The organism is Oscillospiraceae bacterium (assembly GCA_015067255.1).
Classification (GTDB): Bacteria; Bacillota; Clostridia; order Oscillospirales; family SIG519; genus SIG519.
On record SVMS01000008.1, the window covers coordinates 1 to 57,671 of the forward strand.

The 57,671-nt window shown below is 33.9% G+C and carries 56 protein-coding genes and 1 pseudogene (1 of these 57 running past the window's edge); 41 read left to right on the top strand and 16 right to left on the bottom strand.

The window, feature by feature from the left end:
- The first annotated feature begins 94 nt into the window (after positions 1-94).
- From E7480_03030 to E7480_03065, 8 genes are all read left to right on the top strand, one after another.
- A complete protein-coding gene (locus E7480_03030; protein MBE6903561.1) occupies positions 95-817 on the top strand; it encodes an rRNA pseudouridine synthase in 723 nt (240 codons plus the stop codon).
- 162 nt (positions 818-979) lie between these two features.
- Positions 980-2,260: an aminotransferase class I/II-fold pyridoxal phosphate-dependent enzyme gene (locus E7480_03035; GenBank protein ID MBE6903562.1), complete on the top strand. Its 1,281-nt coding sequence runs from the start codon at positions 980-982 to the stop codon at positions 2,258-2,260.
- 20 nt (positions 2,261-2,280) lie between these two features.
- On the top strand, positions 2,281-3,711 hold the full coding sequence (locus E7480_03040; GenBank protein ID MBE6903563.1) for an adenylosuccinate lyase: 1,431 nt from the start codon (positions 2,281-2,283) through the stop codon (positions 3,709-3,711).
- Between the two features lie 116 nt (positions 3,712-3,827).
- Positions 3,828-4,208: an Asp23/Gls24 family envelope stress response protein gene (locus E7480_03045; protein MBE6903564.1), complete on the top strand. Its 381-nt coding sequence runs from the start codon at positions 3,828-3,830 to the stop codon at positions 4,206-4,208.
- A gap of 11 nt (positions 4,209-4,219) precedes the next feature.
- The gene (locus E7480_03050) at positions 4,220-5,413 is read left to right on the top strand and encodes a DNA repair exonuclease (protein ID MBE6903565.1); all 1,194 of its coding nucleotides are present in this window, start codon (positions 4,220-4,222) and stop codon (positions 5,411-5,413) included.
- Positions 5,403-7,613 (top strand): hypothetical protein, encoded by a 2,211-nt coding sequence (locus E7480_03055; protein ID MBE6903566.1) that lies wholly within the window; start codon positions 5,403-5,405, stop codon positions 7,611-7,613. The genes E7480_03050 and E7480_03055 overlap by 11 nt, the downstream gene beginning before the upstream one ends.
- Before the next feature lie 23 nt (positions 7,614-7,636).
- Positions 7,637-8,686, top strand: coding sequence for an aminoacyltransferase (locus tag E7480_03060; GenBank protein MBE6903567.1), 1,050 nt, complete (start codon positions 7,637-7,639; stop codon positions 8,684-8,686).
- Entirely contained in the window at positions 8,683-9,726 is a 1,044-nt protein-coding gene (locus E7480_03065; protein MBE6903568.1) for a peptidoglycan bridge formation glycyltransferase FemA/FemB family protein, read from the top strand. The genes E7480_03060 and E7480_03065 overlap by 4 nt, the downstream gene beginning before the upstream one ends.
- 51 nt (positions 9,727-9,777) lie before the next feature.
- On the opposite strand, the gene E7480_03070 is transcribed toward E7480_03065, so the two are convergent.
- Positions 9,778-10,959: a methionine adenosyltransferase gene (locus E7480_03070; GenBank protein MBE6903569.1), complete on the bottom strand. Its 1,182-nt coding sequence runs from the start codon at positions 10,957-10,959 to the stop codon at positions 9,778-9,780.
- 66 nt (positions 10,960-11,025) lie between these two features.
- Entirely contained in the window at positions 11,026-11,892 is an 867-nt protein-coding gene (locus E7480_03075) for a polysaccharide deacetylase family protein (protein ID MBE6903570.1), read from the bottom strand.
- Positions 11,893-11,971: 79 nt separating this feature from the next.
- Here E7480_03075 and E7480_03080 point away from each other — a divergent pair, with 79 nt between their 5' ends.
- Complete coding sequence (locus E7480_03080; GenBank protein ID MBE6903571.1) at positions 11,972-12,409, top strand: hypothetical protein; 438 nt, start codon at positions 11,972-11,974, stop codon at positions 12,407-12,409.
- Here E7480_03080 and E7480_03085 read toward each other — a convergent pair.
- Together E7480_03085 and E7480_03090 are read right to left on the bottom strand one after the other, a co-directional pair.
- Positions 12,373-13,497, bottom strand: coding sequence for a D-alanyl-D-alanine carboxypeptidase (locus tag E7480_03085; protein ID MBE6903572.1), 1,125 nt, complete (start codon positions 13,495-13,497; stop codon positions 12,373-12,375). The genes E7480_03080 and E7480_03085 overlap by 37 nt on opposite strands.
- Positions 13,498-13,568: 71 nt before the next feature.
- Complete coding sequence (locus E7480_03090) at positions 13,569-14,255, bottom strand: GDSL family lipase (GenBank protein MBE6903573.1); 687 nt, start codon at positions 14,253-14,255, stop codon at positions 13,569-13,571.
- A gap of 122 nt (positions 14,256-14,377) precedes the next feature.
- Here E7480_03090 and E7480_03095 point away from each other — a divergent pair, with 122 nt between their 5' ends.
- Positions 14,378-15,628 carry an MFS transporter gene (locus tag E7480_03095; protein MBE6903574.1) on the top strand — a complete coding sequence of 417 codons (1,251 nt, stop codon included), beginning with the start codon at positions 14,378-14,380 and terminating at the stop codon, positions 15,626-15,628.
- Between the two features lie 109 nt (positions 15,629-15,737).
- Positions 15,738-16,025 carry a hypothetical protein gene (locus tag E7480_03100; GenBank protein MBE6903575.1) on the top strand — a complete coding sequence of 96 codons (288 nt, stop codon included), beginning with the start codon at positions 15,738-15,740 and terminating at the stop codon, positions 16,023-16,025.
- A 53-nt stretch (positions 16,026-16,078) separates the two neighbouring features.
- Here the strand turns inward: E7480_03100 and E7480_03105 are convergent.
- A pseudogene (locus E7480_03105) lies at positions 16,079-16,198 on the bottom strand (SpoVA/SpoVAEb family sporulation membrane protein).
- An 89-nt stretch (positions 16,199-16,287) separates the two neighbouring features.
- Here E7480_03105 and E7480_03110 point away from each other — a divergent pair.
- Positions 16,288-17,157, top strand: coding sequence for a hypothetical protein (locus E7480_03110; protein MBE6903576.1), 870 nt, complete (start codon positions 16,288-16,290; stop codon positions 17,155-17,157).
- A gap of 92 nt (positions 17,158-17,249) precedes the next feature.
- On the opposite strand, the gene spoVAC is transcribed toward E7480_03110, so the two are convergent.
- The gene (gene spoVAC, locus E7480_03115) at positions 17,250-17,693 is read right to left on the bottom strand and encodes a stage V sporulation protein AC (protein MBE6903577.1); all 444 of its coding nucleotides are present in this window, start codon (positions 17,691-17,693) and stop codon (positions 17,250-17,252) included.
- A 212-nt stretch (positions 17,694-17,905) separates the two neighbouring features.
- Between spoVAC and E7480_03120 the strand changes: the two genes are divergently transcribed.
- From E7480_03120 to E7480_03165, 10 genes are all read left to right on the top strand, one after another.
- Entirely contained in the window at positions 17,906-18,607 is a 702-nt protein-coding gene (locus tag E7480_03120) for a UMP kinase (protein MBE6903578.1), read from the top strand.
- A gap of 26 nt (positions 18,608-18,633) precedes the next feature.
- A complete protein-coding gene (locus E7480_03125; protein ID MBE6903579.1) occupies positions 18,634-19,188 on the top strand; it encodes a ribosome recycling factor in 555 nt (184 codons plus the stop codon).
- Between the two features lie 89 nt (positions 19,189-19,277).
- Complete coding sequence (locus E7480_03130; protein MBE6903580.1) at positions 19,278-20,006, top strand: isoprenyl transferase; 729 nt, start codon at positions 19,278-19,280, stop codon at positions 20,004-20,006.
- 35 nt (positions 20,007-20,041) lie between these two features.
- Entirely contained in the window at positions 20,042-20,860 is an 819-nt protein-coding gene (locus E7480_03135; GenBank protein MBE6903581.1) for a hypothetical protein, read from the top strand.
- An 87-nt stretch (positions 20,861-20,947) separates the two neighbouring features.
- The gene (locus E7480_03140; protein ID MBE6903582.1) at positions 20,948-22,093 is read left to right on the top strand and encodes a 1-deoxy-D-xylulose-5-phosphate reductoisomerase; all 1,146 of its coding nucleotides are present in this window, start codon (positions 20,948-20,950) and stop codon (positions 22,091-22,093) included.
- Positions 22,063-23,127, top strand: a complete 1,065-nt coding sequence (gene rseP, locus E7480_03145) for an RIP metalloprotease RseP (GenBank protein ID MBE6903583.1) — start codon at positions 22,063-22,065, stop codon at positions 23,125-23,127. The genes E7480_03140 and rseP overlap by 31 nt, the downstream gene beginning before the upstream one ends.
- On the top strand, positions 23,127-24,179 hold the full coding sequence (gene ispG, locus E7480_03150) for a flavodoxin-dependent (E)-4-hydroxy-3-methylbut-2-enyl-diphosphate synthase (protein MBE6903584.1): 1,053 nt from the start codon (positions 23,127-23,129) through the stop codon (positions 24,177-24,179). Before rseP ends, ispG begins: the two co-directional genes overlap by 1 nt.
- Positions 24,180-24,202: 23 nt before the next feature.
- Complete coding sequence (locus E7480_03155) at positions 24,203-28,495, top strand: PolC-type DNA polymerase III (protein MBE6903585.1); 4,293 nt, start codon at positions 24,203-24,205, stop codon at positions 28,493-28,495.
- A 12-nt stretch (positions 28,496-28,507) separates the two neighbouring features.
- Positions 28,508-29,137: a YigZ family protein gene (locus E7480_03160; protein ID MBE6903586.1), complete on the top strand. Its 630-nt coding sequence runs from the start codon at positions 28,508-28,510 to the stop codon at positions 29,135-29,137.
- 13 nt (positions 29,138-29,150) lie between these two features.
- On the top strand, positions 29,151-29,669 hold the full coding sequence (locus E7480_03165) for a folate family ECF transporter S component (GenBank protein ID MBE6903587.1): 519 nt from the start codon (positions 29,151-29,153) through the stop codon (positions 29,667-29,669).
- Positions 29,670-29,718: 49 nt separating this feature from the next.
- Here the strand turns inward: E7480_03165 and E7480_03170 are convergent, their stop codons facing one another.
- The 6 genes from E7480_03170 to E7480_03195 all read right to left on the bottom strand — a co-directional run bounded on the left by E7480_03170 (position 29,719) and on the right by E7480_03195 (position 34,860).
- On the bottom strand, positions 29,719-30,720 hold the full coding sequence (locus E7480_03170) for an NAD(P)H-dependent glycerol-3-phosphate dehydrogenase (GenBank protein ID MBE6903588.1): 1,002 nt from the start codon (positions 30,718-30,720) through the stop codon (positions 29,719-29,721).
- A 24-nt stretch (positions 30,721-30,744) separates the two neighbouring features.
- Complete coding sequence (gene plsY, locus E7480_03175; protein MBE6903589.1) at positions 30,745-31,380, bottom strand: glycerol-3-phosphate 1-O-acyltransferase PlsY; 636 nt, start codon at positions 31,378-31,380, stop codon at positions 30,745-30,747.
- Between the two features lie 44 nt (positions 31,381-31,424).
- Complete coding sequence (locus E7480_03180) at positions 31,425-32,756, bottom strand: ribosome biogenesis GTPase Der (GenBank protein MBE6903590.1); 1,332 nt, start codon at positions 32,754-32,756, stop codon at positions 31,425-31,427.
- On the bottom strand, positions 32,749-34,065 hold the full coding sequence (locus E7480_03185) for a DUF512 domain-containing protein (GenBank protein MBE6903591.1): 1,317 nt from the start codon (positions 34,063-34,065) through the stop codon (positions 32,749-32,751). Before E7480_03185 ends, E7480_03180 begins: the two co-directional genes overlap by 8 nt.
- Before the next feature lie 90 nt (positions 34,066-34,155).
- Positions 34,156-34,338, bottom strand: a complete 183-nt coding sequence (locus E7480_03190) for a 50S ribosomal protein L32 (GenBank protein ID MBE6903592.1) — start codon at positions 34,336-34,338, stop codon at positions 34,156-34,158.
- Between the two features lie 36 nt (positions 34,339-34,374).
- Positions 34,375-34,860: a DUF177 domain-containing protein gene (locus tag E7480_03195; GenBank protein ID MBE6903593.1), complete on the bottom strand. Its 486-nt coding sequence runs from the start codon at positions 34,858-34,860 to the stop codon at positions 34,375-34,377.
- Positions 34,861-35,169: 309 nt separating this feature from the next.
- On the opposite strand from E7480_03195, the gene E7480_03200 reads away from it, so the two are divergent.
- Entirely contained in the window at positions 35,170-35,631 is a 462-nt protein-coding gene (locus E7480_03200; GenBank protein ID MBE6903594.1) for a hypothetical protein, read from the top strand.
- Here E7480_03200 and spoIVB read toward each other — a convergent pair.
- Entirely contained in the window at positions 35,592-36,665 is a 1,074-nt protein-coding gene (gene spoIVB / locus E7480_03205) for a SpoIVB peptidase (GenBank protein MBE6903595.1), read from the bottom strand. The genes E7480_03200 and spoIVB overlap by 40 nt on opposite strands.
- Before the next feature lie 212 nt (positions 36,666-36,877).
- Here spoIVB and srtB point away from each other — a divergent pair, with 212 nt between their 5' ends.
- Genes srtB through E7480_03220 form a run of 3 tightly spaced genes read left to right on the top strand, consistent with a single transcriptional unit; the run spans position 36,878 to position 39,594 of the window.
- Complete coding sequence (srtB, locus tag E7480_03210; protein MBE6903596.1) at positions 36,878-38,059, top strand: class B sortase; 1,182 nt, start codon at positions 36,878-36,880, stop codon at positions 38,057-38,059.
- 18 nt (positions 38,060-38,077) lie between these two features.
- The gene (locus E7480_03215; protein ID MBE6903597.1) at positions 38,078-39,073 is read left to right on the top strand and encodes a CPBP family intramembrane metalloprotease; all 996 of its coding nucleotides are present in this window, start codon (positions 38,078-38,080) and stop codon (positions 39,071-39,073) included.
- Between the two features lie 38 nt (positions 39,074-39,111).
- Positions 39,112-39,594, top strand: coding sequence for a nucleoside deaminase (locus E7480_03220; GenBank protein ID MBE6903598.1), 483 nt, complete (start codon positions 39,112-39,114; stop codon positions 39,592-39,594).
- Here the strand turns inward: E7480_03220 and E7480_03225 are convergent.
- Positions 39,530-40,057, bottom strand: coding sequence for a QueT transporter family protein (locus E7480_03225; protein MBE6903599.1), 528 nt, complete (start codon positions 40,055-40,057; stop codon positions 39,530-39,532). The genes E7480_03220 and E7480_03225 overlap by 65 nt on opposite strands.
- A gap of 220 nt (positions 40,058-40,277) precedes the next feature.
- On the opposite strand from E7480_03225, the gene E7480_03230 reads away from it, so the two are divergent.
- The 15 genes from E7480_03230 to E7480_03300 all read left to right on the top strand — a co-directional run bounded on the left by E7480_03230 (position 40,278) and on the right by E7480_03300 (position 55,845).
- Positions 40,278-40,625: an Asp23/Gls24 family envelope stress response protein gene (locus E7480_03230; protein MBE6903600.1), complete on the top strand. Its 348-nt coding sequence runs from the start codon at positions 40,278-40,280 to the stop codon at positions 40,623-40,625.
- Positions 40,626-40,644: 19 nt separating this feature from the next.
- On the top strand, positions 40,645-42,276 hold the full coding sequence (locus tag E7480_03235; protein MBE6903601.1) for a DAK2 domain-containing protein: 1,632 nt from the start codon (positions 40,645-40,647) through the stop codon (positions 42,274-42,276).
- Between the two features lie 21 nt (positions 42,277-42,297).
- Positions 42,298-43,611: a hypothetical protein gene (locus tag E7480_03240; GenBank protein ID MBE6903602.1), complete on the top strand. Its 1,314-nt coding sequence runs from the start codon at positions 42,298-42,300 to the stop codon at positions 43,609-43,611.
- A gap of 42 nt (positions 43,612-43,653) precedes the next feature.
- On the top strand, positions 43,654-44,346 hold the full coding sequence (locus E7480_03245; protein ID MBE6903603.1) for a response regulator transcription factor: 693 nt from the start codon (positions 43,654-43,656) through the stop codon (positions 44,344-44,346).
- Positions 44,347-44,380: 34 nt separating this feature from the next.
- Complete coding sequence (locus E7480_03250; GenBank protein MBE6903604.1) at positions 44,381-45,799, top strand: HAMP domain-containing histidine kinase; 1,419 nt, start codon at positions 44,381-44,383, stop codon at positions 45,797-45,799.
- A gap of 16 nt (positions 45,800-45,815) precedes the next feature.
- Positions 45,816-46,691 (top strand): phosphatase PAP2 family protein, encoded by an 876-nt coding sequence (locus tag E7480_03255; GenBank protein ID MBE6903605.1) that lies wholly within the window; start codon positions 45,816-45,818, stop codon positions 46,689-46,691.
- Positions 46,692-46,712: 21 nt separating this feature from the next.
- Positions 46,713-47,678, top strand: coding sequence for a DUF1385 domain-containing protein (locus tag E7480_03260; GenBank protein ID MBE6903606.1), 966 nt, complete (start codon positions 46,713-46,715; stop codon positions 47,676-47,678).
- Positions 47,675-48,514: a peptide chain release factor N(5)-glutamine methyltransferase gene (prmC, locus tag E7480_03265; GenBank protein MBE6903607.1), complete on the top strand. Its 840-nt coding sequence runs from the start codon at positions 47,675-47,677 to the stop codon at positions 48,512-48,514. The genes E7480_03260 and prmC overlap by 4 nt, the downstream gene beginning before the upstream one ends.
- Positions 48,515-48,618: 104 nt before the next feature.
- Positions 48,619-49,710, top strand: a complete 1,092-nt coding sequence (gene recA / locus E7480_03270; GenBank protein MBE6903608.1) for a recombinase RecA — start codon at positions 48,619-48,621, stop codon at positions 49,708-49,710.
- Positions 49,710-50,177: a regulatory protein RecX gene (locus E7480_03275; protein ID MBE6903609.1), complete on the top strand. Its 468-nt coding sequence runs from the start codon at positions 49,710-49,712 to the stop codon at positions 50,175-50,177. The genes recA and E7480_03275 overlap by 1 nt, the downstream gene beginning before the upstream one ends.
- 47 nt (positions 50,178-50,224) lie before the next feature.
- A complete protein-coding gene (gene rimO / locus E7480_03280; GenBank protein ID MBE6903610.1) occupies positions 50,225-51,550 on the top strand; it encodes a 30S ribosomal protein S12 methylthiotransferase RimO in 1,326 nt (441 codons plus the stop codon).
- Positions 51,543-52,211: a CDP-diacylglycerol--glycerol-3-phosphate 3-phosphatidyltransferase gene (gene pgsA / locus E7480_03285; protein ID MBE6903611.1), complete on the top strand. Its 669-nt coding sequence runs from the start codon at positions 51,543-51,545 to the stop codon at positions 52,209-52,211. Before rimO ends, pgsA begins: the two co-directional genes overlap by 8 nt.
- Positions 52,212-52,220: 9 nt before the next feature.
- Positions 52,221-52,871: a serine O-acetyltransferase gene (cysE, locus tag E7480_03290; protein ID MBE6903612.1), complete on the top strand. Its 651-nt coding sequence runs from the start codon at positions 52,221-52,223 to the stop codon at positions 52,869-52,871.
- A 20-nt stretch (positions 52,872-52,891) separates the two neighbouring features.
- Positions 52,892-54,277 carry a cysteine--tRNA ligase gene (locus E7480_03295; GenBank protein ID MBE6903613.1) on the top strand — a complete coding sequence of 462 codons (1,386 nt, stop codon included), beginning with the start codon at positions 52,892-52,894 and terminating at the stop codon, positions 54,275-54,277.
- A gap of 62 nt (positions 54,278-54,339) precedes the next feature.
- Positions 54,340-55,845, top strand: a complete 1,506-nt coding sequence (locus E7480_03300) for a DUF3794 domain-containing protein (protein ID MBE6903614.1) — start codon at positions 54,340-54,342, stop codon at positions 55,843-55,845.
- A 48-nt stretch (positions 55,846-55,893) separates the two neighbouring features.
- Here the strand turns inward: E7480_03300 and E7480_03305 are convergent, their stop codons facing one another.
- A complete protein-coding gene (locus E7480_03305) occupies positions 55,894-57,207 on the bottom strand; it encodes an aspartate kinase (protein ID MBE6903615.1) in 1,314 nt (437 codons plus the stop codon).
- A 63-nt stretch (positions 57,208-57,270) separates the two neighbouring features.
- A protein-coding gene (locus E7480_03310; protein ID MBE6903616.1) for a tyrosine recombinase XerC crosses the window boundary here: on the bottom strand, positions 57,271-57,671 show its final stretch. The gene runs 559 nt beyond the window's last position; 401 of the gene's 960 nt are visible here — the last part of the coding sequence; the start codon falls outside the window, past its right edge; its stop codon occupies positions 57,271-57,273.

A 57,671-nucleotide genomic window follows, 5' to 3' on the forward strand; every position in this document is an offset into this window, starting at 1 on the left:
AAGATATCGGCATTAAAATATAATATATGAAAGGGAACAGACAACACAAGATAGGTAGCTCTATTTTGTGTTGGTTTCTGTTTTTGGGATAAATATGGAGCAAATGAGGCTTTCGAGATATCTGTCGCAAAACAGTGTGTGTTCACGTCGTGCGGCAGAGGAATTGATAAAACAGGGCAGACTTAAAATTAACGGCGTTACAGCACAGCTTGGCGATAAAGTTGACCCAGATAAAGATAAAATACTTTTAGATGGAAAAGCAGTACGTCAGGGACATAAAGCCCGTTCTTATTTTATGCTTAATAAGCCAAGAGGTTATGTAACAACCCTTAAAGACGAAAGCGGTAGGAAATGCGTTGCTGATTTGATAAGCGGAATAAATGCAAGAGTTTTTTATGCAGGAAGACTGGATAAGGACTCTGAAGGATTGCTTATTCTTACAGATGACGGAGAGCTTGCTAATAAATTAGTACATCCCTCAAAGCATATTTCAAAGGTTTACAGAGTAACCGTTAAAACTCCTCACGTTTCTTTAGATGTATTGAAACAGCTTCGTACAGGTGTTGTGCTTGATGACGGATATAAAACACTTCCTGCTGAGGTTAAGGTTTCTTTAGAGGACGAAAATAAAACAGTATTACTTATAACTATTTATGAGGGTAAAAATCGTCAGATTAGAAGGATGTGCGAGGCAGTTGGTCTTGAGGTTATGTTATTGAAAAGAATTGCATACGGTAAGCTGCGTTTAGGCGGATTGAGGACAGGACAGTACAGAATACTTACCGATGAAGAAATAGCATATCTTAAATCACTTTAATTTTGCACAAAAAAATATATAGAATTTCAGATTACTTTATCAAAGTCTAAGAAAAAATAATATTTAATATAAAAAATGAAATTTTGACTTGAAAAAATTTCAAATATATATTATTATATACACTGTTGGTTTATAATAATATATATTGGGGAGATAAAGATGATAAAATCCTATAAAGCTCTTTCAAAAGCAGAGCTTGAGCAAGAATTTGAAGCATTAAAAAAACAGTATGAAGAATACAAAGCTAAAGGTTTAAAGCTTGATATGTCCAGAGGAAAGCCTGCACCTGATCAGCTTGATCTTACGGAAGGTATGCTTTCTGTTATGGCAACCTCGAAAGATTGTTTTTGCGAAAATGGTGTGGATTGCAGAAATTACGGAGGTCTTGACGGAATTCCCGAGGCTAAGGCTATGTTTGCCGATATTTTAGGTGTTGAAGAGAAAAACGTTATTGTAGGTGGAAATTCTTCACTTAACATGATGTTTGATACTGTTTCAAGAGCTATGATAAGCGGTATTTTATACAGCGAAAAGCCTTGGTGTAAATATGACAAGGTTAAGTTTTTATGTCCTGTTCCCGGATATGACCGTCATTTTGCAATATGCGAGCATTTCGGTATTGAAATGATAAATATTCCTATGACTAAAACAGGTCCTGATATGGATTTAGTTGAAAAATATGTTTCTGAAGATGAAACTGTCAAGGGTATTTGGTGTGTTCCTATGTACAGCAATCCTCAGGGAATAACCTATTCAGACGAAACTGTTAAGCGTTTTGCTGCTTTAAAGCCCAAAGCTAAGGATTTCAGAATTTTCTGGGACAATGCTTATTGTATTCATCATCTTAACGATACTCCCGATACATTACTTAATATTTTTGAAGAATGTAAAAAATGCGGCAGCGAGGATATGGTATATGAATTTGCATCAACTTCAAAAATCAGCTTTCCCGGAAGCGGTGTTGCTGTTATTGCCGCAAGCGATAAGAATATTGAAAATATAAAGAAAACTCTTGCATTCCAAACAATAGGTCCCGATAAATTAAACCAACTCAGACATGTTAAATTCTTTAAAAATGCAGATGGCTTAAGAAATCAAGCGTTGCGTCATAAGGAAATAATAGCACCTAAGTTTGATATTGTGCTTAAAATTCTTGATAAAGAGCTTACAGGACTTGATATTGCAAGCTGGAATTCTGCAAACGGCGGATATTTCCTTGCTTTAGATACATTAAACGGATGTGCAAAGAGAACCTTACAGCTTCTTAGTGAAGCAGGTGTTGTTATGACTCCTGCAGGCTCTACTTATCCTTATAAAAACGACCCCAATGATACAAATATCAGAATAGCTCCTACTTATCCTTCGGTTTCCGAGCTTGAAATAGGAGTAATTATGTTTTGTCTTTGTATTAAATTGGCAGCCTTAGAAAAGCTTTTAAAATAATTATGAAGGAGTATTTTCCAATGTACGATACATATGAAAGTCCGTTGAATTCAAGATATGCCAGCAAAGAGATGCAACATATTTTTTCTCCTGATATGAAATTTAAAACCTGGAGACGTCTTTGGATTGCACTTGCAAAAGCTGAAAATCAACTTGGACTTCCCGTGACAGAGCAACAAATCAAAGAACTTGAAGAAAATGCAGATAATATCAATTACGATGTTGCTATAGCACGTGAGAAGCTTGTTCGTCACGACGTTATGTCTCACGTTTTTGCATACGGAGAACAGTGTCCTAATGCAAAAGGTATAATACATTTGGGAGCAACCTCCTGTTACGTTGGCGACAATACTGATATTATAATTATGCGTGAAGGCTTACGCCTTATAAGAAAAAAACTCATCAATGTTATAGATTTACTTTCTAAATTTGCAGCAGAGTATAAAAATATGCCTGCTCTTGCATATACGCATTTACAACCGGCTCAGCTTACAACAGTAGGAAAAAGAGCTACTCTTTGGATAAATGAGCTTGTAATGGACTTAGAAGAGCTTGATTTCAGAATTTCTACCTTAAAATTATTGGGTTCTAAAGGAACAACAGGAACTCAGGCAAGCTTTATGGAGCTTTTTGATAACGATGCTGATAAAGTTAAAAAATTAGAAGAGATTATTGCCAAGGAAATGGATTTTGACGGAGTTGTTCCTGTTTCCGGACAGACTTACTCAAGAAAAATAGATGCCAATGTTTTAGCAACATTGGCAGCTATTGCTCAAAGCGCATATAAATTTTCTAACGATATGCGTATTCTTCAAAGCTTTAAGGAAATGGAAGAACCCTTTGAGAAAAATCAGATTGGCTCTTCTGCTATGCCCTATAAGAGAAACCCTATGAGAAGCGAAAGAATAAGCGCTCTTGCAAGATTTGTTATAGCAGATATGGTAAATCCTGCAATAACCTCGTCAACTCAATGGTTTGAAAGAACTCTTGATGATTCTGCAAACAGACGTTTATCGGTAGCTGAAGCATTTTTAGCAACAGATGCTATTCTTAATATTTATATAAATATAGCAAGCGGAATTGTGGTATATCCCAAAGTTATACATCAGCGTATTATGAATGAGCTTCCCTTTATGGCAAGTGAAAATATTATGATGTCAGCCGTTAAAAAAGGCGGAGACAGACAGGAATTGCACGAAAGAATTCGTAAGCATTCCATAGCGGCAGGAAAAGTTGTAAAAGAAGAGGGCGGCAAAAACGATCTCATTGAAAGAATTTGCGCTGACAGTAGCTTTGATTTATCAAGAGAAGAAATTGAAAATGTTCTTTCTCCCGAAAACTTTACAGGCAGAAGCGCTCAACAGGTAGAGGAGTTTTTAAGAGATATTGTTTTGCCTATATTAAATGAAAATAAAGATATTCTCGGTGAAAAAGCAGAGCTTAGCGTATAAAATGGTATAAAACGCTTGAAATTTTATTATAATATGATATAATACTATTATAATATTTATATTTTTTCTTTTTCGCAAAATAATAATTGTGAAAAAAGAAAGGAAATGGTGATTTTATGGATAATAAAATTATTGAAAATACAGAGGTTAATATTATAATTTCAGAAGATGTTGTCATTGGCCTTGCTATGAATGCCGCAAAGGAAATTGATGGTGTTGCAGGCTTTAACAATAAGATTTCAGCAAGTGATATAAAAGAAATTTTCTCTAAAAAATCTATAGGTAAAGGTGTAAAAGCCGACATTCAGGATAACGATGTAGAAATAACCGTATTTTTAAATGTTAAAAACGGTGTTGTTATCCCTAAGGTTGCTGAAAATGTACAGGCAGCTATAAAGAATGAAGTTGAAAATGCAACAGGTTTAAATGTTACAAAAGTAAATATAAACGTTGTTGCTGTTGTATTCCCTAAGGAAAAGGAAGCACAAGATCAGTAATTTTGTGTTAAATATGTTTTTCAAAGCCCTGCTTACGCTTTTGCGGAAATAGGGCTTTTTCTATAATATTATATTATTATAATTATAAGGAGGTTTTGGCGGTGAGTATTGATAAAATAAAAATTGTCCATTGTGCAGACATTCATCTTGATTCTCCATTGCGCTCAAATATAATAAACCGTCAAACCTTAAGAGATAATTTTGAAGCTATTTGTAAGTATGCAAATGAGCAGGAAGCCGATTTGCTGCTTGTGTGCGGAGATATTATTGAAAACGACTTTGTATCAAATGAAACGGCAGTATTTCTTGAAGAGATTATAAAAAAATACAGTAATATTCATTTCGTTTTTTGTAGCGGCAATCACGATTATTATCAAAAAGGTTCTATATACGACAGACTGAATTTTAAAAACGTTACTTTGTTTTTAAAAGAAGAAATGGAGAGCGTGGAAATTTCTGCACTTGATACTGTAATTTACGGTTTTGGTGCAACTACTCCTCATAGTGCAAATAGGTTTTTAAAGAATTTTAAGGTTGAAGATAATAATAAAATAAATATAATGTTATTTCACGGTGATATCATAGACGAAGGTGGAAATAGCGAATATTATCCTGTAACAAAAAAAGATATTGAAAACAGCGGTTGTGATTATATCGCTTTAGGGCATATACATAAATTTTCAGATATAAACAGAGCGGGGCAGACCTATTATGCCTACAGCGGTACGCCGCAAGGAAAAGGTTTTGACGAAACAGGGGATAAAGGTGTTATATCAGGCACCATTTCCAAAACATCAAAACGGCTTGATTTTGTACCTATAAGCAAAATTCGTTTTAATATTGTAGAATGTGATATAACTGACTGTGAAAATAACTTTTCAGTAAAAGAAAAAATATTACAAAATGCATCAAATTTTAAAAATGACGCTGTAAGACTAATTCTCACAGGCGAGCTTTCTGAAAGTAATACTGTAAATATAAAAAATTTAGAGCAAAGCCTTAAAGAAGAATTCTTTTATTTAGAAATACAGGATAATACAAAAATTAAAATTGATATAGAATTATTAAAAGAGCAAAAAACACTTACCGGCTTTTTAATAAAAGAACTGATGTCTATGGAGTTATCTCAGCAACAGCTTGAAAGCGCTGTGAAAACAGGTATAAGCGTATTGAGTCAAGACGGAGGTGTAGAAATTGAAGATTAAATTCTTAAATCTTACCTCATTCGGAAAATTCTCAAACAAAAAAATAGAGCTTTCAGACGGTCTAAATATTGTATATGGAAAAAATGAAGCGGGAAAAACTACCTTTTTTTCTTTTATAAGATTTATGCTCTACGGTCTTTCCAAAACCAAAGGAAATCTCTCAATACCTGAATATAAGCAGTATATTCCTTGGGATAAGGAAACAGTTGAAGGAAGTATGGATTTTGAAACAGACGGCAGAATTTTAAGAATTTCAAAATCTCAGAAAAAAACCTCAGTACAAGCAACCTTGACCAATGCAGCTACAGCAGACCCAATAAATGATATTAACGCAAAAGAGATAGGAAAAGATGTTTTTGGTGTAAACGTTGACACCTTTACATCTACTGCGTTTATAAGACAAAATGATTTAGAAATCGGCAGTAATGCAGAGCTTGAGGGAAAGCTTAACAATCTTGCTTTCGGCGGAGATGAGAAAACCTCTTATAACGATGCTAAAAGCAAAATAGATAAAGCTCTTACTAAGCTTACAAGACCTTCAGGTCTTATAGCTAATAAAAGAAATGAAATTATAAAACTGAATGACGAGCTTATAGCTTCTAAAGAATTGATTTCGAGTCAAAACGAGCTTAATGACAATGTAAATAATATTCAAAAAGAATGTTATGAAATTGAAAATAAAATAAAAGAGCTTGAAAAAATATATAACGCATTACAAGCAAATGATGCTCTTAAAAAGCTTGAAAATATTCAAAGTGTAGAAAACGAATTAAAGGAATATACTGACAGGCTTAACGCAGTAGAAAAAAGCTTAAATAATATTGATGAAAATCAGCTTGAAAATATTAAGGCTTTAGTATCTCAGTTAAGCATATATGAACAAAGAATTGAGTTTTGCAAATTACAGTTATCTCAAAATAAGCATCAGTTAGAAATCAAAGAAAAACAAACAGAAAGTTATTCAATTATAGACGGCAAGGAAAATCAAATAAACAGCAGTATAAAATCAGCTGAGAAAACAAAAAATATACCGCTGATAGTTATAACGCTTTTAGCGTTTCTTGTAGGCGTAGGTACTTTTATTGCAGGAATTATTATAAATTTAATAGCGTGTATTGTTGTCGGTGTTTTATTAACTGTAAGTACATTTATACTTTTGGCTTTTTTAATAATAGGTGATACAAAGGCATCTAAGCTTAATAAAATAGCTAAAAGCTATGGCTGTATAGATTATAATCAGCTTATTTTAAAAATTTCTCAGTTAGAAAGCTTGAAAAAAGAAATTGATTTTTATAAATCCGAGGCAGAAAGATATTTAACTCAAAAGAATAATGAGGAACAAAGCCGTGAAAAGCTTTTACAGCAGATAAAAGACAGCGGTCTTTTTGAAAATCAAGAAATCAATGAGATAAATTTAAAAGCCTTCTGCACTCAAACCGAAGAGCTTTTAACAAGAAGAAAAATATGTCAGCAAAATGTTTTAAACGTTCAAAATAATTTGAATATGCTCACAGATGGGATAGATATTGGTGAGCTTAAGAATTTAAGCTTACAAAAGGAAAGCTTAAACGGAGAGTTTTCTGCTCAGAAGGTGTTTGAAGAGCTTAAAGAAAAAAGAGAATTGCTTCAAGCTAAAATTCAAATTATGGCAGAATTAAAAAATCAATGTCAAAGCATTTTTATAGGACATAGAATGCCCGACGAAATTTCCGGCGATATTTATGTACAAAGTGAAAAGCTGAAAAAGCTTGAAAATCAAAGAGAAATTTTAAGTGCAGTGGGCATAGCATTAGACAAAGCGTATCAAAAAATATCTCTTGTTTTTGCACCTCAGATGTGTCAAAAGGCTTCTGAATATTTCAACAAAATTTCAAATGGTAACAGAGAACTTTTGATAAACAGCAAAAATGAAATAATAATAAGAGAGAACGATTTTGAACGAGAGTTTGATTTCTTTAGCACAGGTACAAAGGATGCTGCTTATATAAGTGCAAGAATAGCTGTATGTCAGCTTATTTACGGGCAAAACAAGCCTCCCATAATAATTGATGATGCTTTTGCCCATTTTGACAATGAGCGTATGAAACAAGCAGTATTGCTTTTAAAAGAGATTTGTTCAGAGGAACAGATAATTTTATTCACTTGCCGACAAGAACAGGTGAAATGTTGTGAAGAATTTGCGAATATTATTAATTTATAAATTAATAAAAGGGCGGTTGTAAATTGGAAATTTTAAATAAAAATCAATATGATGAATATGAACAGTTTTTGCTAAGAACAGAAAATGCTATGTTTCTGCAAAGTCCTTCCTGGGGAAAGGTAAAGGACAAATTTATTACGGAAATAATAGTAATAAGAGATGAAGGCGGAGAAATTATAGCAGGAATGCTACTGCTGATAAGACCTATAATTATGGGTTATTCCATAATGTATTCTCCCAGAGGTCCTGTATGCGATCCTCATAACAAAGAGCTTTTAAAACAGCTTATTTATGGTGCAAAAGAGCTTGCTAAAAAATATAAAAGCTATGTTTTGAAAATGGACCCTAACGTCAGAAAAGATGACCAAGAATATGTACAAATAATGCGTTCCTTAGGCGGTAAATTCAATTTTGACGGCAGTGATTTTTCAACAAGCTTACAGCCTTCTGTTGTTTATTTGCTTGATATTAACGGAAGAACTCCCGAAGAAATGTTCGCACATTTTCCGTATAAAACACGTTATGCAATAAGAAGCGCCGAAAAATTCGGTGTTGAAGTACGTGAGTGCGGTAAAGAAAGCCTTAAAGAATTTTACGACATACTTAAAGAAACCTGCGTGCGTGACCATTTTAACGTGCGTCCTCTTTCATATTTTGAAAGTATGTATGATAATTTAGGAGAACACCTAAAGCTTTATTTATGCTATTATGAAGGCACAGCAATTTCCGGTGCTATAAACATCACATTTGGAAACAGAAGCTTACATCTTTACGGAGCAAGCTCCAATCAGCACAGAGATAAAATGCCTAATTATGCAATGCAATGGAAAATGATTTCAACAGCTGCTCAAAACAATATAAAGCTTTATGATTTTGGCGGTATTGCCGCAGTTGAAGACGAAAACAGCCCCCTGCACGGTCTTTATGTGTTTAAGCGTAAATTCAGAGGTGAGGTTGTAGAATATGTAGGTGAAATTGAGCTTGTTCTTAAGCCTTTTGTAAATAAGTTACTCGGTTTTGCTTACAAAGCAAGACGTAAGCTTATTAAATTAAAGAACGGAAAGAAAAAATGAGTTACGAAATTTTAAAGGAAAACGAATACGATAAGCTTGAAAAATTTCTTGAATATAATGAAAATGCTCAAATTTATCAAGCGCCGATTTGGATAAAAATGAGAGCTGAGCAACCTCATCATTTCATTGTTTCAAAAGATGAAAACGGAGAAATAGTAGGTTCTATGTCAGTTTTTGTTGTAAGTAAATACGGCAAAAACATGCTTTTTTGTCCAAGAGGTCCTGTGTTTGACCATAATAATTTAAAATCCTTTAATGAACTTTTAGACGGCGCCTTTGAGCTTGCTGATAAGTACAAGGCCTACGGGCTGAGAATTGACCCTACAGTGCTTCGTTCAAATAAAGCCTTTGAAAACGAAGTAAAAAAAAGAGGGGGAGACATTCTCTTTGTTGATGACAGAGAAATCGATACATCTCCATCTCACGTTGTATATACGCTTGATTTAAAAAACAGAAGCGAGCAAGAAATCTTTGATAGCTTTGAAAGCAGATATCGTTATAAAATAAGAAGAAGCGAAAAAAGAGGGATAGAGCTTAAAGTAGGAAAAAAAGAAGACCTTCCTGAATTTCATCAGCTTCTTGTAAAAACTACACAGCGAAAGAATTTCAACGGACGTCCTTTAGCATATTTTCAAAAGCTGTTTGATACGTTAGATGAAAAAAATGTACATCTTTTAATGGCTTATTTCGAAGGTGAGCTTGTAGGTGCGGCGCTTTTGCTTTGCTATGCTACAACGGCAATTTATCTGTACGGCGCAAGTAGTGAAAAGCACAGGGAAGTAATGCCCAATCATTTAATTCAGTGGAATATGATAAAATGGGCAAAGGAACAGGGCTTTGACACTTATTCCTTTGGCGGTATTCCGGGGTATAACGATGAGAAAAATTCCGCTTACGGAATTTACCGTTTTAAAAAAGGCTTTAACGGAGAAGTAATAGAATATATAGGAGAAATCAATTTTAAATTAAATAAATTTGATTATAACTTAAGAGAGAAGCTTGTTCCGTTTTTAAGAAGCATTAAAGCAAAATTAAGATAAAAAAATTCGGCAGTTTAATTACTGCCGAATTTTTTTGTGAGAACAAAAAAGTTATCTGCAAAGTTCTTTGAGAATGTCAGCTTTGTCTGTTTTTTCCCAAGCTACATCTAAATCTTCACGCCCCATATGACCATAAGCGGAAAGCTGCTTATAAATAGGCTTTCTTAAATCGAGAGTTTTTATTATAGCTGAAGGTCTTAAATCGAATACTTTTTCTACAGCCGCTTGAATTTTTTCAACAGGTACAGTGTTTGTATTAAAAGTATCAATCATAACAGAAACAGGAGTTGCAACGCCGATAGCATAGGCGATTTCGATTTCGCATTTTTCAGCTAAGCCTGCAGCTACAATGTTTTTTGCGACATATCTTGCCGCATAAGCAGCGCTTCTGTCAACTTTTGTAGGGTCTTTTCCTGAAAAACAACCGCCGCCGTGCTTAGCATAGCCGCCGTAGGTATCAACAATGATTTTTCTTCCTGTAAGGCCTGTATCTCCGTGAGGACCGCCGATAACAAAACGACCTGTAGAATTTACAAATATTTTTGTATTGTCATCTAAAAGATTCTCAGGAATTGTTGTTTTGATAACATATTTAGTTATATCGGCTCTTATTTTTTCTAAAGATACCTCAGGACTGTGCTGAGAAGAAACAACAACAGTATCGACACGTACAGGCTTGCCGTCATCATATTCAACGGTAACCTGAGTTTTTCCGTCAGGACGTAAATAGGGGAGAGTACCGTCTTGTCTTACCTTAGTAAGAGTAATAGCAAGCTTATGAGCAAGAGAAATAGGAAGCGGCATAAGCTCTTTAGTTTCGTTACAAGCATATCCAAACATCATACCCTGGTCGCCTGCACCGATTGTACTAAGCTCGTCAGCATCACCGTTCTTTTGCTCCATAGCTTTGTCAACACCCATAGCAATATCAGAGGATTGTTCGTGAATTGAAGAAAGAACAGCACAGGTGTTTCCGTCAAAGCCCATATCAGAGTTTGAATATCCTATTTCAAGTACAGTTTCACGTACGATTTTAGGAATATCTACATAGCAGTTTGTAGATATTTCACCCATTACGTTTACAATACCAGTTGTGCAAAAGGTTTCACAAGCAACTCTTGCGTTAGGGTCTTGAGAAATAATTGCATCAAGAACTGCATCGGAAATACGGTCACATACCTTGTCGGGATGTCCCATAGTAACAGATTCTGAAGTGAATAAATATTTTGACATTACTATACCACCATATAATTATAAATTGTTATTTAATTATATAGTTTTTTGAATGTAATGTCAATCTCATTTTTCCAGTACACGCATAAAGTTTTCGGTGCTTTTGCTGCCGTCTCTGTTGTATCTGCCCAATTCGTAAAGACATTCTTTGTCTTTGGTGATATAATTTATTTTTTCATAGCAGGAAAGTGTCGCTGTAAAACCAAGTTCTTTTATTATCTCTTTACTTTCATTACAAATACTACCGAAAGGATATGTAAAAACAGTTGGTTGTATACCTACATTTTTTTTAATCAGATTTTGAGCAGTGCTAATATCTTCTCTTAATATTTTTTGATATTCTTTAAGCTTTTCTCCTTTTTTTATAGAACAGCCCTGCCTTTCTCCTATATTATGCATATTGTAGGTATGATTAGCTATTTCAACAAGCTCGCTTTCAACGAGCTCTTTTAAATTTTCCCATGTAAGATTTGCATAGTTTATGTTGGCATCGGGATAAAGACTGTATCTTTCGGAAAAAGAGCCTACAACTGAAATAGTAGCTTTAAAATTATATTTTTTGAAAAGCTCAAAAGCGTATGTGAAATTATTTAAATATCCGTCATCAAACGTTATTATAACAGGCTTTTCGGGAAGCTCTGTTCCTTTGTTTACATAGTCAATAACTTGTGAAATAAATACGCTTTCATATCCGTGTTCTTTTAAATATATAAAGTCATTTTCTAAAGCTTTGGGAGAAATAACATATTTGCCAATGTGATTTTTATTTTCCGATATACCGTGATACATAATTATAGGAAGACGGATTTTTTCAACGCTTTCAACGGAATTAAAAGTATATAAGCTTACAGTTGTTGCTGTAAATACAGTTAAAAGCATTAGTGATATAGCTATACTCAAAATTCTTTTTCTTCTTAATAGAAAAACACGCATATTCAACCTCTCACAATGAATATTAATAACAGGTTGTGTAAAAATAATTTTAACATTTTTTAAAGGAGAAACTGAAAATTTGAAAAGAATTATAATGTCTTTTATGTTAGGCGGAACAATATACGCACTTATAGAAGTGATATATAAAAAAAGTACTCATATATCAATGTTTATTGCAGGAGGGGCTGCTTTATGTATTATTAATTCACTATGCTGTAAATATTTTCATAAAAAAAGCTTGCTTTTTAAATGTCTTATTGGCTCTTGTGTAATTACTGCTATTGAATTTATAACAGGAATAATTGTAAATAAAATTATGCATCTTAATGTGTGGGATTATTCCCATCTTCCTTTTAATGTAAGCGGACAGATTTGCCTTTTATTCAGCTTTTTATGGTTTTTAATTACTATTCCTGCTATAGAGGTGTGTAAAATAATTAATAAAAGATGCCCCGATTTTAATTTTAAAAAGTTAATCAATCAGCAAAAGAATTTTTTTAATAAAGCTTTCAAATAAAAACCAAATCCTGCTTTATTAACATCGTGCTTTGCAACTATACTTTGTCTGTAAATTTCATTTCCGTCAAGAGTAAAAATAACCTCACCTATTTGTTGTCCCTTTGTTATAGGGGCGTTTACATATTCGGGAAGCTCAATTCTCTTTTCTACGTCGTTTTCTCTTCCTTTTTCTACAATAGTGCTCATACCTTCAAGACTTTCTAATTCTACATAAGGTAGTAAGCCCTTTAAGACGTTTACAGGGTTTAAATTGTTTTCTTGAGATAAAGAAACAGTTGACCATTTTGCAAAACCGTAATCCAATAATTTGGTAGCATCTGCAAAACGCTCTTTAGAAGTCGGGGCTCCTAAAACAACCGCTATAAGCTCCATATTGTTTCTGTTTGCAGAAGCAGAAAGACAAAAAAGTGCCTCGTCTGTTGAGCCTGTTTTTAAGCCTGTGGCACCGCTGTAATAACGAATCAGTTTATTTGTATTGGATAATCCGAATTGTCCATCACGCAAAGTATCCATCCAAATAGTAGTATACTTTTTTATTAAAGGATATTTCAAAAGCTCAGCAGACATAAGAGCAATATCATATGCAGTAGTGTAGTGGTTTTCTGCCGGTAGACCTGTACAGTTTACAAAGTTGGTATTGTTCATATTAAGCTCTTTGGCCTTTTTATTCATCATTTCCACAAAGCCTTCTATTGTACCGGAAAGATGTTCTCCCATCATAACACAGGCGTCATTTGCAGAAACAACGCTTATTGCCTTGAGCAATTCATGCACACTCATCTCTTCACCGGGCTCGAGGAAAATTTGAGAGCCGCCCATAGACGCAGCATTCTCACTGCAAACAACTTTATCCTCTAAAGTGATTTTGCCTCTGTCAATAGCCTCCATAATGAGAAGCATAGTCATAACCTTTGTTACGCTGGCAGGGGGAAGCTTTTCATCTTTTTGATTTTCATAGAGTATATTTTTAGTTGATTGTTCTATAAGAACTGCCGATTTTCCTGTAAGAGTAAGCTCTCCTTGAGCAAAAATAGCGGATTGTAAAACAAAAAACAATATAGCTGCAGAAATTATTTTTTTAAACATTATCTGTCACCTCAGAAAATTATATGCTGATACTCCTGATAAAATAACACATAAAAAAACAGCTGAAAAAATCAGCTGTTTTTAAATATTGTATCAAATAATGAATTGGCAAATAATTTGTGCATTTCTTTAGTGGGATGATTTATTCTGTTTGCAAGAAGCATCGTAGTATCCTGAGTTTTGCTTATTTCTTTCCATTTTGAATAACAATCGCAAACAGTAATACCTTTTTCAAAAGCTAATTTGCAGGCAGCATCCATAAAAGTATCCATTTTACCGCTGTTTTGAAATTGAGCTGTTACAGCAGCGTAATCAAGATGACATTCTTCTGTATCGTCAGCTACATATGTATTTAACATATTAGGAGTCATAAATATTGCATCAATATCACACTCTTTACATCTATCGAATATAATACCTAATGAATCGAGATATTCTTCAAGAGTGCCGTTTACATCGTTTAACCCAAAACAGATAATTATAAGGTCAGGTTTATGGGAAAATACTTGAGATTCCATTCTTTCTAATGAAGCCTTAGCAGTTATTCCGCCTATTCCTGCGTCAATAACATTAACAGGTATATAATTTCGTACCTCGTTTATTTTTTGACGCAAACGATTCCAATAAACAGTTTCATAATTTATTTCATCGGCAACTAAAAATCCGTGAGTAACGCTGTCGCCAAAACAAACAATAGTAATAGGTCCGTTTTTTACAAGACCTTCGTAATCCATATTAAGCTTATCTATAATTTTCATAAATGCACCTACTTTATTTATTTAAAATATTATATATTAATTATCTAAATATGTCAATTTTTGTATTTACTTAGATTTAAGAATATGTTATAATTTATTCAAATTTTTTGCAGGAGAAAAAAATGTCTATTAAAAGCAACAATTTCAAAAGAACTAAATATACTTGTTATTTTACTTATTTAGCAATGTCAACTGTTTTTTCTTTACCGCCATTGCTTTTTGTAACCTTTAGAGAGACGTATGGTGTTTCCTATACTTTGCTTGGTACGTTAGTGTTGGTTAATTTTTGTACACAATTAGCCGTAGATTTAGTTTTTAGCTTTTTTTCGAAATATTTTAATATACATAAGGTTATTAAAATAATGCCTTTATTTACTGCTATAGGCTTGTTGATTTATGCTTTAATTCCTACGTTGTTTCCGCAATATGCTTATATAGGATTGCTTATCGGTACGGTGGTTTTTTCTGTAACCTCAGGTCTTTGTGAGGTGTTTTTAAGCCCGATAGTTGCCGCCTTGCCTTCAGATAATCCCGAAAGGGATATGAGTATGCTTCATTCGCTTTATGCTTATGGAGTGGTGGCGGTTATTGTTATTAGCACTGTGTTTTTTATGATATTCGGTACAGCTAAATGGATGTATTTGACTATTTTCTGGGCACTGCTTCCCATAATTTCTTTTATCCTTTTTTCAATATCTCCTTTGCCGGAGCTTAATATTTCTAATAATTCAAATTCTAATTCTGTTAAAAGCAAAAATATCGGACTTACTCTGTGTGTTCTTTGTATTTTCTTTGGCGGTGCCGCAGAAAATATAATGACAAATTGGGTTTCGGGTTATATGGAAAATGCTCTTGAAATACCTAAAACTGTAGGAGACGTTTTAGGTATGGCTGTATTTGCAATTCTTTTAGGCATTGGCAGAACAACGTACGCTAAATACGGCAAAAATATTTCTACAGTATTGCTTTGCAGTATGATTGGCGCAACTCTTTGCTATATAATTGCAGGCGTTTCTGCAAATAATATACTCTGTATATTGGCTTGTGTATTTACAGGCTTATTTACCTCTATGCTGTGGCCGGGAACTTTGATTTTACTTGAAGAAAAATTTGTTAATCCCGGAATAGTTGCATACGCTTTGATGGCGGCAGGCGGAGATTTTGGTAGTTCTATTGCACCTCAAGCAATAGGAATTGTAATAGATACGGTTTCAGAAAGTGATTTTGCTATAAAAGTAGGAGAAGCCCTTTCTCTTACTTGCGAACAAGTCGGAATGAAGACCGGTATGCTCGTTGCTTCATTGTTTCCATTGTTAGGCATTATTGTTCTAATATGTATAAAAAAACATTTTTCTAAAAACACTAAATTTTAAATTTTTCGTTAAAACAAAGTTGATAAAAAATAATTTATAAATTATCGATGTAGAGTTACCATACACTATAACAGGGTGCGGTATAATGAAATAAAGTGAGATGGCGTGGATGTTTGATAAGTTTTTTAAGAAGCATAAATTCAAAGATTCTAAAAAACAGGCAGTTTTTACCTGTTGTCATATTATTGAGGAAAACAAACCGATTTTATATGTTAATCACGATGATGAAGAAGACTGGCAATTTCTTTGCGGAGAGAATCACATAACCAAAGATGCCCGTATAATTGCTCTACAAGAGATTGTTAATATTGATCCAAGTGTTAACAAAGTATCAAGTATCAAATGCGGGCAGACTGCAGTTAGAGAAAGCAAAGAAAGTGAATGGAAGTTGTTATAAAACAATTCAATGATAGTATAAAAGGCTTGACCGATTCGGTCAAGCCTTTTTGATTAGAATAAGGTTGTAATCCAATAAATAACCCCATACACTACACTCGCGCTCACACCATACACAATCACCGGTCCGGCTATTGTAAACATTTTTGCGCCGACACCGAAAATAAAGCCTTCTGCTGCTGTCAATATAGGACACAGTGATTTTGCAAAAATATTTACATTAAATCAGCGGTGTGGTATAATGAAATAAAGGAGAGATTTATATGAAACCGTTTTTAGGAATTGACCTGACAACAAACAAGAAAAACGAACAAATGAATTGTGAAGAATTTGTAGTATCGAAACCAACTTTATCTCTAACACAATCTCTTGAATCTTCTTCAGAAAATGTTGAGGAAACAATCGAAAAAAGCAAACTGCCGCTTCCTATACGAATTGGACATTGGATATGTGGAGCAGTGGGAGCTCTTGTTGCCATCGGTATACTAAAAGCTTTAGGCGGAGAAGACGGCGTTACGCTCGCTGAAGCATATCAAAATGCTTCGTGGCTATTTTGGCTTGGAGGTGCTTGTTTGGTGGCTTGGGCACTTCTTAAACTGATAAGTGTGCGCAAAGAAAAGAACGTTTTGGAAACGGAAGAAAGTTCTCAGGTATTCAATCATTTAGATAAAACCTGCGATGCCATTCTTGCTGATTTGAAAGTTCCTCAAGATTCAAAAGAGATTGATATTTTGTCATTCTTTTATAAAGTAAAAGGCGACAACATTAAGGTTTGTGAGAAAGGTTTGCAAATCGCACCTTATATCAATCCGATTTTTCACATTTTTAAAGATTCCGAAAATCTATATTTAGCCAATTTAGAAGGGAAATATGCTATTCCGTTATCCGCAATAAAAGCAATCAAATCTATTAAGAAAACCATTCGTATTATGGAATGGAATAAAGACGAAGAATTTAACAAAGGAATATACAAGCAATATAAGTTAAGTGAAGATAACTATGGTTGTATTATTTGCAAAAGCTACCATATACTAGAATTTGTATACAATAACGACTTGTGGGGAATTTATATCCCCTGCTACGAACTTCCTGTAATTGAAGACATCACAGGTTTAAAAGCAGACACTTTTTGATACATAAAAAGGCTTGACCGATTGGTCAAGCCTTCCTATTTTCTTTATTCTTTTAAATAATAAAGAATATTGAATAAAGAATAAATAATAATCTAGAACAAGGTTGTGATCCAATAAATCAACCCATACACCACACTCGCGCTCACACCATACACAATCACCGGTCCGGCTATTGTAAACATTTTTGCGCCGACACCGAAAATAAATCCTTCAGCTTTAAATTCTATTGCTGCACTTGATACGGCATTGGCAAAGCCTGTTATAGGTACTAATGTTCCTGCGCCTGCGTATTTTGCTAATCTGTCATAAACACCTATACCTGTAAATAAAATGCCTAAAAAAATCATAGTCGAAGGCGTTATGTTTGAAACAAGCTCTTTTTCAAGCCCCATACTTTTACATAGGTCTGTTATGGCTTGACCTATACAACATATAAGCCCACCGACTACAGCGGCTATAATAATATTTTTAAGCATAGGAGAATTTTTTGTCTTTTTTTCATAAAGGGTTTTATATTGTTGATCTGATATGTTCATTTTAATACCTTCTTTTTCACAGTATATAAATATTCTATCCCTTTTTTATAAAAAAATAAGGATCTAAAAATATTTTTAAAAAATATAAATCAATTTAACAATTTCTTTAAAAAATTACCTTATTATGACTTGAAATTTTTGTATATATAATATATAATATTATAAATAGTTTATCAGTCGAAATTATTTATGATAAAGGGGTTAAGTTTGAAATGGCAAAATATAAACGTGTCCTTTTAAAAATAAGCGGAGAAGCTTTAGCGGGAGACAAAAAGGTTGGTATTGATTTTGACGTTCTTGCAAGCGTTTGTAAGCATATAAAAGCTTGTGTTGATATGGGCGTTCAAGTCGGTATCGTTGTAGGCGGCGGCAACTTCTGGAGAGGAAGAAGCGGCGGTAGTATGGACAGAACAAGAGCAGACCATATGGGTATGCTTGCAACCGTTATGAATTCTCTTGCATTACAGGATGCTCTTGAATCATATAATATTCCTACAAGAGTGCAAACTGCTATTGCTATGAATCAAATAAGCGAATTTTATATCAGAAATAAAGCTGTGTCGCATCTTAATAAAGGCTATGTAGTAATCTTTGCTTGCGGAACGGGAAATCCCTTCTTCTCAACAGATACCGCTGCAGCTTTGCGTGCAGCAGAAATAGAAGCAGATATTATTTTGCTTGCTAAAAAGGTTGACGGTGTTTACACTGCTGACCCTGAAAAAGACAGCTCAGCAGAAAAATTAAACGAATTAAATTATATTGATGTTCTTAACAGGGGATTGGGTGTTATGGATAGTACTGCCACATCTCTTTGTATGGATAATAAAATTCCGATTCTTGTTTTTGCGTTAGGAAATGGTGAAAATATTATTAAAGCAATTTCCGGCGAAAAGATAGGAACAATTGTAAGCTAATTATTTGATTTGAAAGGATAGATATTATGAAAGCAACATTACAAGATTGTGAAAGCAAAATGTCAAAAAGAATAGCGGCTTTGGAGAGTGAGTTGGCAACAATTCGTGCCGGCAGAGCTAACGCTGCTGTACTTGATAAAATAACAGTTGAATATTTTGGTACACCTTCACCTATAAATCAGGTGGCTGCTATTGCAGTTCCCGAGCCCAGAATGCTCACTATTTCACCTTGGGACCCTTCAATTTTAAAAGAAATTGAAAAAGCTATTTTAGCTTCTGATTTAGGTATTAATCCTACTAACGACGGTAAGATTATTCGTCTTGTTTTCCCTGCATTAACAGAGGAGCGCAGAAAAGAGCTCGTTAAAGATGTTAAGAGATACGCTGAAGAATGTAAGGTATCTATCAGAAACATCAGACGTGATACTATCGAAGTTTATAAGGCTATGAAAAAGAAGAGCGAAATCACAGAAGATGATTTGAAGAATTGCGAAAAGAATGTTCAGGATGCTACTGATAAATTCTGCAAGAACGTTGATACCGTTGCAGAGAAAAAAGAAAAAGAGCTTATGTCTATTTAACCTATTAATTACTACACAAAACCCGACCGCGTTTGGTCGGGAAATTGTGTTTTAAAAGAACAATTTATTATCGGAATGGAAAATTGCTAATGGATTTATTTAAGAAAAATCAGCTTAATCTTTCTAAAATACCCGAGCATATAGCAATTATTATGGATGGCAACGGAAGATGGGCAAAGAAAAGAGGACTTGCCCGTTCCTACGGTCATTCAGAAGGCGCTAAAACTTTGCGTAAAATTGTTGCACACTGTGAAAAGCTCGGCATTAAATACTTGACTGTTTATGCTTTTTCCACTGAAAATTGGAAGCGTCCCAAAGAAGAGGTAGACGCTCTTATGAAGCTGTTTGACAATTACCTGGATGAAATGATGAACGATTACAAGAATAAAAATTCTAAAATCGTTTTTCTCGGTGATAAGTCAAAGCTTTCTCAACACTTAATTGATAAAATGATAAAGTGTGAAAAAGAATCAGAAAACAGAACGGGTTTACAGCTTAATATTGCTATCAATTACGGAGGACGTCAGGAGATAGCAAATGCGGCTAAGCTTGTTGCTCAGGAAGTGCTTGACGGAAAGATTGATATTTCAGAGGTCGATGAAAATATTCTGAATTCAAAGCTTTATACAGCTCAAATTCCCGACCCTGACCTTGTAATAAGACCAAGCGGGGAAATAAGGCTTTCAAACTTTTTACTTTGGCAAAGCGCTTATTCTGAGTTTTGGTTTAATAAAATACTTTGGCCTGATTTTACCGAAAAGCATTTAGAAAAAGCAATTTCCGATTTTAACAACCGAGATAGACGATACGGCGCTTAAAATCCTTTTATTTTTTCTTAGAAAGGCTTTTATATATGTTTAAACAACGTTTAATATCTTCAATATTTATAATATTGTTTTTTGTTCCGTTGCTTATATTTTCTAATATTCCTTTTTTGCTTAATGCAGTTGTTGCGGTTTTGGCTGTTATTGCTACTTATGAATTGCTTATTTCAACTAAATATATTGAGGGAAAGCCTCTTTTTATAGTTGCAGCAACGATAGCAGCAGTAATGCAATTTCTTCCTGAATTGGGAAGACGAAGCCTTACAGGCGGCGTTATTTTCATTGCTATATGTATTTTCACATTGGGAATGATTCATTTTGGAAAATATTCATTAGAACATATTACTATTTCTTTATTTTTAACCTCTGTATATGCTTATTTCTTTTCAACGCTGATTTTCATAAGAAGAATGGAATTAGGCGAATTTTTAATTTTCTTTGTATTCGTAGGCGCATGGACAACGGATACTGGAGCATATCTTGTAGGAAGCGCTTTAGGAAAACATAAGCTTATTGAAAAAATAAGCCCTAAAAAATCTATTGAAGGCGCTATCGGTGCAGTTTTTGTTTGTGCATTGTGTTTTTTACTGACTGCTTTTATAATGAGTACATTCTTTAATGTAAAAACTAATTATATAGGCTTTGCAATTTTGGGAGCTGTAACATCTGTTGTAGCTCAGTTTGGAGACCTTTCTGCATCTCTTATCAAGCGTACCTTTAAGGTTAAGGATTTTGGTACGTTGCTTCCGGGACACGGGGGAGTTATGGACAGGTTTGACAGTGTTTTATTCGTAGCACCGTTTTTATATGTTGTTTTCTCGAAAATTGATTTAATTTTTCCTGTTTAAAATTTTATGAAAGGCAGGATAGGCTGAAGCTTCTTTCGTATTGCAGTAAAGCTGTTACGGAAGAGCTTTATTCTATTTATATATAATATGGTTAAAGTAATTTCTATTTTAGGCTCTACCGGCTCTATAGGGACACAAACTTTAAATGTAGCGCGTCATTTGGGAATAAAGGTATCAGCATTAACTGCTAATTCCAATATCGAGCTTTTAGAAGCGCAGATAAGAGAATTTAAGCCTGTTATTGCTGCTGTGTTTGACGAAAAAAATGCAAAGCTTCTTAAAGCCGCAGTTGCTGACACAGATACAAAGGTTTATTCGGGAATGGAAGGTCTTATTGCCGCTGCTACGGAAGAAAGTGCAGAAACGGTTGTTACCTCTGTTGTCGGAATAATTGGATTATTGCCTACTGTAGCCGCTATCAAAGCCAAAAAAAATATTGCTCTTGCCAATAAAGAAACTCTAGTAACAGCAGGAAATGTTATAACAGCTTTAGCAAAACAATACGGTGTTGATATTTTACCTGTTGACAGTGAGCATAGCGCTATTTTTCAATGCTTACAAGGCTGTAATAATTTATCAAAGGAAATCAAAAAAATAATTTTAACAGCATCAGGCGGTGCTTTTTTCGGAAAAAATATTGAGCAGCTCAAAGACGTTACTCCGGAGTTTGCCCTTAATCATCCAAATTGGAATATGGGCAAAAAAATTACTATTGACTGCGCAACCCTGATGAATAAAGGCCTCGAATTTATAGAAGCGTATTGGCTTTTTAATGTTGCGTCTTCCCAAATAGACATTGTTATACATCGTCAAAGCGTTATTCATTCTATGGTGGAATTTTGCGATAACTCGGTTATTGCTCAAATGGGATATCCCGATATGACAATACCCATTCAATATGCTTTAACTTATCCCGAAAGATTAAAAACAACAGTAAAGCCATTAAGCTTTACAGATTATAATACTCTTACTTTCCATAAGCCTGATACAGAAACCTTCCGTCTTTTGCCTATCTGTATGAAATCAATAGAGGTGGGCGGAAGCTTACCTTGCGCAGTTAATGCGGCAAATGAGGTTGCTGTTGATTGGTTTTTAAAAGGAAAAATAAGCTTTTTGGAAATTTTTGATATTGTAGAAAAAGTATTTAATGAGCATAAAACAGTATTAAATCCTAATCTTGATGATATAATTAATACAGATGCATTAGTGAGAGAAAAACTTATCAAAGGGTGATAAAAACAGTGTCGGTTATTTATTTTATTATTATAATATGCTTACTTGTTTTAGTACACGAAGGCGGACATTTTTTAGCCGCCAAAGCATTTAATGTAAAAGTAAATGATTTTTCTATAGGAATGGGTCCTTGTTTATTTAAAAAACAAGGAAAAGAAACTCTTTATTCAATACGTCTTTTCCCTATAGGCGGATATGTAAAGATGGAAGGTGAGGACGAAGAAAGCGACAATCCCAGAGCTTTTGTTAATTTAGCTCCTTATAAAAAATTTATAATTGTTGCTGCAGGCGCTGTTTTAAATCTGTTACTTGGCTTTATTGTTATGCTTGGAATAACTATTTTCAGCCCCAATGTAGCTTCAACTCAAATAGGTGGTTTTACTGATAATGCAATTTCCAACACTTGCGGATTACAAGTAAATGACACCATCAAAAAAATTGATAACACTAAAATAAATACTTATTCAGATATTTCTTTTACACTTACTCTTGCAGGAAAAGAAGCTGTAGATGTAACCGTACTACGTGACGGAAAAGAAGTTGTTTTAGAAAATGTTAAATTTCCGAAATTAACTGTTGATAAAAAAGGAAACTTATTAGGTCTTGATATAGATTTTTTGGTATATAGGGCAAAAAAGACACCGCTTTTTGTAATAAAAGAAGGTTTTTATTCTACTGTGGCAATAGTTAAAACTGTTTATGTTTCATTTGTAAAAATGTTTACAGGTGCAATAGGCTTTGAAAATATGTCGGGTCCTGTAGGAATAACGCAAGCGGTAGGACAAGCCGCTAAATACGGTTGGCTGTCTTTGTTGAATTTATTTGCTTTTATAACTGTTAATTTAGGTGTTGTAAATTTATTACCTCTTCCTGCACTTGACGGAGGAAGATTAGTTTTTATTTTAATTGAGCTGATTATAAGGCGTCCTGTACCGCAGAAATACGAGGGAGCTATTCACTTTGTAGGCTTAGCGGCATTGATGCTACTTCTTGTAGTTATAACATTTAATGATATTGTGAGGCTGTTTGGCTGATGAAAATTGAACGTCTTGAAAAAAATACTGTAAAAATAGGAAACGTAAGCATAGGCGGAAATAACCCTATACTTGTACAAAGTATGTGTAATACCAAAACATCGGATTATGCACAAACTACAGAGCAAATTTTACAGTTGGAAAACGCAGGCTGTGAAATTGTTCGTGTTTCAGTTCCAGATAATGAGTCTGCTGATGCTATTTCAAAAATCAAACAAAAGATACACATCCCTCTTGTTGCCGATATTCATTTTGATTATAAACTTGCTCTCAAGGCTTTGGAAAACGGAATTGATAAAATAAGAATCAATCCCGGAAATATCGGTGGTGACGAAAAGGTAAAGGAAGTTGTAAAAGCTTGCACTGCTAATAATATTCCTATAAGAATAGGTGTTAATTCAGGATCGTTACCAAAAGATATACAGAGTGAATACGGTGTTACTCCCAAAGCTTTATATGAAGCTGCAAAAAGACATATTGAGTTATTGGAAAAATTTGATTTTAACAATATAGTGGTTTCTGTGAAATCTTCAAGTATTCCTGTTATGACAGGAGCATATGAGCTTTTGTCTGACAATTATAAGTATCCTCTTCATTTAGGACTTACAGAAGCAGGCACTTTGCGTATGGGAACATTAAAATCTTCTATGGCAATAGGAGCTTTGCTTTTAAAAGGAATAGGAGATACAATTAGAGTTTCGCTTACCGATAATCCTGTATACGAGGTTGAAGCCGCATTTGATATATTAAAAGCATTGGATATACGTAAAATGGGCGCAAATCTTATTTCTTGCCCCACTTGTTCAAGAACTTGTATTGATATAATATCTATTGCAAAAGAAGTAGAAAAAAGGCTTAAAAACGTTCAAAAGCCTATAACTGTTGCTGTTATGGGATGTGTAGTTAACGGTCCCGGAGAAGCTAAAGAAGCCGACGTAGGCATTGCAGGCGGTAACGGAGAAGCGATAATATTTAAAAAAGGCAAAATTTTAAAAAAAGTCAATGAAAATGAAATTATAGACGAGCTTTTTAAAATTATAGAAGAACTTTAAAAATAATTAAGAAGAGGTTTCAAATGAGTAAAGGCAGAGAATTTTCTTCGTTGATAAAGAATTATAAATGTGAATACGATATAGAACGTGAAATAATAGAAAGCTGTACCTTGCTCAATGTAAAAGCAAATACAGCTGATAGAATTTTGCATTTTACAATGGAAATACCTTTTTTGGTGGGTAATCAATATATAAAGATTATAAGCGATAAAATTGTTGATTTATATGCTCTTGAAAAGGTTGAAATTGCACCGAAGTTTCCTTCTTATTTAATTGAAGAGGAGAATTTTTTTGAAACGTTTTTAACTTATGCAAAAGCAAAAATTCCTATGATAAACGGATTTTTTAAAAATTCTTCTTATTTTATAGCTGATAATACTTTAAAAATACAAATAAACCCCTTATCAATAGACATTTTAAAGCAATCGCAGATTGATTTAAAATTATCAGACTTGATTTTTCAAATGTTTGATAAGAAAATCCTTTTTGACTTTGTTGAAGAAGACAGTACAAAAGATTATATAGAAAAGCATTTTGAAGAACAGGAAAAAGAACTTGAAAAAATAATGAAAGAAACTGAGGCAAACGTTCAAACAGCGGTGTCTCAGGAAAAGCTTGTTGTCAAAAAGCGTTATGAGAGAAAAGAGCCTGCTAAGAAAAGCGGTATTTCGGAAGAAGAAGCTAAAAACAATGTGATTTACGGTAAGCCTATTTTATTGGCGCCTATACATATTGCAGATATTAAAGAGTACGATAAAAGCGTATGTGTAAGCGGAGATACTTTTTCTTTTGATGCTAAGGAAACAAAAGACGGTAAAAAATATATAATGAGCTTTAATATTACCGATAGAACAAACTCTATATCCTGTAAGCTTTTCCCTTTGATTGCAGATGGAGACGAAATAGCCTCTAAAATAAAAAAAGGTGCAACAGTAATAGTAAACGGAAATTACGAGTACGACAACTATGCACGTGAATATATAATTATGGTAAAGGATATTTCTTTTACCAAAAAGATTCTTCGCCCTGATAACGAGCCTATAAAAAGGGTAGAGCTTCATGCTCATACATCTATGTCAGCTATGGATGCTGTTGTTTCGCCTACAGACCTTATAGCACGTGCAGCTAAATGGGGACATAAAGCTATTGCCATAACAGATCATGGCGTTGTTCAAGCATATCCCGAAGCAGCTGCAGCAGCAAAGAAAAATAATATTAAAGTTTTATACGGAATAGAAAGCTATTTTATCAATGACGAAATATCCTCGTTTTTTACAAGTGTTAATGCAAAATACGAGGATGAATTTGTTGTGTTTGATATTGAAACAACAGGGCTTTCACCTCAGACAGAGGCTATTACAGAAATAGGAGCTGTTATTTTTAAAGACGGAGAAATTCTTGATACTTTCTCCACCTTTGTAAATCCTCAAAAGCCTATTCCTCAAAAAATAGTCGAGCTTACGGGAATAACTGATGAAATGGTAAAAGATGCCCCAAAAGCAGATGAAGCAGTTAAAAGCTTTATTGATTTTTGCGCAGGTAGGACTGTTGTTGCCCACAATGCAGAATTTGACTGTTCTTTTATAAGAGCCGCTGCTAAAAAATACAATTTGATTTTTAATAATAAACAAATAGACACTGTTCCTATTTGCAGACATATTTTCCCTGAAATGAAAAGCGTTAAGTTGAATCTTGTTGCTGACCATTTAAAGCTCCCTAAATTTAATCATCACCGTGCTTCCGATGATGCTTTAATGCTTGCTCAGATATTTAAAAATGTTATAGCCTTGTTAAAAGAAAAAGGCGGTAGCTACAGAGATAAATATAATCATCAAATTATTCTTGTCAAAAATTTAAAAGGACTTAGAAATTTATATAAATTAGTATCAATTTCCAATCTTGATACCTTCTATAAACAACCAAGAATGTTAAAGAGCGATATTGAAAGCAACAGGGAAGGTTTAATAATAGGTTCAGCCTGTGAAGCGGGAGAGCTTTACAGAGCTGTTTTGAACGGTTTACCTCACGAAAAAATAGTTGAAATAGGCAAATTCTACGATTATTTTGAAATTCAGCCGATAGGTAACGACTTATATTTGTTAGATGTGCCTGAGGAACAAAGAAAAGTTCACAGTATAGAGGATTTGCAGAATATCAATAAAAAGATAATAGCATTGGGAAAAGAGCTTAATAAGCCTGTTGTTGCTACTTGTGACGTTCATTTTCTTGAAAAAGAGGATGAAGTGTTCAGAAGAATACTTATGGCAGGAAAAGGCTTTGTCGATGCTGACAGACAGCCTCCGCTGTATATGAGAAATACAAGAGAAATGCTTGATGAATTTTCATATCTTGATGAAAAAACAGCTTATGAGGTTGTTGTAGAAAATCCAAATAAAATAGCTGATATGATTGATGACGATATAGTTCCTATTCCTGCAGGCACTTATTCGCCTGAAATACCCGGCTGTGAAGAGGATTTGGAAAGAGCTACATACGAAACAGCAAAATCTCTTTACGGAGACCCGCTTCCCGATATTGTAAAGGAGCGTCTGGAAAAGGAATTAAAATCAATAATAAAAAATGGCTTTGCGGTTATGTATATGATTGCTGTAAAGCTTGTTAAAAAATCAAATGAGGACGGATATCTTGTAGGCTCAAGAGGTTCTGTAGGTTCTTCTTTTGTTGCTACAATGTCCGGTATTTCAGAGGTTAATCCTTTACCGCCTCATTACCGTTGCCCTAATTGCTGTTACAGTGAATTTATTACAGACGGTTCTGTAGGTTCAGGATTTGACCTTGAGGAAAAATTATGTCCCAAATGTTCAACTAAAATGAAAAGCGACGGACACGATATTCCTTTTGAAACCTTCTTAGGCTTTGATGGAGACAAAGCTCCTGATATTGACTTGAACTTTTCCGGCGAATATCAGGCTACTGCCCATAAATATACCGAAGAAATTTTTGGTCACGACCACGTATTTAAGGCGGGAACAATAGGCACAATAGCCGATAAAACTGCTTACGGATTTGTTAAAAAATATTTAGAAAGCAAGGGTACCATTCTTTCAAAAGCCGAAGAACAGAGACTTGTTGACGGATGTACCGGAATAAAAAGAACTACAGGACAGCATCCGGGCGGAATGATAGTTGTTCCTAAAAAATATGAAATTTATGACTTTTCTCCCGTATGTCATCCCGCCGATGATACTGAGTCTGATATAGTTACTACTCACTTTGACTTCCATTCCTTGCACGATACTATCTTAAAGCTTGATATTCTTGGACACGATTCTCCCACGCAGTATAAGCATCTTGAGGATATGACAGGAATAAAAATAAATGATATTCCTATGGGAGATAAAAACGTTCTTAAGCTTTTTACATCTGTAGAGCCTTTAGGAATTACCAAAGAGGATATCGAATGTGAAACGGGAACTCTTGCGCTTCCCGAAATGGGCACAAAGTTTGTAAGGCAGATGCTTATAGATTCTCAGCCTAAAACATTTTCCGACCTTTTGCAGATTTCTGGACTCTCTCACGGTACAAATGTGTGGTTAGGAAATGCGCAGGAGCTTATCAAAGATGGCATTTGTGATATTTCTCAGGTTATAGGAACCCGTGACAATATAATGGTTTACCTTATGTATAGGGGACTTCCGCCTAAAATTGCATTTAAAATAATGGAAGATGTCCGTAAGGGTAGGGGGCTTACAGAGGAATACGAAAAAACTATGAGGGAATATAATGTTCCCGATTGGTATATTGACTCCTGTAAAAAGATTAAGTACATGTTTCCTAAAGCCCATGCTGCCGCATACGTTATGGGTGCTATCAGATTAGGTTGGTTTAAGCTTTATAAGCCTTTGGAATTTTATGCCGTGTATTTTACAGTACGTCCCGAAGGCTTTGATGCTGAGGTTATTTACGAAGGAAAAAATGCAGTAACAGCTAAAATAAAAGAGCTTGAAGCCCAAGGCAAAGACCTTTCTCAAAAGGATGCGGCAACTCATACCGCTATGCAGATTATAAGAGAAGCTATGGCAAGAAATGTTGTTTTTCTGCCTGCAGACCTCTATAAATCAGATGCTGTTAAATATAAAATAGAAGACGGAAAAATAAGAATCCCTCTTTCGTCAATAACAGGTGTTGCAGAAAATGCGGCTTATGCTATTGTAAATAAGAGAGAGGACGGTCCTTTTGCATCTGTTGAAGAGCTGAGCTTGCGTACTAACGTTACAAAAACAGTTATTGAAGCAATGACAAGAGCAGGAGTTTTGTCAAGTCTTGATAAAAGCAGTCAAATGTCTTTGTTTTAAGGGTGTGAAAATTTGTCATATAAAACTATTTTAAAAATTGCATCAGCAGAAATTGTTGAAAAAAAATCCCGTTTTATAGGTGCAGCTTTTCCTATAGAAAGCAGTGAAGAGGCAAATGAATATATTTCTGCTGTAAAAAAAGAACATTTTTCAGCAAGACATAACTGTTATGCTTACAGACTGCGTGACGGTACAGAGCGTTACAGTGATGATGGAGAGCCTCAAAAAACAGCGGGACTTCCTATGCTTGATATGTTAAAAAAAGAAGATATAACTGATGTTTTAGTTGTTGTGACAAGATATTTCGGCGGAGTTTTATTGGGAACAGGCGGTCTTGTCAGAGCATATACAGCGGCATCTCAAGAAGCGGTTTACGCTTCACAGATAGTTTTAATGACAGATTTTTGTGTATATAACATTGTTGTTGAATACCAATATTTTGAAAGAATAAAGCTGTTAATTGAAGAATTTGAAGGACAAATTGAAGAAACAAATTTTTCGGAAAATATAAAAATAGCTATCTGTGTAAAGCCCGAAAAAAAGGCTCAGATAGATAAAAAAATTATAGAGCTTACAGCAGGTAAAGCAATTATTGATACAGATATTTTTTATAAATTCAAACCTGAAATCATAAAAAAGTGAGAGTTATTATATAATGAAGAGAAGTCATACACGTAATTTGACGATATCAGCAATTTTAGCTATTATCTCAATTATTTTAACAAGGTTTTTGCCTACTACAATTCCAATAGCAGGTGTTATATCAATCAGACTTGATTTTGGATATATTCCTATTATTTTTGCAGCTCTTTATTTAGGCGGTCTTTACGGAGCAGGTGCAGGTGTTGTGGCTGACCTTATAGGTGCTTTTGTTTTTCCTATAGGACCTTATTTCCCGGGATTTACACTTACTAACTTTTTGGTTGGAATTGTTCCTGTGCTTATAAAGAAAATACTTTCTAAGGTATCTTCTGAGCTTTTAATTTGCTTTATCTCCTCGATATTTATTCAAATTATTGCTTTTGTTCTAAATACTTTATGGCTTATTCTTTTATATAGTCAATCCTTCGCTTTGATAGCACTTCCTCGAGCTTTAGCATCAATTATAATGATTCCTGTATTAACTTTTTCGAGCTATTATTTAATTAAGCTTTCAAAAAGATTAAGACTTTAAAAACAAATCAGCCACTGCTGTTATTTAACGCAGTGGCTGATTTTTTCTATTAAGACCAAACTTCTTCAGTTTCGTTCTTTTTTGTTCTGAGCATAAGGTCATTTATTGCTTCTGTTGCTTTTTTATCTTTATATAATACATTGTATATTTCAGTGATAATAGGCATATCAACGTTTACCTTTTGAGAAAGCATATATGCAGCTGCGGCAGTTTTATATCCTTCAACCGTCATTCCGACTTCTTCAATAGCTTCTTTAGCGGTTTTGCCTTGTCCTATTAAAATACCGCATCTTCTGTTTCTACTGTGCATACTTGTACAGGTAACAATAAGATCACCAAAGCCTGTAAGACCTGTAAAGGTTGATGCCTTTGCACCAAGAGCAACTCCCAATCTTTCCATTTCGGCAATACCGCGTGTCATAAGAGCCGCTTTTGTGTTATCTCCAAGTCCCATACCGTCACAACAGCCGGCGGCAAGAGCAATAACATTTTTCAAAGAACCGCCTAATTCCATTCCGATTATATCATCAGAGGTATAAATTCTGAAGCTTTTATTCATAAAAATATCCTGAAGCTTTTTAGCAAGCTCTAAATCCTCAGAGCCTACTACATTTGTCGTAGGAATTCCTCTTGCAACCTCTTCAGCATGTGAAGGTCCTGAAAGAACAGCTAATTTGCAAAAGGGGAGTTCTTCTTTTATAACCTGGGACATACGAAGCAGGGTTTCTTCTTCAAGTCCTTTGGAAATATTACAAACAACATCATTTTCTTTTAAAATATTTTTTAACAGACGTGCTGTTGAACGAATTGCAAAAGAGGGGACAGCAAGTACATAAACATCAGAAGCGGGTATTTCCTTTAAGTCACTTGTTAAAAAGATGTCTTTGGGAATTTTTACACCTTTGAGCAATTTGTTTTCTCTGTCTTTTTCTAAAGCATCAATTTCCTCTTTAAATAATGACCAAAGAGTAACTTGATGAGAGTTTTTAGACAACATAACAGAAAGAGCAGTACCCCAACCGCCTGAGCCTATTACGCTTATAACAGCCATATTTTTATCTTCCTTTCATATAGCTTATTTGTTTTTTTGGGTTTTCTTAAAAGAAAATTTTGACTCAGTTCCTTTTATAAGTCTTTTTATATTGGAACGATGCATAAAAATTGCAAGAGCAGCAACTAATATAAAAATAATTGCAACGGAAAGCTTATACTGCTCGGGCATAAAAATATAGGATATAATGGGTGTAAGAGATATAGCTAAAACAGAGCCAAGAGATATGTAACGTGAAATTGCAACAATAATAACAAAAAGAGTAACTAAAATAAGACATCCGATAGGGCACATAGCAAGCATAAAGCCGGCGCAGGAAGAAATACCTTTACCGCCCTTAAACTTATAAAAAACAGGGAACATATGACCTATAATACAAAAGAGTCCTGCTAAAGCCATTGATGTTTTATTATCTACGCCGGGAATTAAGAATTGAGAAATCCATATACATATCACACATTTAAAAGCGTCGAGTAAAACAACTGCAAGGCCCGGTAAAGTTCCTATGGTTCTTGCAACATTGGTTCCGCCTGCGTTTCCGCTTCCAAAATCTCTGATATCTTTTTTTAATAATATCTTAGTTAATATTATAGAAAAGCTGATGCTTCCTATAAAATAAGAATATATACAAGGTAAAATATAAGTTATAAAAAAATCCATATCAAAATGACATAAGCTATTTATGCCTTTCCTACCTTTCAAGCTTAGTTTTCAATCTTTTCTCCACGTTCACGGATAATAAGATGAATGGGAGTTCCTGTCATTCCAAAAACTTCTCTTATTCTGTTCTCGATATAACGCTGATAAGAAAAATGGAATAAAGCCTTATTATTAACAAAAATAACAAAAGCAGGTGGCTTTACCGAAGCTTGAGTCATATATAAAAGCTTTAGCCTTTTTCCTTTATCGGAAGGAGGCTGAACCTTTGCGGTAGCATCTGCAAGCATTTCATTTAAAACACCGGTAGCAATTCTGCGAGTTGTCTGTTCATTGACAAAGTTGATTAGTTCAAATAATTTATCAAGACGCTGACCTGTTAAAGCAGAAATAAAAACAATCGGTGCATATGACATAAAGCCTAAGTCTTCTTGTATCTGCTTTCTCTTATTATTCATAGTTTTATCGTCTTTTTCAACGATATCCCATTTGTTAGCAACAACTACACAAGCTTTTCCTTTTTCGTGAGCAAAGCCTGCAATTTTTGTATCTTGCTCAGTAACACCGTCACGGGCATCAAGCATAATAACAACAACATCGGCACGTTCAACAGCTAATAAAGAACGTATAACACTGTATTTTTCAACATTTTCCTCTATCTTAGAACGTCTTCTCATTCCCGCAGTGTCAATAAAATTAAATTTGCCGAATTTGTTTTCAACGTATGCATCTATTGCATCTCTTGTAGTTCCTGCAATATCTGATACAATAACTCTTTCTTCGCCGAGAATTTTATTTATAAGAGAGGATTTTCCTACATTTGGTTTTCCGACAACCGCAACATTTATACAATCCTCTTCTTCTTTTTCGCTTTCATCTTTAGGGATATATTCAAAAACCTTATCCAATAAATCTCCGGTACCATGACCGTGAACAGAGGAAATTGCAATCGGTTCATCAAGACCCAAATTATAGAATTCGTAAAATTCCGTAGGAAGATTTCCTATACTGTCAACCTTATTTACGCAAAGAACAATAGGCTTTGAAGATTTTCTAAGCATAGCAGCAACATCTCTGTCTGCCGCAGTAACGCCTGTACGTAAGTCTGTCATCATTATAATAACGTCAGCGTTATCAATAGCTATCTGAGCTTGTTCACGCATACGCTTAAGAATATAATCTTCGCTTGCAGGCTCTATTCCGCCTGTATCAATTAAAAGAAAATGGCGATTAAGCCATTCACCCTCGGCGTAAATTCTATCACGGGTAACACCGGGAGTATCTTCAATTATAGAAAGTCGTTTGCCGATTAACTTGTTGAAAAGAGTAGATTTTCCAACATTAGGACGTCCGACAATAGCAATAACCGGTTTAGCCAACAGTATTACCTCCCATTTCATAAATTAAATCAATAAAAGTACCGCCGTCACAGTCGACAGGTATTATTTTAACATTAAGCTCTTTTTCAAGCTGAGGTATGGTATAATCATCAAGAAATGTATTTGTGCCGTGTCTTAACATAGCAGAGGATATAAGCAACGTTTCATAAAGCTTTTTACCCTTAAGCTGTTTTAAAATATCCTGTCCTGTAAGAAGGCCTGCAACATTTACGCTTCTTCCGAAAAAATCGTTTTCTATTGCATATATTTCATACTCTAAATTATGCCATTTTTTTCGTGCTTCGTCAAGTAAACTTTTTAAAAACGGAGCAGCAGATGTTCCTGTAGCCACGGAAAAGCGAACATCTTTTTTCAGTGCTTCCATTTCTTCAAATTCATAGTGAAATTCTTGTTCAAACTGCCTTAAAAGACCTACTCCGTTTTCAAGCTGCTCATACTCTTCGTAATATTCATTGTCGGGAATATCAAGCTCTGCTTTTATATACATTTCGTCAGCGCAATAACAAAAACGAGTGCCTTTTTCCTTTAATGCTTTTTTTGAAAATTCTTCGGCCGTTTTTATTATTTCCAAAGCATCTTCTTTTAAAATAGGCTCAAGGGGGTAAAGCTCTGTTCTGTGGCAGGTAAGCCCAACAGGAACAACAGCTACGCTTGACACCTGAGGATATAGCTCATAAAGGTCTGCAAGGCTTTTCTTTAATGCCTCGCCGTCGTTAAGTCCTTTACAAATTACAAGCTGACAGCGCATATTTATTTTAGCTTCATTAAAGCTTTTTAAAATAGGCATTATTTTTGCTGCGTTGGGATTTTTCATCATCTTTACTCGCAGTTCACCGTCAGTCGTATGTACCGAAATATTTATAGGACTTATTTTAAGTTTTATAATTCGTTGAATATCTTGCTCGGAAAGATTTGTAAGTGTTACATAGTTTCCTGTTAAAAGACTAAGTCTTACGTCATCATCCTTGTAATAAAGAGAGCTACGCATACCTTTTGGCAATTGGTCGATAAAACAAAAAACACATTTGTTTTTACAGCTTTTTTCTTTGTCTAACAAATAGTTGTCAAAATTAAGGCCTAAATCCTCATATTCATCTTTAAAGATTTTTACTGTTTTTTCAATACCATTAGATAAAAGACATAAAGTTAATTTGCTGTTATTTGAATAATACATATAATCAAGCAAATCATTTATTTTATTGTTATTTATTGAAACAAGCTCATCGCCAACTAAAATTGAAGATTTATAAGCAGGGGAGCCTTTGTCAATACTTATTATCTTTGCCATTTTAAAATTTCCTTTCCGAAGCGTAAGAGCATAATCAAAAAAAGCGCCGCAATATCTTAAATACTGCGGCTTAAAGGCTTAACCTTCAGATTATGCTTCTTTTTTTACAACTTCTTTTCCGTCGTAGTATCCGCAAGCAGGACATACCTTATGCGGCATAATCAACTCGGAACAATGGGAACATTTAACTAAATTGGGTGCATCGAGCTTCCAAACGTTAGAACGTCTTTTATCTCTTCTTGCCTTTGAAACCTTTCTCTTTGGTACTGCCATTATTTGACACCTCCTTAAAAATTCAGAGAATAATTACTAAAATAAATCTCTGAGCTTCTCCAGCCGGGGATCAATTTCTTTTGTTTCACAGCTACAAGAACTATGATTAAGATTAATTCCGCAAACAGGACAAAGCCCTAAGCAATGCTCTTTGCAAAGCTTTTTCATGGGTATCGAAGAATTCAGATAATCCACAATAAGCTCACTGACATCAAGCATGCCGTCCTTGGCGTAAAATTTATCAGGGTCATCGGTAGGTGAGAAGGAAACCTCTCCTTCTACTTCAAACTCTACAGGACAAACAATGTCATCAAGACATCTGTCACAATAGCTGATTAACTCAGCCTTACAGTTTAAAGTAAGAACCAAAGTACCCGAATAGTTTTTTACAACACATTTATAGGGAACAGGGCTTTTAAAATATGAGCCGTCGGGAAACACACCGTCTTGCATATTGCAAAAATCCTCAAATTCAAGAACAGAGCCTTCAATCTTGAGCAACTCATACAGAGAATACGGCATGAAACCACCTCATTCATTCTGATACAGCAAATATTATACATATTTTTAAGTAATTTGTCAACTGATTTTTTTACTTATTTTTCAACAATTCAATATATTCGTTATATTAGGTAAAAAACTTTTTAATTCTTGAGGTATATTTGCATACATAAGTATAAAAAATTGTCAATATGGATTGGTAGGCGCTATGTCAAATACCTCAAGCTTTATAGCACTGCTTATTTTTCAATCAGTTTAACCTCCAATTTTTAATATAAATTTTGTAGTGATATATGCGTGTATTTTGCTTACTTATCGGTTGTTGGCAACATGCGTATAAATTTAAAGGATTGGTCGGTAACAGGATACTGGCCCTATGCAACTATTTTAAATAAAAGTGTCGAAACCGGTATCCCGCTTCTCGGTATTACCAAAACCATGTCGATAGAATATCCGTGTGATGTCTACACGATTCTTAAGCAACACGGCGTTATCCCTGATCCATATTACGGAAATAACAGTTTGGCTTGTGAATGGGTTCCGTCACGTTGGTGGCAGTTTGAGAACATTTTCCATGTTGACAAGCCGGCTCCCAATAAACATTGGCGATTGGTTATAGAAGGCATTGACTATCATGGAAACATTCATATAAACGAATTGTTTTTAAAAAGCAAGTTTACAAATTATTATAATATTCAATATAAAAGCTCATCGCTGTCAAACGATGAGCTTTTATATTTCTTTGTAATACCTTACGCTGTTTTTAACATATTTTCAATAAAAATTCCGTAGCCTTTTGTTGGGTCGTTTACAAGAACGTGTGTAACTGCGCCGATAAGCTTTCCATTTTGAACAATAGGGGAGCCTGACATTCCTTGGACTATTCCACCTGTTATTTCTAAAAGCTTTTTGTCGGTAATTTTAATAAGCATATTTTTTGTTTCTGTTACTGAATTTTTATATAAAGATATAATTTCTATATCAAAGTATTCCGGTGTTGTACCGTTCAAAGTACATCTTATCTGTGCTTTTTCGCATTTTATTTCATTCTTTGAAGCTATGGGCAAAACATCTTGATTTGAAGCTTCTTCTATTTTTCCAAAAACTCCGCATTCGGTATTTTTATAAAGATTAGATAGCTTTTTATTTTCGAGAAAAACACCTTTTAATTCTCCAGGTACTCCTTTTTGTCCTGCTATAGCTCCTGTTACACTGGCTAAATATACGTCAGCAGAGGATAGAGGCATAAGGTTTCCTGTATCTACATCATATATTCCGTGTCCCAATCCTCCGAAGGTACCGTTTTGAGTATCAATAAAGGTTATTGTGCCTATTCCTGCAGTACTGTCTCTTATCCAGGCACCTATTTTATATTTTTTATCATCGTCTGACAGTACAGGCTTTAACTTTATATCAAAAACAGAATTGTTTCTTGAAACTGTTAAAACAAACTCTTTGTCAGGAGATGCGTTTATGATTCTTGAAAAATCTTCTATAGTATTTATTTCTTTTCCGTCTATTTTTGTAATTATATCTCTTATTCTTATTCCTGACGAATAAGCGGGATTTGTTTCTTTTCCGTTACTTATAATATTTGTCATTCCTACAACAATAACGCCTTGAGTAAAAAATTTAATTCCAAATGCTTGTCCGCCTACCATTAATTTCTTTTGCTGTTTTTGTGAATCGTTTAATGGGTTTGAGAAAAAAATATTATTATCCTTTGAAAAAATGTTTTCGTTTTCAAAAATCGAAGCTGAAAAAATTTGTCCAAATGCTGTTTGAGCCTCGTCGTCAAGTTTATTTTCAGCTTTATTATTTAACATGAAAAAATTTGTGCTAAAAATAGTAAGAGCACATAAAAAGAGAAAAAAATATCTTTTTTTAATATCATCACCTTCTTTCTTAAAATAGTTTTCCCTCAAGAGATAAATCTACAAAAATCAATTTATTGTTAATAATTTATATATTGCTTTTAACACTAAAATCTGTTATTATATCTATTATTATATATCTTTGTTGCAAAAGGATTTTTAATATGAAAATTGATTTTAAAACTATTTTTTCGAAAATGAACAGTTTTTTAGCAGGTAAAACTGTTTTGAATATAGCGCTTATAATATGTGCAACGGTGTTTTTGTTTTCCGTGTATAATATCTCTGTTTGGTTTTATGAAAATAAAAATACAGACGATTTAAAAAACACATTGATTGAAATGGGCAACAAAAATGAAGATAAGGTGCTTATAAATCAAGAGATTAAAAACGAAGAAGAGGAAGTTGACGTTTCAAAAATCAAATTTTTAACAACCGATATAGACGAGCTTCAAAATCTTAATGCCGATACTGTTGCGTGGATTAAGGTTATGGGAACTAATGTTGATTATCCTGTTGTACAAACAGACGACAACGATTTTTACCTTACACATGACTTTAATAAAAATGAAAACAAAGCAGGCTGGGTTTTCGGAGATTTCAGATGTAATTTTTATAATTTGGGATACAACACTATTCTTTACGGACACGAGAGAATGGATTACAGTATGTTTGGCTCTTTGACTTTCTGCCGTGATGATTGGTGGTATAATGTAAAGACAAATCATTTTATATTTTTAAATACAGCAACTCAAAAAACTGTATGGCAGATTTTTTCTATTTATGTAACAACTGTTGATTTCAATTACATAAAAACAGGCTTTAGCGGGGAAGAGGATTTTTCAGAATTTGTTCAATCTCTAAATGATAGGAATACAATTCCCACCCTTAAAGCAGATGCAACATCAGATGATAAAATAATAACTTTATCTACCTGCTATAACATTAGCAAAAGATTAGTTGTTCACGGTAAGCTTATTAAAAGTGAAAGTATCTATCCTTCTTTTGATGAGAATTCACAATCTTCATCGTCTGATGTATCAAGTGATATTTCTTCCGAAATTTCTTCTGATATTTCTTCCGATACATCTGGCAGTGCTTCAAGTGAAATTTCAAAACCCAACGAAAGCGAAGATAACAGCTCTTCTTCAGATGTATCTTCAGAGGAATCATCTTCACAACCCGACTCAAGCTCTGAAGAAGCTTCGTCGGATTCTACATCTTCAGAGGAAAGCAGCTCTTCTGAGGTTTCCGAACCATCACAAGACCCTGAAGGAAGTTCTTCCGAAAAAACGGAAAGCTCTGATATTTCTTCCTCGGAAGGCATTGGCTCAGAGGAAACATAAATAAAAAAGGTGTATATTATGGAAAATAACTTTCAGAACAATTTAAATAAATATTTATTGAAAAAGGATATAAATTCGGGAATAACAGGAATTTTACTTCTCACCATTATCGGAAATGTTCTGTTTATTTTAATTTCCCTTGCATTGACAATCATATCAGCATTTTACACCAATAGAATTTATGATGCACAAAATGCGGTAAATTATGTTTTATCCACCGATAATATTTACGGCCTTTTGATAAATATGCTTTTATATATTTTTTATTTTACAGTTCCTTTTTTGAGTATTTCCGCTGCCAGAAGATATCCTATGAGAGAAATTATTAGCTTTAAAAAACCTAAATTTTCTCATGTGTTTTATGCCTTTTTTATTACAATAGGTTTTTCGTTTGTCGCTTCTTATATAACAAATTTTATTATAAACTTTTTAGGAAGCTTTGGAATAAGTGTCAATAATCCTATAACAGAAATGAATACGGGTTCTATTGGCAGTATTGTGCTTTATTTTGTTCATATGGCAATTATTCCGCCTTTGGTTGAGGAATTTGCAATTAGAGGCGTTGTGTTAGGCTCTGTGAAAAAATATTCCAAAAGCTTTGCTATCGTTTTCTCTGCACTTTTATTTTCATTGATGCACGGAACCTTTTATCAAATTCCATATGCCTTTGTTGCAGGTCTTGTAATGGGATATTTTGTTATTAAATTTGACTCAATATGGATTGGTATAATTGTTCATTTCCTCAATAATTCTATTAGTGTAATTTTTGAGTTTTTATCAAAGGTAATTGAAAACGAAAATCTACTCGTTTTAATTTCAAGTATTACAAATCTTACCCTTCTTTTAATAGGCGCAATAACGCTGATTGTTTTTGTCTTAAATAATAAAATAGGTATAGATAAGGATGAAGATTCTTGTTCTTTTTCAGAATGCTTTAAAACTATGCTAAAACGTCCGTTGTTTTATATTTTGTTGATATTTTCTTTTATAACCGTAATATTGTCAAGCTTTTAAATAAACAACGTTAAATCTAAAAATGAGTGTATTGCATAATGGAAAAACAATATTTTTTTATGAAAAAAGCCATTGAACAGGCAAAAAAAGCCGCCCTCCTCGGTGAAGTTCCGGTCGGGGCGGTTATTGTTAAAGATGGTAAAATAATTTCAAGAGGAAAAAACCAAAGGGAAATAAATAAAAACGCTTTAAAGCACGCAGAGATTATTGCAATAGATAAAGCATGTAAAAAATTAGGCGGTTGGAGGCTTGAGGATTGTGAAATGTACGTAACCCTTGAACCGTGTCCCATGTGCGCAGGAGCTATAATAAACTCAAGAATAAAAAAAGTAGTATTCGGCGCATATGATTATAAAGCAGGCTCTGTTGATTCTGTAATTAAATTATTTGATTTACCCTACAACCATAAGCCCGAAACGGTGGGTGGAGTAATGCAGGAGGAATGCTCTCAGCTTCTCAGTGATTTTTTTTGTAAGCTTCGAATTTCAAAGCGTTGCAAAGACGTTGATTCTTTAAAATAACAGAGTAAAAGGGAACACCTACAACGGAAATCACCACAAACTCTCCTAAGGCAACAAAGAAATACCAAAACCAAAAGCTTTCTTCACTTGTAAATACAAACACCATTTCAAAAGCAATAATAAAGCTTAAAATACTTGCCCAAAGGCTTGAAATAATCAAAGAAAGAATTTTTCTGTTTTTGATTATAAATGGAGTGAGGGCGGTAAATACAGTAGATATCAAGGTATGTAACGAGCCAAAAAGAGCATCTACAATGCCATAGGGCCCAAATAAATTTGCAAAAAAACAGCCCAAGGTAACTCCTAAGATGTATCTTGGGTCTAAAAAACACAAAAGTAAAAGCAGTTCTGAAAGCCTGAATTGAACAGGTCCGTAGCTTATAACACCAAAGCTTAAAGTCATCACTGCATAAAGAGCACATACAATTGCAGTTCTTGCGAGAAAATGCACATTTTTTTTCATTTTTCACATTCCTTTTTTCGAATAAAAATAGTGCTATGTCACCTCGCACAATCGTTATTATATACCAAATATTATACATTTGCAAGAAAAATAAGGACAAAATCCCGATTATTATAAAAAACAGTTGTAAAATATTAAAAAATGAGTTAAAATATATTAGTTAAATAGCAAAATAAATTTACTGATTTTTTATATATTCAAGAAAGGAAAGGTAATTCAAATGTTAAAATACGAAAACAATTACGGCGAAATTCTTGTTGACAATAAAGCTGTTGCTATTCTTGCCGGCAATGCTGCTACCAAAAGCTTTGGCGTAAAGGGTATGTCTTCAAAAAATGCTGTTGACGGTATCGCTACTATTTTAAATTTTGAAAATATTGAAAAGGGCATAATTGTTAAATTTGAAGATAATGAAATTATTATTGATATGCATATCGTAGTTTCCTACGGCATAAACATCAACGCTATTACTCAAAGCATCACTCACAACGTAAGCTATGCTGTTGAAACAGCTACAGGCTTTAACGTTAAAAAAATCAATGTTTATGTTGATGCAATCAAAAATTAAGACAGGAGTTATTTTAGAAATGATAGACGGTATTATTTTTAAGCAAATGGTAATATCGGCTGCTAATAATATTGATAATAAAAAGCAGTCCATTAATGACCTTAACGTTTTTCCTGTTCCTGACGGAGATACAGGTACAAATATGTCTATGACAATCTGTGCGGCACGTGCAGAGCTTGAAAAAATAAATAGTGATGAAATCGGTGTTGTTTCAGATAAAGTTGCAACTGCCTTACTTAAAGGCGCAAGAGGAAACTCCGGTGTTATTCTTTCATTACTTTTCAGAGGCTTTTCAAAAGAGTTAAAGGGTGTAAAATCGGTTGATTCAATCGGTTTTGCCAATGCTCTTAACAGTGGTGTTAAAGCTGCATACGGTGCTGTTATGAAGCCTACTGAGGGAACTATTTTAACAGTTGCAAGAGTTGCTGCTCAGAAGGCTTTGGAAAACGCAAATAAAATTACCGACACAACAAAGCTTTTTGAACTTGTATATAATACAGCTTCAGAAACTCTTGATAAAACTCCTGAAATGCTTCCTGTTCTCAAACAAGCAAAGGTTGTAGATGCAGGCGGAAAAGGCCTACTTGAAATATATTTCGGTATGCTTAGCTTTTTGCGTGACGGAGTAGTAATAGAAGCTCAAGAAGCTTCTGAACAGACAGTGCAAAAGGCAGATTTCCAAAGCTTCAACACTGAGGATATTAAATTTGCATACTGTACCGAGTTTTTAATTGAAAAATCAGAATCAGCTAATGCTGAATCTTTTAAAAAGTTTTTATATACGATAGGTGACAGCGTTGTTGCTGTTGACGATACCGATATTATAAAAGTACATGTTCATACCAATAATCCCGGAAAAGTGCTTGAAGAAGCTTTGAAAAACGGTTCTCTCATAAAAATCAAAATAGAAAATATGAAAGAACAACACAGCGAACAAGCATCCGGACAGGCAGAGACTCAAGCTGATACAACAGAGGATGAGGTTGCACAGGCTGAGAAAACCTTTGGCTTTGTTTCTGTATGTGCAGGCGAAGGGTTGAGTGTTGTCTTTTCTGATTTGGGTGTTGATAAAATCGTTGAGGGCGGTCAAACAATGAACCCCAGCACAGATGACCTTATAAAAGCTATCAACTCAGTTCCTGCAGAAATTGTATTTGTTTTACCGAATAATAAAAATATTATAATGGCGGCTTCTCAGGCGGCAGAAATAGCCCAAAAGGAAGTAGTTGTTATTCCTTCAAAAACAATTCCTCAGGGAATAACCTCTATGTTGGAGTTTAACCCCGATGCATCAAAAGAAGAAAATTCACAGGCAATGATGGCAGCTTGCGAAAAAGTAAAAACAGGTCAGATAACATTTGCTGCAAGAGATTCCGAATTTGACGGTCATCAAATCAAAGAAGGGGAAATTTTAGGTCTTATAGAAAATAAAGTTACCTTTGTTGAAAAAGATATTGATATCTGTATTGATAAGGTTGCTGCAGAACTTACAAAAGATGGGGCAGGATATGTTACATTGTTTTATGGTTCTGATGTTAACGAGGAACAAGCAGAGGCTGTAAACGAAAGACTTATCAATTCCTTAAATTGTGATATTAACACAATTAACGGCGGACAACCTATTTATTACTATATTATTTCTGCGGAATAAAGCAATTTGGGAGAGTATAAAGTGGAGCTTTTTTTAAAAAGAAAACTTTTGTATGTATTATGTGCTTTAGTTATTCTTATTATGTCGGGCTGTAATTCTGTTGATGATTTGTCCGGCTTTTTGGTTCCGCCTCAAACTACCGAAAAAATGAAAGAGCTTAAGTCTGACATTTATAAGCTCGTTGGAAGTGAAATAACCTTCTTGCAGCCTGCAAAGGGTAATTTCCGCAATACAATAAATTTTATGGATATAGACTCCGATGAAGAGCAGGAGGCTATAGCTGTTTATGCGCCACAATCAGGAGATTCAGTGGCGCATATTCTCGTTTTAAAGAACAGTATAGGTCATTGGGCTCAGCTTATCAGATTTTCCATAACAGGCATAGGCGTTGATATAATCGAGTTTATTGACTACAACGGAGATGGAAGGAAAGAAATTGTTATAGGTGTTTCTACAAAATTCGGAGATTCAAAGGGACTTTCTGTCTATGATATTTCCGGTTCTTCTGAAAAAGAACTTTTAACTCACCAATATAACTACATAAATATAACTCCGCAAAATGAAATTTTAACAATTTCTTTGAATAAAGAAAAAAGTAATAAAGCAAGCTTAATTGTTGCCGATAACTCTTTACCGACAGTTGTCAGTGAGTGTAATCTTTTTTCTCAGGCAACAGCTATTACAAATATCTATTTTGGAAAAACAGAAGCCTCTCCTGCGTTTTTTATAAGCGAAACCTTGGACAACGTAAATAATCTCACTGAAATTATTTCTCTTGATAATAAAACAATCAAAAACCTTACTCTTAATAACGATATAACACTTTTTGATTCGTTGTTAAAAAGAGCCGGTTATCCTTATATTCAAGATATTGATAATGACGGAGTAACAGAGATTTCAAAAGCGATACAACCTAACGAAACAATTCAACAGGGCAACGAAAATATGCGAATAATCGAATGGTTCAGCTTTTCAGGTAACTCATTTAATCATAATATGTATTCCATTATCAATCCTAACGAAAAATACTTTTTGGTTTTTCCTGAAAAATGGTTGGGAAAAGTAAATGCTATAAAAGAAACAGGAAATCAAATTACTTTCTATATACAAAACGAAAACAAAGAAAAAATAAACTTGTTTTCAATTTATTCTTTAAGTCCGGAAGATTGGGAGAAAAAAGAAAATAAAGTTAATTGGTCTGTTCTTAAAAGAAATGAAGAACGTCTTTTTGCTCTTTATATTTATGACCCGCTCTCTCAATATTCTTCAATGCTTTCAATTACGCCGGCATATATAGAAAACAACTTTTTTCAAGCAACATTCATTCAAAAATAAAAAAGGCGGTGCAGGAGAACATTTTTAATGTCTCTGTTAATTATGAAAAAAGTACTAATTGTAGAAGACGAAAAAATAATACGTGATTTTGTAATAATTAACTTAAAAAGAAGCGGATACGAAGTTATAGAAGCATCTTCAGGTGAAGAGGGAATAGAGCTTTTTAATTCAAATCCCGATATTGATATTGCTATTCTTGACGTTATGCTACCCGGAATTGACGGCTTTACTGTATGTGATACAATTCGAAAAAAGAGCAATACAGTTGGTATAATAATTCTTTCTGCAAAGGCACAGGAGATGGATAAAGTTACAGGCCTTATGACAGGTGCTGACGATTATATTCCAAAACCATTTTCTCCTTCTGAGCTTACTGCACGTGTTGATTCGCTTTATCGTAGAGTAAATATAAAATCACCTCAACAAAAAGTTGATGAAATTCTTGAAGACGGACCTTTTTCTTTAAATTTACGAAGCAGAATTTTACTTAAAAATAATATCCAAAAAGATTTAACCCAAGTTGAATTTTTAATAATGAAGTTATTTATGGAAAATTCTAAGAAAGCCCTTTCAAGAGAAGAGATTCTGGATAAGGTTTGGGGAAAAGAGTATTTCGGAGAACTTAAAATAGTAGATGTAAACATCAGAAGATTACGAATGAAAATCGAAGACGACCCATCAGTTCCTAAATATATTCATACTCTTTGGGGATACGGATATAAATGGGAAGTATAATATAAAATTTATTATTAAAAAAGGAGGGATAACAATGAATTTTAAAAGCATAACAAAAAGCTGGCTTTTTAATGTTTTTGGAATAATTTTAATTTTTCTTATAGCTTTTGAAGTAGTCTTTTCAATTGTTATCTCTACCTATTATAAAGACAGTGTAAATCAAAAAATAACAACAACGGCAACTGTTACAGCTCAATTTTTTAATAAATATTATAAAAACCAATCAAGCGATTTTTACAGCGCCGCTATAAAGCTCACAGAGGATTTTGAGGACAAGGATAAATTTGAACTCCAAATTGTAGATTTAAACGGCAAAATTCTATCGTCCTCTAACGGATATATCCCTATAAATGCTCTTGAAACACCTGATGTTGAACAAGCTATGTGGCTTTCAAGCGCTTCTTATACGGGTAAAAACCTTGAAACCAATGAAGATATAATGGCAGTTTCTGTAGGCCTTAAAGACTCTTCGGGAAATATACGAGCTATTGCACGTTTTGTTGTTTCATTGGAAAAGCTAAATAATTATATTATTCTTGTTATTCTGATTTCGATAGCGATATGTCTGTTTATTTTAGCTCTTGTTTTCTTTTCGGGAAGCTATTATGTCAACTCATTTGTAAAACCTCTTTCAAAAATTACCGAGGCTACAAAAGCAATAGCAGAAGGAAATTTAACTGTTAGTCTTGATAACAATTACTCCTATGAAATGGGAGAGCTTGTTGATTCAATAAACAATATGGCTCACGAGCTTGCTAACACAGAGCAAATAAAAAATGATTTCATTTCATCAATTTCTCACGAGCTCAGAACTCCTTTGACTGCGATAAAAGGTTGGAGTGAAACAATGTTAGGCTGTGATATAACTATAGATGCTCCTACTGTCGAACACGGTCTTAACGTTATAAACGATGAAGCTCAAAGACTTACAAAAATGGTCGAAGAACTTTTGGATTTCTCTAAAATGCAAAACAGCCGTCTTTCTATGAATATGATGCGTATTGATATCGGACAGATATTGATTGAAACAACGTATATAATGGCAGAAAGAGCAAGACGTGAGGGAATAATAATCGAATATATCCCCGAAGGAGAGCTGCCGTCTGTTGTGGGAGACCCTGACAGATTAAAACAAGTTCTTATAAATATTATTGATAATTCAATCAAGCATTCTGAAAAAGAAGGAAATATCCAAATCACTGCAAAAGAAGAAGATGCTTATTTAAAAGTATTTGTACGTGATTTTGGAAAGGGAATACCTAGTGAAATTCTTTCTAAAGCAAAAGAAAGATTTGTAAAAGGGCCGAATTCTCAAAGAGGCTCAGGCCTTGGTCTTGCGCTTTCTGACGAAATAATGAAGCTTCACAATGGTAAGCTTATTATCGAAAGCAAAGAAAATGAAGGTACTACTGTTACTATTGTTTTACCTTTAGAAACAACAGACGAAGAATAAATCACGGAGGTTAATTGTGGAAGTTACATATTTTTTACAAAGCTTTGCTAATGAATATCTTGACTTTTTCTTTCTTAATATCACAAAGCTTTCTGAAACAATGTTAGTTATAGTTCTCTTAGGCTTTATTTATTGGTGTACCGATAAAAAATTTGCTTATCCTTTTGCTGCGTCTGTAACCTTTAGCTTGGCTACTAATAATATGTTTAAAAACATTTTTAAAATAGAAAGACCTTTTAATTTAAATGACCCTAAATTAAGAGTAGTTGAAGAAGCAGTTCCTGCCGCTACAGGTTATTCATTTCCGAGCGGACATACTCAGCTTGCTACTGTAGTTTACGGAACATTAGGATTTCATCTAAAAAGAATATTTAAGTTTTTATGCTTTGCAGCGGTAATTTTAGTGGGAATTTCAAGAATATATCTTGGTGTTCATACTGTTTATGACGTTGTTTTTGCTTTAATAATCGGTTCTGCAAGCTCTGCATTTGTGATGTTTACGTATAATAAGTTTGTTTCTAAAAGTCCTTGGCTTATTTTGATATATACTTTACCGGCATTTCTTTGTGTTGCTTTTTTAGATACCTCTTTTTTAGGAGATACTTTTAAAACCTTCGGTATTTCTTTCGGGGCTTTTTTGGGTATGGCTATAAATGAAAAATATATCGATTTTGACAGTAAGGGTTCAGTTAAAAAACAAGTCTTAAAAATGGTTTTGGGAATAGCAGTAGCCCTTATTATACAAGGTGGTTTAAAAGCTGTTTTTTCTCTTATAGCAACTACAGGAGCTATAAGCCATATACTTGTGTGTATTCGCTATTTTCTAATTGGATTTTGGATTGCCGCAGGTTTTCCCTTTGTTATAAAAAAATATTTGAAAAATATAGATTGATATTTTAACGGAGATAAAAAAATGAGTAAAAATCAAGAGTGTATCTTAAAAAAGACTTCGATAGGCGGTCAAGCCGTAATGGAAGGGGTTATGATGAGAGGCCCTGAAAAAACTGTTATGGTAGTCAGAACTCCTGACGGTGAAATTGTTACTGAAGAAATTAAAATAACACCTGCAAGTAAAAAGAACAAGTTTTTTAAACTTCCTTTTATAAGAGGTGTTGTGAGCTTTATTGAAAGTATGATTATAGGCTATAAAACTATTTCCCGTTCTGCAGAGCTTTCAGGCCTTGATGATTTAGAGGAGGAAGAGCCTTCAAAATTTGAACAATGGCTTACAAAAATTACAGGTGGCAAGCTATTTAACGTAATTATGTATGTTTCTGTTGTTTTAGGAGTTCTTTTCTCTGTATTACTATTTACAATACTGCCAACCTTGATTACGGCAGGAATAAATGCAATTTTGCCTTTTGCTTTAAATAATTATATAAAAACAATAATTGAAAGTATTTTAAGAATATCTATTTTTATTACTTATCTTGCTCTTGTATCTCATATGAAAGATATACGCAGAGTTTTTGAATATCACGGGGCAGAGCATAAAACAATTTTTACTTATGAAAAAGGCTTGGATTTAACTGTTGAAAATGTAAGAGACAATCTCAGATTTCATCCTCGTTGTGGAACAAGCTTTTTATTTTTAGTAATGATTGTTGGTATTATTGTTTATTCTTTGCCTATAATTCCGTGGAGCAACATTTTATTAAGAATCCCTACAAAGCTTTGTTTTTTACCCGTTATTGCAGGAATAAGCTATGAGCTTATAAGACTTGCAGGAAAATATGATAATATTTTTACAAGAATAATATCTGCACCGGGTTTGTGGCTACAAAGACTTACAACTAAAGAACCTGATGATTCACAAATTGAAGTTGCAATAACATCACTTAGAGCTGTAATTCCTGAAAATCAAGAGGAAGATAAATGATAAATGCAAAAGAAGCTTTTTTAAAAGCATCAACTGAGCTAAAAGAAAACGGAATAGAAAATTCAACGTATGAAGTGCGTGAAATTTTCAAAGAGCTTTTAAAGCTTAATCCGTTTGATATAGACTTTGCTCAAAAAGAACTTTCTCAAAGTCAGGAAGATCTTTTAAACGATGCTGTGAACAGAAGAAAAATGCATGAACCTTTGCAATATATACTAAAGAAATGGGAATTTATGTCTCTTGACTTTAATGTAAGAAGCGGAGTCCTTATTCCTCGACAAGATACCGAAACCCTTGTAGAATGCGCATTGGAGGTTGTAAAGCAAAATAACTTTACACAATGTGCTGACCTTTGTACAGGCAGCGGTTGTATAGGAATTTCTCTTTGCCATTATTCTAAGGGGCTTTTTACGCAAGGATATGATATTTCAGATGCTGCAATAGAACTTGCAACAGAAAATGCGTTTTTAAACAGCTGTGATAGATTTATTGCAAAAAAACACGACGTACTTTTAAGCGCTATCGGCAAATATGATATAATAGTCTCAAATCCTCCCTATATAAAAACTCAGGTAATATCTTCTTTACAGTCTGAAGTTAAAGATTATGAGCCACACTTGGCGCTTGATGGGGGAGAGAGCGGATATGAATTTTATAAAGCAATAATCCCTCTTTGGAAAAATGCTTTAAATAAAGGCGGATATATGTGTTTTGAATGTGGAGAAGGACAGGCTGAAGAAATAGTAAAACTTTTTGAAGTAAACGGATTTTCTCAAATTAGAACATTTAAAGATTATAATAAAATAGATAGAGTAATCTCAGCAAAACTCTTGTAAATTTCTTGAAAACAGTGTATAATAGTATGAATAGGAAAGTATATCTTTTCTATTAAAATTTAAAATATTTTTGCAGATTAAATTTTGCAGAACGGAGAATAAAAATGACAGACGGAAAAGCTAAAGCACTTTCAACTGTACTTGAAAAAATTGAAAAAGATTTTGGAAAAGGCGCTGTAATGAAATTAGGTGATAAGACTTCTATGAATGTAGACTTTATTCCTACAGGAAGCCTTATGCTCGACCTTGCTCTTGGAATAGGCGGTGTACCTAAGGGAAGAATTATCGAAATATACGGACCGGAATCTTCAGGTAAAACAACTATTGCTTTACACGTTATTGCGGAATGCCAGAAAAGAGATGGAATAGCGGCATTTATTGATGCTGAGCACGCTCTTGACCCTATATATGCAAAAAAATTAGGTGTTGATGTTGATTCTCTTTTAGTTTCTCAGCCCGATAACGGAGAGCAAGCTTTGGAGATTGCCGAAGCTCTTATCCGCAGTGCCGCTGTTGATATTATAGTTGTAGACTCTGTTGCGGCTCTTGTTCCCAAGGCTGAAATTGAAGGTAGTATGGGTGATTCTCACGTTGGTTTGCATGCCCGTCTTATGTCTCAGGCTTTGAGAAAGCTTGCAGGAGCTCTTGCAAAATCAAATTGTACCGCAATATTTATAAATCAGTTACGTGAAAAGGTTGGCGTTGTTTACGGTAATCCTGAGGTTACTACAGGCGGACGTGCGCTTAAATTCTATGCTTCTGTAAGAATTGATATAAGAAAAGGCGAAGCAATTAAAAGCGGAACAGAGCTTATCGGTGCCAGAACTAAGGCTAAAGTTGTTAAAAATAAAATGGCTCCTCCCTTCAAAACTGCTGAATTTGATATTATGTACGGCGAAGGCATCTCAAGAGTTGGAGAGCTTATTGATTTAGCTATTGAGCAAAAAATAATCAAGAAAAGCGGTGCGTGGTTCAGCTACGGCGAAATGCGTCTTGGACAAGGTAGAGATAAGGTAAAAGAGTTATTCAAAGAAAACAAAGAGCTTGCTTTAGAAATTGAACAAAAAACAATGGCATCATTAAAAAATGCTGAAGAAAATACAGATACTGTTAAAGCCATCAATCCCGTAAAAAAAGCTCCTAATGTAGATGTTGATGATTTTGAAGACGATATTTTAGATAAGGATTTTGAATAATGGGCAAAGGAATAACCTTTGAGCAAGCAAAAGAAAAAGCCGCCAATATTCTTACATACCGTGACCATTCAAAAGCTTCTCTTTATAAAAGGCTTTTAGAAAAAGGTGTAAGCGAAGAAATTGCCGAGCAAACGGTGGATTTTTTTGAAGATGTAGGATATATAAACGATGAACGGTATGCTCAGGATAAAGCAAGAGAGCTATATGAGGTTAAAAAATATGGGGTTCGCCGTGTTGTTTTTGAGCTTACTAAAAGAGGCGTAGATAAAGAGCTTGCTGAAAACGTTGTTTTTGAAATTTGCGAGGAAAATCCCAACGATTTAAATTCATTGATTTCAAAATATATAAAAGGGCAGGATATCTCTGATTTTAAAGTCAAAAAAAGAATTTCCGATAAGCTTATAAGAATGGGATACGATTTTGACGAAATTAAATCTGCTATAAACAATTTTTCTGATGAAGAATAAACATTACGGAGGATTAGTGCAAATAACATTTGCATTGTGAAATATTTATGACAGTAGGTTGTATATCACTTGGTTGCGCTAAAAATTTAATAGATGCTGAGCTTATGCTTGCTAAAATAAAAGAAGCAGGAATAGAAATTGTAAGTGAGTATTGCGATGCTGATGTTGTTGTTATCAACACTTGCGGTTTTCTTGAGGATGCCAAAAAAGAAGCTATTGAGAATATTTTTGAGGTAGCTGCTTTAAAGAATGAAGGCAGAGTTAAAAAAATAATTGTTACAGGCTGTCTTGCTCAAAGGTATAAGGATGAAATAGCTGACGAAATTCCTGAAGTTGATGCTTTTTTAGGAACAGGAAGCTATCTAAATATTGTCGAAGCCATAAAAGAGGTTATGAACAATAAAAAATATTGTTGCTTTGATAAAAGAGAAAATCACTGTATTGATGGTGAAAGGCTTGTAACTACTCCTTTTTATACGGCATATATTAAAATTTCAGAGGGTTGCGACAACTGTTGTTCCTACTGCGCTATTCCTATAATCAGAGGAAAATTCAGAAGCCGTAAAATCGAAAGCATAGTATCTGAAGCTGAAAAGCTTGTCAAAAACGGAGTAAAAGAATTAAACATAATTTCTCAGGATACTACAAAATACGGAACTGATATTTATAATAAACCCATGCTCGTTGAACTTTTAAAAGAACTTTCAAAAATAAACAACCTTGAATGGATTCGTGTTTTGTATACTTATCCTGAAAGAATGAGCGATGAATTGATTGATGAGATTGCTAACAATCCCAAAATTGTTAAATATATAGATATGCCTATTCAGCACTGTAACGAACGTATTTTAAAGCTTATGAACAGGCAGGGCAGCGTTGAAGCTTTAACTTCTTTAATCAATAAAATGAGAAGTAAAATAAAATGTCTTGTGCTTCGTACTACTCTTATTACAGGTTTTCCCACTGAAACACAAGAAGAATTTGCTCAAATGATGGATTTTATAAACAACATAAAATTTGAGCGATTAGGTGTTTTTTGTTATTCGGTAGAGGAGGGTACTCTTGCTGCTAAAATGGATGGACAAATTGAAAATGACGAAAAATTACGCCGTCAGGAATTATTGATGCTTGAGCAGGAAAAGATAAGTACACAAATTCTTGAAAATCAAATTGGCAAAAAAGAAAAGGTTATTATAGAAGGATACGATAAATACGTAAAGCTTTATTTTGGAAGAACCTATGCAGATGCTCCGGAGGTTGACGGTAAAGCATTTTTTAAATCTTCCAAAAAGCACAACATTGGAGATATTGTATCAATAACGGTAACTGATACTTTGGAATATGATATATTAGGAGAATTTATTGATGAATAAAAAAAATATCCCGAATTTTTTCTGTATATTAAGAATTATTTTAACTCCTGTAATTGTATTTCTGTTATTGTATTCTGCAAGGCTTGCTGATTTATTTCCTTTTTCTTTATACAGAAACACTTCTTTCGGTCAAGCTATGGTAGATGCTCTTGATACCGCTAACTCTTTTTCTATAGTAATAGCAGGTGTTATTTTTGTTTTAGCTATGATTACTGACTATTTAGACGGCCATTATGCAAGAAAATATAACGTTGTCAGCGATAAAGGTAAAATGCTTGACCCTCTTGCTGATAAAATTCTTATTTTGGGTACATTGATTTCATTCTTTTTGCTTGACTATCAGGTACAGTGGCCCTGGGAATTTGCACAGTGGTTAAAGCCTTTAGCTATGATATTTCCCGTGTCTATAATTGTATTAAGAGAAATATTAGTAACTGTTTTGCGTTCTATTGCTGCCAAAAAAGGAGTTGTAGTTGCCGCAAAAATGTGGGGTAAGGTAAAAACCTGTTCACAAACAGCAGCTTTAATAATTTATTTCTTTGCTGCTTTTGTTCATTTCCCTATATACGGACAAATAATGGTATGGATTGCAGCAATTATTACTTTACTTTCACTTTTCCCATATCTTAAAACTTTCTTTTCAATTTTTAAAAAGGAATGAGGCAAATTTATGCTTTTTAAAACCTTGCGAGAGGATATAAACAAAATTAAGGAACGTGACCCTGCTGCAAGAAGCTTTTTTGAAGTTTTATTTTTATACAGCGGAGTTCGTGCTCTTGCGAGTTATCGGTTAGCCCATTGGTTTTACAATAATAAATTATTTTTCTTGGCAAGATTTATTTCTCAGAAATCAAGAAATAGAACAGGTATAGAAATTCACCCGGCCGCAAAAATAGGAAAAGGTCTTTTTATTGACCACGGTATGGGTGTTGTTATAGGCGAAACCGCTGAAATCGGAGACAATTGTACTATTTATCAAGGAGTAACTCTTGGAGGTACCGGTAAAGATACAGGAAAACGTCACCCTACATTAGGAAATAACATTATGGTAGGCGCAGGCGCTAAAGTATTAGGACCTTTAAATATAGGTGATAACTGCAAAATAGCAGCCAATGCAGTTGTACTTTTTGATATGCCTCCCAACTGTACCGCAGTCGGTGTTCCTGCACGAATTGTTGTACGTGACGGCAAAAAAGTTCCTAAAGGCAGTGACCTTGACCAAATTCATATTCCCGATCCTGTTTCACAAGAGCTATGTAAGCTCTCTATAAGAATAGATCACCTTGAAAAAGCAACAAAAGATATTATATCGGATAAGTAAAGAAAGGATTGCACCCGATAATGAAAATTTATAATACTAAAACAAAGAAAAAAGAAGAATTTATCCCTTTAAATGATGACCATATAACCATATATTCTTGCGGACCTACTGTATACAATTATTTTCATATAGGAAACGCAAGACCTTTCATAATTTTTGATACTTTAAGAAGGTATTTGGAATACACCGGTAAAAAGGTTGATTTCGTTCAAAATTTTACCGATATTGATGATAAGATGATAAAAAATGCTAATGCTGAAGGAATAACTGTAAAAGAGCTTGGCGAACGTTTTATTGCCGAGTATTTTGTTGACGCAAAAGGTTTAGGTATAAAAGAAGCAACAGTACACCCAAAAGCTACTGAGCATATTGACGAAATTATAAAAACCGTAAGCGCTTTAATTGAAAACGGTTATGCTTACGAGGCTGACGGAGACGTATATTTCTCAACTCTAAGCTTTGAAAATTACGGAAAGCTTTCAGGACAGCCCATTGAGGAGCTTGAAAGCGGTGCAAGAATTGACGTTAGCGAGATAAAAAGAAATCCTTTAGACTTTGCTCTTTGGAAAAAGGCAAAAGAAGGGGAGCCTCATTGGACTTCTCCTTGGGGAGAGGGAAGACCCGGATGGCATATAGAGTGCTCCGCTATGGCTAACAAATATTTAGGTAAAACTATCGACATTCATTGTGGCGGAAAAGATCTTATTTTCCCTCACCACGAAAACGAAGTTGCACAATCTGAAGCTGCAAACGGTTGTCAATTTGCAAGATATTGGATGCATAATGGTTATATAAACATTGATAATAAAAAGATGTCAAAATCTTTAAATAACTTTTTTACAGTAAGAGAAATTGCTCAGGTATACGGATATGAAGTTATAAGATTATTTATGTTAAGCGCTCATTATAGAAGCCCTATTAACTTTTCTAAAGATATTATTATTTCTTCAAAATCAGCTCTTGAAAGATTATATAACTGTCTTGAATCTTTAAAATTTGCTATTGAAAAAGCTACTGATGACGGAGAAAGTGATATTTCAAGCTTTGAAGGCTACAGAAAACGTTTTTGCGATGCTATGGATGACGATTTAAATACCGCTGATGCTGTATCAGTTCTTTTCGATATTACGAAAGATATCAATGTTGCTATTTCCGAAAACAAATATTCTAAATCGGCTTTAGAAAATATTATGAAGCTGTATAAAGAGCTTGCTGATGTTTTAGGCTTGTTAGGAAATCAAAAAAATGATGACTTGGACAATGAAATTGAGCTGTTGATTGAGCAAAGACAGCAGGCAAGAAAAAACAAAGATTTTAAAACAGCTGACGAAATAAGAGATAAGCTCAAATCCCAAGGAATAATTCTTGAAGACACTCCCAGCGGAGTTAAATGGAAAAGAGTATAAAATAATATTAGCACCGTTTGTCATATTTTCATTTTCACCTCAATATACTAATGTAGAAGTATATGAAAGAGGTGCAAGAAATGGAGATAAAAACAAGCGGTGCTATTTTTGACGGTATGACAGAAAAAATAATTGAATGTGAATTTTTGCTTCCCGATTACTGTCAGGATATTTCCAGAGTTATTAAAGCTGAGGCTGTTCCAAGAATAAAGAATCAGATTATTGGTGAAGATACTTTGAGTATTGAAGGTCTTATTGAATTCAGAGTTTTTTATATTTCAGAAGGAACAGATATATTAAATTGTATAAATTATGCAAATGAATACAGTTTGACTTTTGATATAAAAGGAATTTCTGATAACTCATATATATTATTAAAACCCATTACTAAAAACACTTTATGCAGAGTTGTTAATTCAAGAAAATTATCTCCCAAAACACAGCTTTATATGGGAGCAAAAGTGTTTGAATACACTCCAATTGAAATAATGGAGCCACAAAATAATGAAATTCAAACCCGTTGCTGTGATTATCCTTTATTTAACGTAGTATCTCATACAGTAAAACCTGTATTGATTTCTGACAATATTGAAATATCGGGTTTATCAGCATCAAGCGTCCTAAAAAACAATATTAGAATAGCTTGCGACGAAAACAAACTTTTAAATGATAAAATAGTTGTCAGAGGCACTGCCTACATAACAACTCTTTATGTTGATATAAACGGAGAAATTTCACAAAACGAAGGTGAAATTCCTTTTACACAAATAATAGATATTGAAAATACAAACGAACACACTGTATGCGACATAAAATATTCAGTTTGTGACTGTATGTGCATTCTTAAAGAAAACGAAAAAGGTGAAAACGGATTATTATCGGTTGACATTGAAGCAAGAGCATTGGTAAGAGCCTATACTAATTCTCAATGTTCGGTTGTTACCGACGCATATTCAACAAAAAAAGCTTATGATTTTTCAAGAAAGAAGCTTTATATTGAAAGCCTTGTATGTAATGTACATGAAGAATTTATAGAAAGACTTTCTTTTGAAAATGTTGATGTTTTAAAAACAGTTGATATATATCCTACCGCATCAATTTCTCAAATCTCTTTAGAGAATAATGAGATTATAGCTGAAGGCATAATTGATGTAACACTGTTATATTACAATTCGGATATGCAGCTTTTAACCTCTTCAAAGCAATTTAATTTTAAAAGACCTATAAAAATAAAAGAAGGCTATCGCAAGCTGCGCTTTGAACCTGATATAGAAATTATATCTGCAGACTGTCAAGCCTTAGACAAAGAAGCTGAAATAAGAATTTCTATGTCATTGACTGGTATGATTTTTTCGGGTAATGATATAGAAGCAATTACAGGAATGCAGGACTCTGACAACACTGATAATTCTCAAAAAGCATATGCTGTAACTTTATATTTTGCTAAAAAAGGCGAGAATCTATGGAATATAGCAAAGCGTTATTGTTCAACAGTTGACGAGATAGCATCCTTAAATGAGCTTGATAACGAAGTTTTGTCCTATGATAAAATGCTTATAATCCCATAATTTTAAAAAAGCAAGCTGTCTTTTGACAGCTTGCTTTCACTATATGTGTTATTCAAAAAAAGCATTATAAATGCATTTAATTGCACTTTCAAAATCATATTCATTTACTGCTAAGATGATATTCATTTCACTTGAACCCTGGTCAATCATTTTTATATTGATTTTTGCTTCGGCAACAGCATTTATAAGCTTTGCAGCGGTACCTTTTGAGTTTTTCATACCTCTTCCTACTATTGCAATAAGCGCAAGTCCTGTTTCAATATCAACCTTATCAGGATGAACAGCCATAAGAATGTCGTCTAAAAGCTTCTTTTCCTTACCTTCAACAGAGGCAGAGCTTACAATTATACTCATAGTATCAATGCCTGAGGGTAAATGTTCAAAGGAAATACCGTTTTCCTCAATAACTTCAAGAACACGTCTTCCAAAGCCGATTTCGCTGTTCATTCTGTCTTTTTCAAGATTTATTACGCTAAATCCTTTTTTACCCGCAATACCCGTAACAACATTCTCATTTGTTTTATCAGATGTATAAACAATCATTGTGCCATCTTCATCGGGCTTATTTGTATTTCTGATATTTATAGGAATTTGTCCTTTTCTTACAGGGAAAATAGCATCCTCGTGTAAAACAGTTGCACCCATATATGAAAGCTCTCGCAGCTCTCTATAAGTAATAGTACCGATAGTTGCAGGATTTTTTACAATTCGAGGGTCTACAACCATAAATCCTGATACATCAGTCCAGTTTTCATAAAGATTTGCCATAGCAGCTCTCGCAACAATAGAACCTGTTACATCAGAGCCGCCTCTTGAAAAGGTTTTGATTGTGTCATTAGGCATACTTCCGTAAAATCCCGGAATAACAGCATATTCAATTCTCGAAAGTCTTTCTCTTAAAACGCTGTTTGTTCTTTCATCGGCGAAAGTTCCGTTCTCATTAAAGAAAATAACCTCAGCAGCATCAATAAACTCAAAATCAAGATATTTAGCAAGAATAATACCGTTTAAATATTCTCCACGGCTTGCAGCATAATCTCTACCTGCCTTATGCAAAAATGCACCCTTGATTATATCAAACTCTTCATCAAGACTAAGCTCTAAGCCAAGCTCTTCAATTATTTCGTTATATCTGCTTTTTATTTGTTGAAATACAGGCTCGTATTCTTTACCTGTTGAAGCAAGCTCATAACAATTATAAAGCATATCAGTTACTTTTGTGTCATTATCAAAACGTTTTCCTGGTGCTGAAGGCACTACAAAACGACGAGAAGGGTCTGCCTTTATAATTTCATAAACTTTTTTAAATTGTTTTGCTTCGGAAAGAGAACTTCCTCCGAATTTAACCACTTTAATACTCATAAATAATCACCATTCCCTTTACAATTATACTATTATACAACAATATTTTTAAAAAGTAAATATTTATTTTTTTATATGCGATAAAGGATTTAAATCTGCTGCTTTTTTTAGTTCATTATCGCTTACGTGTGTATAAATTTGTGTAGTATTTAAGTTTTGATGTCCTAATAAATCTTTAAGAGTACGAACATCTACACCATTTCTATACATCAAAGTTGCCGCCGTATGTCTGAGCTTATGTACTGAAAATTGACTTTCATCTAAACCCGCAAGCTTTATATATCTTTTTACTAACCATTGAACAGTTTTGGGACTTATACGTTTTAATTGTTTGCTTAAAAACAAAGCATTCTTATCTTTTACACCATCTATAGGTCTTTTAAGCTTGTATGCATTTACAGCTTTGATGCATTCATCATTAACGTATACAGTACGTTCTTTATTTCCTTTACCTAAAATAAGAA

Bases quoted from the DNA above. Each gene is read 5' to 3' on its own strand.
- E7480_03030 (MBE6903561.1), top strand. From the start codon at position 95: ATGGAGCAAATGAGGCTTTCGAGATATCTGTCGCAAAACAGTGTGTGT.
- E7480_03040 (MBE6903563.1), top strand. From the start codon at position 2,281: ATGTACGATACATATGAAAGTCCGTTGAATTCAAGATATGCCAGCAAA.
- E7480_03045 (MBE6903564.1), top strand. From the start codon at position 3,828: ATGGATAATAAAATTATTGAAAATACAGAGGTTAATATTATAATTTCA.
- E7480_03065 (MBE6903568.1), top strand. From the start codon at position 8,683: ATGAGTTACGAAATTTTAAAGGAAAACGAATACGATAAGCTTGAAAAA.
- E7480_03070 (MBE6903569.1), bottom strand. From the start codon at position 10,959: ATGTCAAAATATTTATTCACTTCAGAATCTGTTACTATGGGACATCCC.
- E7480_03075 (MBE6903570.1), bottom strand. From the start codon at position 11,892: ATGCGTGTTTTTCTATTAAGAAGAAAAAGAATTTTGAGTATAGCTATA.
- E7480_03085 (MBE6903572.1), bottom strand. From the start codon at position 13,497: ATGTTTAAAAAAATAATTTCTGCAGCTATATTGTTTTTTGTTTTACAA.
- E7480_03090 (MBE6903573.1), bottom strand. From the start codon at position 14,255: ATGAAAATTATAGATAAGCTTAATATGGATTACGAAGGTCTTGTAAAA.
- E7480_03095 (MBE6903574.1), top strand. From the start codon at position 14,378: ATGTCTATTAAAAGCAACAATTTCAAAAGAACTAAATATACTTGTTAT.
- E7480_03100 (MBE6903575.1), top strand. From the start codon at position 15,738: ATGTTTGATAAGTTTTTTAAGAAGCATAAATTCAAAGATTCTAAAAAA.
- E7480_03110 (MBE6903576.1), top strand. From the start codon at position 16,288: ATGAAACCGTTTTTAGGAATTGACCTGACAACAAACAAGAAAAACGAA.
- spoVAC (MBE6903577.1), bottom strand. From the start codon at position 17,693: ATGAACATATCAGATCAACAATATAAAACCCTTTATGAAAAAAAGACA.
- E7480_03120 (MBE6903578.1), top strand. From the start codon at position 17,906: ATGGCAAAATATAAACGTGTCCTTTTAAAAATAAGCGGAGAAGCTTTA.
- E7480_03125 (MBE6903579.1), top strand. From the start codon at position 18,634: ATGAAAGCAACATTACAAGATTGTGAAAGCAAAATGTCAAAAAGAATA.
- E7480_03130 (MBE6903580.1), top strand. From the start codon at position 19,278: ATGGATTTATTTAAGAAAAATCAGCTTAATCTTTCTAAAATACCCGAG.
- E7480_03135 (MBE6903581.1), top strand. From the start codon at position 20,042: ATGTTTAAACAACGTTTAATATCTTCAATATTTATAATATTGTTTTTT.
- E7480_03140 (MBE6903582.1), top strand. From the start codon at position 20,948: ATGGTTAAAGTAATTTCTATTTTAGGCTCTACCGGCTCTATAGGGACA.
- ispG (MBE6903584.1), top strand. From the start codon at position 23,127: ATGAAAATTGAACGTCTTGAAAAAAATACTGTAAAAATAGGAAACGTA.
- E7480_03155 (MBE6903585.1), top strand. From the start codon at position 24,203: ATGAGTAAAGGCAGAGAATTTTCTTCGTTGATAAAGAATTATAAATGT.
- E7480_03165 (MBE6903587.1), top strand. From the start codon at position 29,151: ATGAAGAGAAGTCATACACGTAATTTGACGATATCAGCAATTTTAGCT.
- E7480_03170 (MBE6903588.1), bottom strand. From the start codon at position 30,720: ATGGCTGTTATAAGCGTAATAGGCTCAGGCGGTTGGGGTACTGCTCTT.
- plsY (MBE6903589.1), bottom strand. From the start codon at position 31,380: ATGGATTTTTTTATAACTTATATTTTACCTTGTATATATTCTTATTTT.
- E7480_03185 (MBE6903591.1), bottom strand. From the start codon at position 34,065: ATGGCAAAGATAATAAGTATTGACAAAGGCTCCCCTGCTTATAAATCT.
- E7480_03190 (MBE6903592.1), bottom strand. From the start codon at position 34,338: ATGGCAGTACCAAAGAGAAAGGTTTCAAAGGCAAGAAGAGATAAAAGA.
- E7480_03195 (MBE6903593.1), bottom strand. From the start codon at position 34,860: ATGCCGTATTCTCTGTATGAGTTGCTCAAGATTGAAGGCTCTGTTCTT.
- E7480_03200 (MBE6903594.1), top strand. From the start codon at position 35,170: ATGCGTATAAATTTAAAGGATTGGTCGGTAACAGGATACTGGCCCTAT.
- spoIVB (MBE6903595.1), bottom strand. From the start codon at position 36,665: ATGTTAAATAATAAAGCTGAAAATAAACTTGACGACGAGGCTCAAACA.
- srtB (MBE6903596.1), top strand. From the start codon at position 36,878: ATGAAAATTGATTTTAAAACTATTTTTTCGAAAATGAACAGTTTTTTA.
- E7480_03215 (MBE6903597.1), top strand. From the start codon at position 38,078: ATGGAAAATAACTTTCAGAACAATTTAAATAAATATTTATTGAAAAAG.
- E7480_03220 (MBE6903598.1), top strand. From the start codon at position 39,112: ATGGAAAAACAATATTTTTTTATGAAAAAAGCCATTGAACAGGCAAAA.
- E7480_03225 (MBE6903599.1), bottom strand. From the start codon at position 40,057: ATGAAAAAAAATGTGCATTTTCTCGCAAGAACTGCAATTGTATGTGCT.
- E7480_03230 (MBE6903600.1), top strand. From the start codon at position 40,278: ATGTTAAAATACGAAAACAATTACGGCGAAATTCTTGTTGACAATAAA.
- E7480_03235 (MBE6903601.1), top strand. From the start codon at position 40,645: ATGATAGACGGTATTATTTTTAAGCAAATGGTAATATCGGCTGCTAAT.
- E7480_03245 (MBE6903603.1), top strand. From the start codon at position 43,654: ATGAAAAAAGTACTAATTGTAGAAGACGAAAAAATAATACGTGATTTT.
- E7480_03250 (MBE6903604.1), top strand. From the start codon at position 44,381: ATGAATTTTAAAAGCATAACAAAAAGCTGGCTTTTTAATGTTTTTGGA.
- E7480_03260 (MBE6903606.1), top strand. From the start codon at position 46,713: ATGAGTAAAAATCAAGAGTGTATCTTAAAAAAGACTTCGATAGGCGGT.
- prmC (MBE6903607.1), top strand. From the start codon at position 47,675: ATGATAAATGCAAAAGAAGCTTTTTTAAAAGCATCAACTGAGCTAAAA.
- recA (MBE6903608.1), top strand. From the start codon at position 48,619: ATGACAGACGGAAAAGCTAAAGCACTTTCAACTGTACTTGAAAAAATT.
- E7480_03275 (MBE6903609.1), top strand. From the start codon at position 49,710: ATGGGCAAAGGAATAACCTTTGAGCAAGCAAAAGAAAAAGCCGCCAAT.
- rimO (MBE6903610.1), top strand. From the start codon at position 50,225: ATGACAGTAGGTTGTATATCACTTGGTTGCGCTAAAAATTTAATAGAT.
- pgsA (MBE6903611.1), top strand. From the start codon at position 51,543: ATGAATAAAAAAAATATCCCGAATTTTTTCTGTATATTAAGAATTATT.
- cysE (MBE6903612.1), top strand. From the start codon at position 52,221: ATGCTTTTTAAAACCTTGCGAGAGGATATAAACAAAATTAAGGAACGT.
- E7480_03295 (MBE6903613.1), top strand. From the start codon at position 52,892: ATGAAAATTTATAATACTAAAACAAAGAAAAAAGAAGAATTTATCCCT.
- E7480_03300 (MBE6903614.1), top strand. From the start codon at position 54,340: ATGAAAGAGGTGCAAGAAATGGAGATAAAAACAAGCGGTGCTATTTTT.
- E7480_03305 (MBE6903615.1), bottom strand. From the start codon at position 57,207: ATGAGTATTAAAGTGGTTAAATTCGGAGGAAGTTCTCTTTCCGAAGCA.